Source organism: Hymenobacter segetis (assembly GCF_038448715.1).
GTDB classification, from domain to species: domain Bacteria; phylum Bacteroidota; class Bacteroidia; order Cytophagales; family Hymenobacteraceae; genus Hymenobacter; species Hymenobacter segetis.
Genome location: NZ_JBCEVZ010000004.1, coordinates 1 through 56,376 on the forward strand (window position 1 = coordinate 1; position 56,376 = coordinate 56,376).

General features: G+C 60.0%; 53 protein-coding genes and 1 pseudogene (1 of these 54 only partly in view). 16 read left to right on the top strand and 38 right to left on the bottom strand.

The genetic code is table 11. The features are described from left to right. The first annotated feature begins 98 nt into the window (after positions 1–98). A complete protein-coding gene (rodA, locus tag AAFH49_RS02760) occupies positions 99–1,505 on the top strand; it encodes a rod shape-determining protein RodA (RefSeq protein ID WP_342295997.1) in 1,407 nt (468 codons plus the stop codon). A gap of 389 nt (positions 1,506–1,894) precedes the next feature. Continuing rightward, positions 1,895–2,842 (top strand): hypothetical protein, encoded by a 948-nt coding sequence (locus AAFH49_RS02765; RefSeq protein WP_342295842.1) that lies wholly within the window; start codon positions 1,895–1,897, stop codon positions 2,840–2,842. Between the two features lie 63 nt (positions 2,843–2,905). Here AAFH49_RS02765 and AAFH49_RS02770 read toward each other — a convergent pair whose 3' ends face one another. Beyond that, entirely contained in the window at positions 2,906–4,087 is a 1,182-nt protein-coding gene (locus AAFH49_RS02770) for a hypothetical protein (RefSeq protein WP_342295843.1), read from the bottom strand. A 37-nt stretch (positions 4,088–4,124) separates the two neighbouring features. On the opposite strand from AAFH49_RS02770, the gene AAFH49_RS02775 reads away from it, so the two are divergent. From AAFH49_RS02775 to recO, 4 genes are all read left to right on the top strand, one after another. Next, a complete protein-coding gene (locus tag AAFH49_RS02775; RefSeq protein ID WP_342295844.1) occupies positions 4,125–4,463 on the top strand; it encodes a 2Fe-2S iron-sulfur cluster-binding protein in 339 nt (112 codons plus the stop codon). A gap of 151 nt (positions 4,464–4,614) precedes the next feature. Then, positions 4,615–5,241: a thymidine kinase gene (locus tag AAFH49_RS02780; protein WP_342295846.1), complete on the top strand. Its 627-nt coding sequence runs from the start codon at positions 4,615–4,617 to the stop codon at positions 5,239–5,241. A 71-nt stretch (positions 5,242–5,312) separates the two neighbouring features. Next, positions 5,313–7,703 carry a type IX secretion system anionic LPS delivery protein PorZ gene (gene porZ, locus AAFH49_RS02785; RefSeq protein ID WP_342295848.1) on the top strand — a complete coding sequence of 797 codons (2,391 nt, stop codon included), beginning with the start codon at positions 5,313–5,315 and terminating at the stop codon, positions 7,701–7,703. Positions 7,704–7,803: 100 nt separating this feature from the next. Continuing rightward, positions 7,804–8,523, top strand: a complete 720-nt coding sequence (gene recO, locus AAFH49_RS02790) for a DNA repair protein RecO (protein ID WP_342295851.1) — start codon at positions 7,804–7,806, stop codon at positions 8,521–8,523. Positions 8,524–8,614: 91 nt separating this feature from the next. On the opposite strand, the gene AAFH49_RS02795 is transcribed toward recO, so the two are convergent. The 5 genes from AAFH49_RS02795 to AAFH49_RS02815 all read right to left on the bottom strand — a co-directional run bounded on the left by AAFH49_RS02795 (position 8,615) and on the right by AAFH49_RS02815 (position 12,958). Beyond that, positions 8,615–9,568, bottom strand: a complete 954-nt coding sequence (locus AAFH49_RS02795; protein ID WP_342295853.1) for an FKBP-type peptidyl-prolyl cis-trans isomerase — start codon at positions 9,566–9,568, stop codon at positions 8,615–8,617. 44 nt (positions 9,569–9,612) lie between these two features. After that, complete coding sequence (locus AAFH49_RS02800) at positions 9,613–10,134, bottom strand: FKBP-type peptidyl-prolyl cis-trans isomerase (RefSeq protein WP_342295855.1); 522 nt, start codon at positions 10,132–10,134, stop codon at positions 9,613–9,615. Between the two features lie 10 nt (positions 10,135–10,144). Further along, the gene (locus AAFH49_RS02805; protein ID WP_342295856.1) at positions 10,145–10,741 is read right to left on the bottom strand and encodes an FKBP-type peptidyl-prolyl cis-trans isomerase; all 597 of its coding nucleotides are present in this window, start codon (positions 10,739–10,741) and stop codon (positions 10,145–10,147) included. Positions 10,742–10,830: 89 nt separating this feature from the next. Then, positions 10,831–11,874 carry an FKBP-type peptidyl-prolyl cis-trans isomerase gene (locus tag AAFH49_RS02810; RefSeq protein WP_342295858.1) on the bottom strand — a complete coding sequence of 348 codons (1,044 nt, stop codon included), beginning with the start codon at positions 11,872–11,874 and terminating at the stop codon, positions 10,831–10,833. 37 nt (positions 11,875–11,911) lie between these two features. Then, the gene (locus AAFH49_RS02815) at positions 11,912–12,958 is read right to left on the bottom strand and encodes a DHH family phosphoesterase (RefSeq protein WP_342295860.1); all 1,047 of its coding nucleotides are present in this window, start codon (positions 12,956–12,958) and stop codon (positions 11,912–11,914) included. Positions 12,959–13,184: 226 nt separating this feature from the next. Between AAFH49_RS02815 and AAFH49_RS02820 the strand changes: the two genes are divergently transcribed. Next, the gene (locus AAFH49_RS02820) at positions 13,185–13,595 is read left to right on the top strand and encodes a nucleoside-diphosphate kinase (RefSeq protein WP_342295861.1); all 411 of its coding nucleotides are present in this window, start codon (positions 13,185–13,187) and stop codon (positions 13,593–13,595) included. Positions 13,596–13,704: 109 nt separating this feature from the next. Here the strand turns inward: AAFH49_RS02820 and AAFH49_RS02825 are convergent, their stop codons facing one another. From AAFH49_RS02825 to AAFH49_RS02850, 6 genes are all read right to left on the bottom strand, one after another. Beyond that, positions 13,705–14,991, bottom strand: coding sequence for a nucleoside permease (locus tag AAFH49_RS02825; protein ID WP_342295863.1), 1,287 nt, complete (start codon positions 14,989–14,991; stop codon positions 13,705–13,707). 148 nt (positions 14,992–15,139) lie between these two features. After that, entirely contained in the window at positions 15,140–16,270 is a 1,131-nt protein-coding gene (locus AAFH49_RS02830) for an alkene reductase (RefSeq protein WP_342295865.1), read from the bottom strand. 182 nt (positions 16,271–16,452) lie between these two features. Further along, complete coding sequence (locus AAFH49_RS02835; RefSeq protein WP_342295866.1) at positions 16,453–17,067, bottom strand: superoxide dismutase; 615 nt, start codon at positions 17,065–17,067, stop codon at positions 16,453–16,455. Between the two features lie 104 nt (positions 17,068–17,171). Then, positions 17,172–17,606 (bottom strand): nucleoside deaminase, encoded by a 435-nt coding sequence (locus AAFH49_RS02840; RefSeq protein WP_342295867.1) that lies wholly within the window; start codon positions 17,604–17,606, stop codon positions 17,172–17,174. A 3-nt stretch (positions 17,607–17,609) separates the two neighbouring features. Further along, positions 17,610–18,164, bottom strand: a complete 555-nt coding sequence (locus AAFH49_RS02845) for a hypothetical protein (RefSeq protein ID WP_342295869.1) — start codon at positions 18,162–18,164, stop codon at positions 17,610–17,612. 151 nt (positions 18,165–18,315) lie between these two features. Next, a complete protein-coding gene (locus AAFH49_RS02850) occupies positions 18,316–18,756 on the bottom strand; it encodes a hypothetical protein (RefSeq protein WP_342295871.1) in 441 nt (146 codons plus the stop codon). A gap of 538 nt (positions 18,757–19,294) precedes the next feature. On the opposite strand from AAFH49_RS02850, the gene aspS reads away from it, so the two are divergent. Together aspS and AAFH49_RS02860 are read left to right on the top strand one after the other, a co-directional pair. Then, a complete protein-coding gene (gene aspS, locus AAFH49_RS02855) occupies positions 19,295–21,058 on the top strand; it encodes an aspartate--tRNA ligase (RefSeq protein WP_342295873.1) in 1,764 nt (587 codons plus the stop codon). A gap of 278 nt (positions 21,059–21,336) precedes the next feature. Then, positions 21,337–21,525 carry a hypothetical protein gene (locus tag AAFH49_RS02860; RefSeq protein ID WP_342295875.1) on the top strand — a complete coding sequence of 63 codons (189 nt, stop codon included), beginning with the start codon at positions 21,337–21,339 and terminating at the stop codon, positions 21,523–21,525. A gap of 154 nt (positions 21,526–21,679) precedes the next feature. Here AAFH49_RS02860 and AAFH49_RS02865 read toward each other — a convergent pair whose 3' ends face one another. From AAFH49_RS02865 to AAFH49_RS02915, 11 genes and pseudogenes are all read right to left on the bottom strand, one after another. Then, positions 21,680–22,714 carry a phytanoyl-CoA dioxygenase family protein gene (locus AAFH49_RS02865; protein WP_342295877.1) on the bottom strand — a complete coding sequence of 345 codons (1,035 nt, stop codon included), beginning with the start codon at positions 22,712–22,714 and terminating at the stop codon, positions 21,680–21,682. A gap of 129 nt (positions 22,715–22,843) precedes the next feature. After that, positions 22,844–23,350 carry an NADH-quinone oxidoreductase subunit J family protein gene (locus AAFH49_RS02870; protein ID WP_342295879.1) on the bottom strand — a complete coding sequence of 169 codons (507 nt, stop codon included), beginning with the start codon at positions 23,348–23,350 and terminating at the stop codon, positions 22,844–22,846. A gap of 77 nt (positions 23,351–23,427) precedes the next feature. Further along, positions 23,428–24,006 carry a NuoI/complex I 23 kDa subunit family protein gene (locus AAFH49_RS02875; protein WP_342295881.1) on the bottom strand — a complete coding sequence of 193 codons (579 nt, stop codon included), beginning with the start codon at positions 24,004–24,006 and terminating at the stop codon, positions 23,428–23,430. 6 nt (positions 24,007–24,012) lie between these two features. After that, entirely contained in the window at positions 24,013–25,092 is a 1,080-nt protein-coding gene (nuoH, locus tag AAFH49_RS02880; protein ID WP_342295883.1) for an NADH-quinone oxidoreductase subunit NuoH, read from the bottom strand. A 130-nt stretch (positions 25,093–25,222) separates the two neighbouring features. Continuing rightward, positions 25,223–26,239 (bottom strand): NADH-quinone oxidoreductase subunit G, encoded by a 1,017-nt coding sequence (locus AAFH49_RS02885; RefSeq protein WP_342295885.1) that lies wholly within the window; start codon positions 26,237–26,239, stop codon positions 25,223–25,225. A 121-nt stretch (positions 26,240–26,360) separates the two neighbouring features. Continuing rightward, complete coding sequence (gene nuoF / locus AAFH49_RS02890) at positions 26,361–27,701, bottom strand: NADH-quinone oxidoreductase subunit NuoF (protein WP_342295887.1); 1,341 nt, start codon at positions 27,699–27,701, stop codon at positions 26,361–26,363. Positions 27,702–27,731: 30 nt separating this feature from the next. Beyond that, positions 27,732–28,307 (bottom strand): NADH-quinone oxidoreductase subunit NuoE family protein, encoded by a 576-nt coding sequence (locus tag AAFH49_RS02895; RefSeq protein ID WP_342295889.1) that lies wholly within the window; start codon positions 28,305–28,307, stop codon positions 27,732–27,734. Between the two features lie 21 nt (positions 28,308–28,328). Next, complete coding sequence (locus AAFH49_RS02900) at positions 28,329–29,516, bottom strand: NADH-quinone oxidoreductase subunit D (RefSeq protein ID WP_342295998.1); 1,188 nt, start codon at positions 29,514–29,516, stop codon at positions 28,329–28,331. 93 nt (positions 29,517–29,609) lie between these two features. After that, positions 29,610–30,170: an NADH-quinone oxidoreductase subunit C gene (locus tag AAFH49_RS02905; RefSeq protein WP_342295890.1), complete on the bottom strand. Its 561-nt coding sequence runs from the start codon at positions 30,168–30,170 to the stop codon at positions 29,610–29,612. 73 nt (positions 30,171–30,243) lie between these two features. Continuing rightward, a complete protein-coding gene (locus AAFH49_RS02910; RefSeq protein ID WP_342295892.1) occupies positions 30,244–30,801 on the bottom strand; it encodes an NADH-quinone oxidoreductase subunit B in 558 nt (185 codons plus the stop codon). A 101-nt stretch (positions 30,802–30,902) separates the two neighbouring features. After that, positions 30,903–31,292: pseudogene (locus AAFH49_RS02915) on the bottom strand (NADH-quinone oxidoreductase subunit A); the annotation flags it as partial. A gap of 232 nt (positions 31,293–31,524) precedes the next feature. On the opposite strand from AAFH49_RS02915, the gene AAFH49_RS02920 reads away from it, so the two are divergent. The 3 genes from AAFH49_RS02920 to AAFH49_RS02930 are packed head-to-tail and all read left to right on the top strand — an operon-like array spanning position 31,525 to position 34,140. Then, complete coding sequence (locus AAFH49_RS02920) at positions 31,525–33,084, top strand: sensor histidine kinase (RefSeq protein WP_342295893.1); 1,560 nt, start codon at positions 31,525–31,527, stop codon at positions 33,082–33,084. Continuing rightward, on the top strand, positions 33,065–33,481 hold the full coding sequence (locus tag AAFH49_RS02925) for a response regulator (protein ID WP_342295895.1): 417 nt from the start codon (positions 33,065–33,067) through the stop codon (positions 33,479–33,481). The genes AAFH49_RS02920 and AAFH49_RS02925 overlap by 20 nt, the downstream gene beginning before the upstream one ends. A gap of 47 nt (positions 33,482–33,528) precedes the next feature. Then, a complete protein-coding gene (locus tag AAFH49_RS02930; protein ID WP_342295897.1) occupies positions 33,529–34,140 on the top strand; it encodes a Uma2 family endonuclease in 612 nt (203 codons plus the stop codon). 46 nt (positions 34,141–34,186) lie between these two features. Here AAFH49_RS02930 and pruA read toward each other — a convergent pair whose 3' ends face one another. From pruA to AAFH49_RS02970, 8 genes are all read right to left on the bottom strand, one after another. Beyond that, positions 34,187–35,851, bottom strand: a complete 1,665-nt coding sequence (gene pruA / locus AAFH49_RS02935) for an L-glutamate gamma-semialdehyde dehydrogenase (protein WP_342295898.1) — start codon at positions 35,849–35,851, stop codon at positions 34,187–34,189. 145 nt (positions 35,852–35,996) lie between these two features. Then, on the bottom strand, positions 35,997–36,545 hold the full coding sequence (locus tag AAFH49_RS02940; RefSeq protein ID WP_342295900.1) for a nucleoside/nucleotide kinase family protein: 549 nt from the start codon (positions 36,543–36,545) through the stop codon (positions 35,997–35,999). Between the two features lie 154 nt (positions 36,546–36,699). After that, complete coding sequence (locus AAFH49_RS02945; RefSeq protein WP_342295901.1) at positions 36,700–37,392, bottom strand: YjjG family noncanonical pyrimidine nucleotidase; 693 nt, start codon at positions 37,390–37,392, stop codon at positions 36,700–36,702. Positions 37,393–37,554: 162 nt separating this feature from the next. Then, on the bottom strand, positions 37,555–38,493 hold the full coding sequence (locus AAFH49_RS02950; protein WP_342295903.1) for a geranylgeranylglycerol-phosphate geranylgeranyltransferase: 939 nt from the start codon (positions 38,491–38,493) through the stop codon (positions 37,555–37,557). 154 nt (positions 38,494–38,647) lie between these two features. After that, on the bottom strand, positions 38,648–38,842 hold the full coding sequence (locus AAFH49_RS02955; RefSeq protein ID WP_168673555.1) for a cold-shock protein: 195 nt from the start codon (positions 38,840–38,842) through the stop codon (positions 38,648–38,650). Between the two features lie 147 nt (positions 38,843–38,989). Further along, the gene (iscX, locus tag AAFH49_RS02960) at positions 38,990–39,226 is read right to left on the bottom strand and encodes a Fe-S cluster assembly protein IscX (protein WP_342295906.1); all 237 of its coding nucleotides are present in this window, start codon (positions 39,224–39,226) and stop codon (positions 38,990–38,992) included. Between the two features lie 134 nt (positions 39,227–39,360). Continuing rightward, a complete protein-coding gene (locus AAFH49_RS02965; RefSeq protein ID WP_342295907.1) occupies positions 39,361–39,696 on the bottom strand; it encodes a 2Fe-2S iron-sulfur cluster-binding protein in 336 nt (111 codons plus the stop codon). Positions 39,697–39,766: 70 nt separating this feature from the next. Continuing rightward, positions 39,767–40,561, bottom strand: a complete 795-nt coding sequence (locus AAFH49_RS02970) for a Rossmann-like and DUF2520 domain-containing protein (protein WP_342295909.1) — start codon at positions 40,559–40,561, stop codon at positions 39,767–39,769. 242 nt (positions 40,562–40,803) lie between these two features. Here AAFH49_RS02970 and AAFH49_RS02975 point away from each other — a divergent pair, with 242 nt between their 5' ends. After that, positions 40,804–44,430, top strand: coding sequence for a T9SS type A sorting domain-containing protein (locus AAFH49_RS02975; RefSeq protein WP_342295911.1), 3,627 nt, complete (start codon positions 40,804–40,806; stop codon positions 44,428–44,430). A gap of 350 nt (positions 44,431–44,780) precedes the next feature. Here the strand turns inward: AAFH49_RS02975 and ccsA (AAFH49_RS02980) are convergent, their stop codons facing one another. From ccsA (AAFH49_RS02980) to AAFH49_RS03010, 7 genes are all read right to left on the bottom strand, one after another. Then, positions 44,781–47,381, bottom strand: coding sequence for a cytochrome c biogenesis protein CcsA (gene ccsA / locus AAFH49_RS02980; protein WP_342295913.1), 2,601 nt, complete (start codon positions 47,379–47,381; stop codon positions 44,781–44,783). 188 nt (positions 47,382–47,569) lie between these two features. Further along, positions 47,570–47,998, bottom strand: coding sequence for a cytochrome c maturation protein CcmE domain-containing protein (locus AAFH49_RS02985; protein ID WP_342295914.1), 429 nt, complete (start codon positions 47,996–47,998; stop codon positions 47,570–47,572). Between the two features lie 56 nt (positions 47,999–48,054). Next, positions 48,055–48,300: a CcmD family protein gene (locus AAFH49_RS02990; protein ID WP_342295916.1), complete on the bottom strand. Its 246-nt coding sequence runs from the start codon at positions 48,298–48,300 to the stop codon at positions 48,055–48,057. Then, positions 48,290–48,955 carry a cytochrome c biogenesis protein CcsA gene (gene ccsA, locus AAFH49_RS02995; protein ID WP_342295917.1) on the bottom strand — a complete coding sequence of 222 codons (666 nt, stop codon included), beginning with the start codon at positions 48,953–48,955 and terminating at the stop codon, positions 48,290–48,292. The genes AAFH49_RS02990 and ccsA (AAFH49_RS02995) overlap by 11 nt, the downstream gene beginning before the upstream one ends. A gap of 2 nt (positions 48,956–48,957) precedes the next feature. Continuing rightward, positions 48,958–49,632 carry a heme exporter protein CcmB gene (locus AAFH49_RS03000; protein ID WP_425293313.1) on the bottom strand — a complete coding sequence of 225 codons (675 nt, stop codon included), beginning with the start codon at positions 49,630–49,632 and terminating at the stop codon, positions 48,958–48,960. A 128-nt stretch (positions 49,633–49,760) separates the two neighbouring features. Beyond that, entirely contained in the window at positions 49,761–53,030 is a 3,270-nt protein-coding gene (locus AAFH49_RS03005; RefSeq protein ID WP_342295919.1) for a hypothetical protein, read from the bottom strand. Positions 53,031–53,230: 200 nt separating this feature from the next. Next, complete coding sequence (locus tag AAFH49_RS03010) at positions 53,231–54,310, bottom strand: NAD(P)/FAD-dependent oxidoreductase (RefSeq protein ID WP_342295920.1); 1,080 nt, start codon at positions 54,308–54,310, stop codon at positions 53,231–53,233. 142 nt (positions 54,311–54,452) lie between these two features. Here AAFH49_RS03010 and AAFH49_RS03015 point away from each other — a divergent pair, with 142 nt between their 5' ends. The 3 genes from AAFH49_RS03015 to porU all read left to right on the top strand — a co-directional run. Next, a complete protein-coding gene (locus AAFH49_RS03015; protein WP_342295921.1) occupies positions 54,453–55,094 on the top strand; it encodes an MBL fold metallo-hydrolase in 642 nt (213 codons plus the stop codon). Positions 55,095–55,159: 65 nt separating this feature from the next. Then, positions 55,160–55,873: a CDP-alcohol phosphatidyltransferase family protein gene (locus AAFH49_RS03020; protein ID WP_342295922.1), complete on the top strand. Its 714-nt coding sequence runs from the start codon at positions 55,160–55,162 to the stop codon at positions 55,871–55,873. Between the two features lie 148 nt (positions 55,874–56,021). Beyond that, positions 56,022–56,376 carry the 5' end (the start) of a type IX secretion system sortase PorU gene (gene porU / locus AAFH49_RS03025; RefSeq protein ID WP_342295923.1) on the top strand. The gene runs 3,665 nt beyond the window's last position, so the window shows 355 of its 4,020 coding nt (coding positions 1–355); it begins with the start codon at positions 56,022–56,024; its stop codon lies beyond the right edge, outside the window.

The window sequence follows — 56,376 nt, forward strand, 5'->3', positions numbered from 1 at the left end:
CGAACAGAGCCGTTAAGCCCCGGTGCGCCTATGGTACTGCCTTCACCGGTGGGAGAGTCGGTCGCCGCCAACCTTTTACAAGGAAAATCCCCTCTTGGATGCTTTCACCAGCAATCAAGTGGGGATTTTTGCTTTTGGACTTGATTGGATTAAAAGTGCTAAGATTATACTATCGTATTTTTGTAAGCTTATTCATATTTACATTATTTGTGCAAGTTTCTCCCGCACGTTATAGCCGAAGCATTGATTGGGTCACAGTATTGCTTTATGTGGTACTTGTTGGCATTGGGTGGGTTTGTATTTATGCATCAAGCTATTCGCCGGATGCGCCAGCAAACCCTTTGAGCAGCTTGAGCTTTGAAAAGCTGATGGCTTTTAACTGGTTTAAGCAATTATTGTGGATTGCTACGGCCGTTGTGTTGATTGTGGTGCTATTGGTAGTTGATTATAAGGCGTACGATACTTTAGCCTATGCATTATATGCGGGCATGATTGTGCTGCTGTTGGTGACGATGGTGGTGGCGCGGCCGATTGCCGGGTCGCGTTCTTGGCTGGAATTAGGGCCTGTGAGGCTGCAGCCGGCGGAGTTTGCAAAATTTACGACCGCGCTGGCGGCTTCGCGCTTTATGGCGAGCATTAATCTGAGGTATCAGGACTGGCGTGACCAGTTGATATTGGCGGGGATTACCCTGCTACCACCGCTGCTGATTGTGGCATCGAATGAATCGGGGCAGGCATTGGTTTTTGGAGCTTTGTTGCTGGCTTATTTTCGGGAGGGAATGTCGCCGTTGATATTGCTGCTACTGGCGGTGGCAGGCATTGTGCTGATATTAGCTTTAGTGGTGCCGAAAATGTGGCTGGTAGCGGCTTTTACGGTGATGCTATTGGCGGTGCTGGGATTGAATCGGCGAATTCTGAGGCACCATTTGCCGCTGGCGATTGGCGTGTGGGTGGCGGTGATTGGGATGGTGGTGGGAGTGGACTTCTTTTATAACCACGTACTGCAGCCTCATCAGCGGCAGCGAATTGAAATACTTATCAATCCTTCTTCGGACCCGTTGGGCAAGGGGTGGAATGTGACTCAGAGCAAGATTGCCATCGGGTCGGGAGGATTGGTGGGGAAGGGATTTCTGCAAGGGACGCAGACTAAGTTCGATTTTGTGCCTGAGCAGAGCACTGACTTCATCTTCTGTACGGTTGGGGAAGAGTTTGGCTGGATGGGAAGTCTGGTGGTAATCGGGCTTTATATGACCTTGCTGTGGCGCATTATTTATGTGGCTGAGCGGCAGAAATCGGTGTTTGGGCGCACGTATGGGTATTGCGTGGCGAGTGTACTGTTCTTCCATATCACGGTGAACATGGGCATGACGATGGGGCTGGCCCCGGTGGTGGGCATTCCGTTGCCGTTCTTCAGCTATGGAGGGTCTTCACTGTGGTCGTTTACTATTTTGTTGTTTAGCCTGCTAGCGCTGGATGCTTATCGTAAGCAGGATTTGGTGCGCTGATGGGAAAAGCACATGTGCCGGGCTGGGTATGGGCGGTGCTGGTGGGCGCACACGTACTGATGTTGAGTTGGGTACTATACCAAGGCAATTGGGCCTTTGTGGATACTGGCCGCTACATTCAGGCAGCGGATAACCTGTGTCGGTACGGGGAGCTTTATGCCAGGCCCTGGCCTATGATGGCACCGAGTGGGCAGGCGGTGCAGGAGTTCACGATTCGGCCGGTGGGTTACCCGCTGGCTATACTGGGACTAGGAGGAACCGGTGGGTGGCCGGTAATGCTGCTAGTGGTTCAGAATATGCTCAGCCTGCTAAACGTTGGACTCATTATGCGATGGTGGGGCCGATGGGCAAGCCCGAGTTCTCGGGATTGGGTGCTGGCGGTAGCAGCTGTGCTGACTTTTCCGGCGCAGCTCATCTACGCGAGTGCGGTGATGAGTGAAACGCTGCTGCAAACGGCGGTACTCGGCATTGCCATTGCTGCGCTGGCGTTTATTCACTCTCCCCGGCTGCGGTATTGGGCGGGCGGGGCGGTAGCCGCGATTGCCGCTTTGCTGCTAAAGCCGGTTTTTTATCCGTTGGCTTTTGTGGTTGCGGTGCTGGCAGTAGGGGTGGGGTGGCGCTATCGCCGTCCGGCAGTGGCGGCTGTTGGCTTGCTACCCGTGTTGGTGGTGGGGCTGTATATGCTCTGGAACCAGCAGCGGACGGGGTATTTTCATTTCTCCAGCATTGCAGAAATCAACTTGCTGCAATACAACGCGGCGGGGGTATTGCGGCAGATTGCCGGGCCGGAAGTCGAAGAAAAATGGGTGACACAGGTAATCGACCAAGCGAATGCGGCACCAGATTTTGCGGCGCGGCAGCATTTTATTCAGGCCCAAGCGGGTGCAATGCTGACTGCGCATATTGGCTTGTATGCGCGGCAGCATGTGCAAGGAATGGCGGCGTTATTCCTAGACCCGGGTCGGTTCGATTTGAGCCATCTGCTGGGCTGGCTACCGCCCGCTGGTGGGGGCTTGTTGACGCAGGCGCGGCAGGGCCGGCTGTGGCAGGCCGCTACTAACCTGCCTTGGGGGCAATTGAGCTTGTTGGGATTGATATTGCTGGCGAACGTAGCCCGGTTAGGGGCTGCCGTGCGTGGTTTTTATCGAATGAAGCATGGTAACGCCGCATGGCGGTACGGGCGCTGGGTAGCCGCTGGGCTGCTGCTGTATGTGGCAGCCCTGACGGGGCCATTGGGGGCGGCGCGGTTTCTGGTGCCGGTGTGGCCGTTGCTGCTGGCGCTGGCGCTGGCCGGGCTCAGGTGGCCGCAACCAATGCCGCGAAAGCAAGAAAGCTAGCCGGGTTGCGGCTAGCCTTCTTGGGTAAAAATGACTCGATGCGGGAAAGCGCCGGGCTTATTGCTACGCGAATTTGCGCTCAATCAGCTTCAAGAGCTTGTTGACGTGCTCTTCCTTGCGGCTCCAGTCGTAGCGTTGCGAGAGGTCGGCGGTGACGTAGGCACGGGCCTGGTCGATGGTGGGCAGGGAATCGAGGTGCTGGATGGCGGCGTGGTAATCCATGTTTTCGCCGTTGAACAGCTCGTTGATGAAGCTGAAGCGCTGGTTGATGGAAATGGCTTCACGCAGGGTATCAACTTTAGGGCCGGCGCGCTCGGCCAGCGAAGTGGGGGCTGCCGTGGCGCGGAGGGTTTCGGCTAAAGCAGGGGCAGCTTGCTGGCCGGCTTTCAGCTTTTCGTGCAAGGGGACGCTGGCGGAGTCAGTGTCTGGTAAAGGACGGGCCGGGGTTTCGACAGTGGGTGCGGGCTTGGGAGTAGCTGGCGCGGCTGGCTGCGGCAGCTCTTCCCTGGAGGGCGCGACGAATGTGGGAGGCGCTACCATCGGAACCGGAGCGGGTGTGGGGACGGCAACTGGCTCTTCGACCCGCAGCGGCGTGGCGGCAACGGATACCGGGCCATCTTCCAGCAGGTCGGCGGTGGTGAGGGGCAACAAGGTGCTGAGCTCAGTGACGAGGCGCTGCATGGGCTGATGGGCCTTGTAGTTAGCCGCATGGTAGAGCTCGAACCGATGCGTGAGGAAATCGCGGCTGAGGTCGTCGCTCACGGGCAGGCTATCGACAAAACCCTGGTAAAAGGCTTTGTCTACGTCGAAATAGCGCAGATTATCGCGCAGCCCCGCCAGGGCCGGCTTTTCGGCATTGCCGAGCAGCAGGCGCTGAAAGCTGTCTGCCGGGTCGGCCACAATGCCGAGGGTATCGGCGGCGGCCTGGGCCAGTAGTGGTTCAAAAGTGGCGCGATTCAGGCTGATGTGACGCGAAAGCACATTCATGAACTGGGCCAGGGCAGCCTGCACTGGCGCGGCCTCAAAATCGAAATAGGCGCTACGCAGGCGGGCGGTTTCGGCTTGCCACTGGCCTAGCAGCTGGCGGATAACCAATAAGTTGAGCTGGCGAACGGGGGTGAACTTGAGCACGGCGGCGCCGTCGAGGGTGGCGGTGGGCTGGGGGCCGAAGTGCTGGTCGCAGAGCCGGGCGGCCAGACGGCGGCCATACTGTGCACACTTGGCGAGGCTATATTTGTCGTTCATAAAAAGGCCGGGTTTCGGTGGCCGAAGTTAGGCACAAATGCCCCTCTTGACGATTGAAAACTTGCCCGGCGCGGCCGTGAACGTACCCGCCGGGGCCACTTTGCTGGCCGCGTTGCAAGCCGCGGGCCACGACTGGATGCACGCCTGCGGGGCCAAAGGGCGCTGCACCACTTGCCGCTTACAACTGCGGGCCGGCCAGGAGAACCTGAGCCCGCTCACGGCGGCCGAGCTACGCTACCAGGCCGCCGGCCGGCTCCGGCCCGATGAGCGCCTGACCTGCCAGGCCCAGCTGCCCGCCGGCAATGCCACTGGCCGGGTTCCCGAAGCCACTAAACTGCCCCACGTGCGGTACGACGAAGGACAAGCTGCCGGTTAATTAAAATAATGGCTGGGCCGCGCAGGGAGATAAAGGCAGGCGTTCAGAACGTTTGCTCATGCGGGGCCGGGGGCGGTGGCAATAATGAGCGTCACCCTTGGCGGTTCGTTCCTAACTTTAGGATTCAAAACCACCCAAGCCCGCCCGTATTTTGTTTATTGAACCCCGCGTCGGAAACCGCCACAATGCCCCCCGCCGGGGCTGGATTGAAGTGGTGTGTGGCTCCATGTTTTCGGGCAAAACCGAAGAACTGATTCGCCGCCTCACCCGGGCCCGCATTGCGCGGCAGCGGGTCGAAATCTTTAAGCCCGCACTCGATACGCGCTACCATGCCGAAGACGTGGTGAGCCACAACGCAGCCCGCATCCGCTCGACGCCGGTGGCCATTGCCTCGGAAATCCTGCTGCTCGCGGCCGGGTCCGACGTGGTGGGCATCGACGAAGGCCAGTTTTTTGATGATTCGCTGGTGGACGTGTGCGCGCAGCTGGCCAACAACGGCACCCGTGTCATCGTGGCCGGGCTCGATATGGACTACCTGGGGCGTCCCTTCGGCCCCATGCCGGCCCTGCTGGCCACGGCCGAGTACGTGACCAAGGTGCACGCCGTGTGCGTGTGCTGCGGCGAAATTGCGTCGTATTCCTACCGCATCGCGGCCAGTGCGAGCCAGGTGTTGCTGGGCGAAACCGACTCGTACGAAGCCCGCTGCCGGCCGTGTTTTCTGGAGGGAATGCAGGCCAAAGAACCTGCGCCGGAAGCCAGCTCGGCCGCTGCGCACTAAATTTCGGGGTGCAGCGTTGGCAACGGCAGCCCTGCTGCTTTCTATCCTTATTTTGAGCTTTTGCTGAGCGTATGTCCCACTTTTTCCGTTGTTTGCTGGGGTTGACTGGCCTGTTTCTGGGCGCGAGTGCTGCCTTTGCCCAAAGCACCGTCGGCTACGGCGACTGGCAAATGCACCTTCCGACCAACCATCCCCTGCTGCTGGCCGATGCCGGTAACCGGCTGTATGTGGCTACGGAAAATGCCTTTTACTTTCTGGATAAGTCCCAGAATACCACCCAAGTACTGTCGCGCCGCGACGGCCTGAATGACGTAATGGTGCGGGCCCTGGCCTATGATTCGGTGACCAAGCAAACGGTGCTGGGATATAACAATGCCAATATTGACGTGCTGCGGCCCGATGGCAGTGTGCGCAACATAAACGATGTGCTGCGCAAGCTGGGGCAGGGCGGCATTCAGGCGGGCGACCGACCAATCAATCGGATATCAATCGGCAACGGCAAGGCCTATGTATCGGCTACTTTCGGGGTGGTCGTTATTGATTTGGCGAAGCTGGAAATCACGGACACGTACAGTAACATTGGCCCGGGAGGCACAACCGTGAGCGTCTATGATGCTGCTTCGACGGGGGGCTACCTGTACCTGGCTACCTCAATCGGCCTGATGCGCGGCTCATTAACCGCGAATTTGCTGGACTACCGCAGTTGGACCACTTCGCTGCCCGTGCCGCTGAATCCCAACCCCAATACGCCGAATTACCGGTTATTGGCCGCTTACAATGGCCAGGTGTACGCCGCCATTGACGGGGCGGGGGTTTATAGATATACAGCCACCGCCTGGCAGTCAGTGCCGAATACGTATGCGGGGCAGTTCCGCGGTATGCGCTCCAGCAGTATCGGGGTGTTGACTATTGATGACAATGCCGGTGTGCGCCGCGTTGACTTCGACCGCAACGGTACGGTGGCTGTTGTGGTGCCCCCGCCAACGTCCAGCTATATGCAGGATGCCCTGCGGGCACGCGATGGCAGCTATTACGTGACGAATTATGGGCAAGGCTTGCAGCGGGTGCAGGCCGGCACCGGTCAGGTTATCGATTCGTTTGTAGCCAATGGACCGGGAAGTAGTCTGGCATTCAGTATATTGGCTGATAGTCACACGAATATCGTCGATGTATTCACGGGGGGCTATGGCGAGCGTTACGCACCTAATTACTTTCGGGCCGGCTTTTACGAATACAGTGGGGGGCAATGGAGCAATTACAACCCCCCAAAACTGCCGGGCGAGACGAGCCCAGAGCCCAATTTGCTGAGCCCCGTGCGTGGTACCCGCACGCCCGACGGCACGCTATACGTAGGGGCCAATGGCGGCGGGCTGCTGGAGTGGAAAGGCCCCAACCAGTTGCGGCAGTTTGGCCAGGGCCTCCCGAGCAACAGTCCCCTCATCGGTACGTTTGGGTTCGGAAATAACCGGGTGGAGGTAACGGATGTGGCGGCCACGCCCGAAGGCAAAGTCTGGGTGGTGAACCGGCATTTGCTGCCCGGTAGCTCGGGCTTGTTCATCTTGGACCCGGCCACTACCACCTGGCAGATTATCCCCTGGGTGCCTCATTTGCAGGAGCTTGAGCGGATTGTGCTCGATAACAACGGCTACGCCTGGGCATCGGTATCGCGCAAAACGGACCCTTCCGGTACCGGGCCGGCCATTGGCATCTACGCCGTGGACCCCGCCACCACCAATCCCAATCCACCGCGCCTGTTCACGTCCGGCACCGGCCTGCCCGACAACCAGATTTACGAGCTAGCCAAAGACCGGCGCGGCTATATCTGGGCGGCCACCATCAAGGGCGTGGCGGTGTTTAATGACCCGAGCGGGCCGTTCCTGTCCACGACCGGGTTCACGCTGCCGGTGGTACGGCGCGGCGAGGGCACGGGCTTCCCGGCGCTGTTTAGCGAAGCCGTACGGACGCTGGCCGTTGATGGGGCCGACCGCAAGTGGTTCGGGACCGATAACGGCCTGTGGCTGTTCAGTCCCGATGCCGACGAGGCGCTGCTGCACTTCACCACCGCCAACAGCCCCTTGCCCTCCAACATGATTGTGGACGTGAAGGTGAACGACAAAACCGGCGAAGTATGGGTGGCCACCCAGGCTGGCGTGGTGGCCTTCCGGGGCTCGGCCACCGTGACCGAGGGCGAGCCAAACTGTACGGCCGTGTTTCCCAACCCCGTGCGGCCGGGTTTCCAGGGCCTGGTCGGCATCACGGGCCTGGCCAATAACGCGCTGGTGAAAATTACCGACGTGGCGGGCCACCTCGTGTACGCCACCACGGCCACCGGCGGGGCCGTTACCTGGAACCTGACCACGCCCGATGGTCAGCGCGTGCGGTCGGGCATTTACCTCGTCCTGTCGTCGGATGCGGATGGCAAAAACGGCTGCGTGAGCAAAGTGGCTGTACTCAGTAAATGAGTTGAGAATGTGTGAAGGGGGGAAATGTGCGTAATACCACTGGCAAGCCAATTACAAGCTGCCACATTTTCCACATTCTTACATTGCCACATTAAATAGTATGCTGATTAAGACGCGGGGCATTGTCCTCAGTTACCTCAAATACCGCGAAACGAGTATTATCGCCCGGGTATACACCGAGCGGTTGGGCGTGCAGACCTATGTGGTGAACGGCGTGCGCAAAGCCAAGCCACCGGGCCGCATTGCCCTGTTTCAACCCTTCACGCTGCTGGAGTTGGTGGCCTACGTGGCCCGGGGTAGCAGCGGCCTCACGCGGCTGTCGGAGTTTCGGTGCGCCGAGCCCTTCCAGACGTTGCCCTACGATGTGCACAAGAGTAGCGTGGTGCTGTTTCTGTCGGAAGTAGTGGGCCGGGCCGTGCGCGAGGAAGAGCAGAACGAACCGCTGTTTCAGTTCCTGCACGACTCCATTCTGGCCTTTGACCGGCAAGAAGCAGGCAGCGAAAACTTCGCGCTGGTGTTTCTGCTGCAATTAGCGGCTTATCTGGGCTTCGGCATTAGCTCCGGCAGTGAATTGACCGACCAGGTGATTATGGCGGGCCACGCGGCCACCGCCAAAGGCGTGACCGGGCCGGCCACCCTGCGGCTGCACGAGTTCGATGGCTATTTCGATGAACTGCTGCGCGACTCCGCCACCAGTACCATCCCCAACGGCCGCGTGCGCCACGAACTGCTGAACGTGCTCATCCGCTACTACCAGCTGCACGTGGAGCAGATGGGCGAAATTCGCTCGCTCGAAATCCTGTCGCAGGTTCTTAATTAGAAAACCAGCCTTTCCCGGCCAGAAGCCAACTGCTCATATAACAGTTGACTTCCGGCCGGGAAAGGCTGGTTTTTCTTTACGTTATAGCGGGTTATTTAAAGTCAACCAACTCTACTTCGAAGCGGAGCACGGCGTTGGCGGGAATATCGGCACCAGCGCCGCGAGGGCCGTAGGCCAGAGGCGAGGGGATGAGCAATACCGCCTTGCTGCCCTTGTTGAGCATAGCAATGCCCTGGTCCCAGCCCGGAATGACCTGGCCCTGGCCCAACACGAAAGAAATGGGCTCGTTGCCGTGTTTGGCCGAAGAGTCGAATTCCTGGCCTGTGGCCAGCACCGTGCCCCGGTAGAGTACGCGCACGGTCTGGCCGGTTTTGGGCGTAGCGCCGGTACCGAGCTTTTTGAGGATGTAGTAGGTGCCGCCCGTCGTTTTCTTGGCCGTGGCCTTGTTCTTTTTTAGGTAGGCCTGAATGGCGGCCACGTCCTTGGTCATTTGGGCTGCCGCCAGGGCTTTGCCCTGCCGAGCGCTTTCCTCCTGCATCTTCTGGTGGCGGGCCGTCATTTCGGCCATCGTAACGAGTTCGCGGGCACTGGCCAATACTACCAGCGTGTTGCCGCTCTTGCGCAGAAACGGCGGCACGGGCTGGCGGAAGGTTTTCGCGAATATGGTATCGGCCGGAAAGCGGAAGATGGCGCTGTCGCCGGGCAGGAGCAGGCCCAAGGCCTCCTCCAGGCTGCCGGGGGTAAGCTGCGCGGGCAGGGCTACCGGCTGGGGCAGCGGCTGCATCTGGCGCGAGTTCATAAGCACCGAATCGCGCCCGGTGCGGAATTCCATAAATACCGTCAGGACCTGACCGGCGCGGCTGGCGTAGGGCGCATCGGTGGGGGCGAGGGCGCGGGGCTGGTAGCGCCCGGCCGCGTCTTTGCGGAAGAGACGGTACTCCGTGCCCGTGGGTAGACGGGAAAAATCGGTGGCCGGAGCCTGCGCATGAGCCAGCTGGGCTATACCAAACAGGGCACCGAACGCGGCAAAAAACAGGTTTCGCATTATTTTAAGTAAGTTTCTGAAAGAGTGGGTTGCGGTATTAAGCCTTACCGTACACTCATTACTTGCAGCTCGAATACCAGCTCGGTATTGGGCGGAATTAAATAACGGGAGTCATCGTCGGGGTCGCGCACGCCGGCCGCGCCGTAGGCCAGCGCGGCCGGTATCCAGGCCCGCACCCGAGAGCCCACGGGCAGCAGGGGCAGCAATTCGTCCCAACCCGCGATGACTTCCTTGCGGCCCACCCGAAACCGCACCGGCCCACCCGAGGCGGCCGTCGCATCAAAAACATGACCATCGGGCAGGAAACCGGTGTAGCGCACGGCCACGCGCTGGCCGGACTTGGGGAGCGGCCCCGGGCCGCGCTCCCGAAACACAAAACGCACCCCGCCCGGCGTAAACTGCGGAGCAAGGTGCGCGGTGTCAGCGCTGGTGCCGGCAACGGGGGCGGTAGGCGTAGTGGGTACGGCCGGCTTTGAACTGGCCTGGGCCCGGGCCGCCGGGCCGCCCAGCATTAGCAGGACCAGCAGGGTGCCCATTCCCCATCCAATGGCTGTGGTGCCGTGCATGGCGAAATGCTTAAAATACTTCGAGGATTTCCACGTCAAACATCAGGGCCGAATCGGTGGGAATGCTGGAAGAGCCCGCGGGCCCGTAGGCCAGGTAGGAGGGAATAAGCAGCAGCTTGCGGTCGCCCTGCCGCATCAGCAGCAGGCCTTCATTGAACCCGGGAATGGCCCCGCTGCCGCCCGTGAACACCACGCAGCCACACTGGGTATGGTTTTCCGATGAATTGTCGAAAATAGCGCCCTGCGGATAGTTCGGGTTGCCGTACGAAGCCGGGTAGCCCGTCGAGCCGGGATTCGCCCCGCTGCTCAGAAACCGTCCGATGTACTTCACGCGCACATTCTTGCCGGTGGTAACGGGCGTGCCGGTACCCGCCACGCTATCTACCACGTACAGGCCGGAATTGGTGCGGTGGGCTTTGGTCAGCAGGCGATGACGAACCAGGTAATTGTGAATCGTGTCTTCGTCGATGGCCTTTAGCAGATTCTGGTGCTCGGCCAGCTGCTTCTGATAGGCCGTTTGCGTGTTACAGCTCCAGAAGGCCGGAGCGGCGAGTAGCAGGCAGGCGGCCAGCACCACATGGTGGGCGCGGAGCAGAACTTTATTCATGGCGAAGAGGATAAAAAGATTCCGACCAACGGAGCCCGGGCAGCAATGCCGCGTCGCCCGTTGGCCGGAATTCAGCACTGTAAGAAAGATTATTGAACGTCAACTAGTTCCACTTCAAAGCGCAGGGGCGAATTGGCCGGAATGTCGGCACCCGCGCCACGGGTACCGTAGGCCAGCGACGAAGGAATGAGCAAAATGGCGCGGCTGCCCTTGTTGAGCAGGGCAATGCCCTCGTCCCAACCCGGAATCACAGCACCCTGGCCGAGGGGGAAGTCAATCGGCTTGCCAGCTTTGTCCGACGAGTCGAACTGCTTGCCGCTGAGCAGCGTGCCGTTGTAGTTCACGCTCACGGTCTGGCCGGCTTTGGCCGTAGCGCCGGTGCCGGGCTTCAGCACCTGATAGTAGATGCCCGAGGGCGTCTTCTGCACGGTGAGGCCGTTTTTCTTGATGTACTCCTGGAGCACGGCATCATCTTTTTTCAGCTGAGCCTGCACTTCGGGAGCAGCCATGGCCTTCGCCTGGGCATCCTTCTGAGCCTGCATCTGCTTGGCGTACTCGGGCGAGGCCATGCGCTGCTTCAACTGAGCGGCCATAGCACGCTTCTGCAGCTCGGGCTGCATAGCCTGGGCTTCGGCTTGGGTGATGAGCTTGTCGGTGGTCGATACGAACATCTGCACCACGTTGCCGCCTTTGCGCAAGAACGGAGGCACGGGCTGGCCCGACTTGGGCTTGATGAGCGAATCGACCTGGAAGCGGAACACGCCGCTGTCGCCGGGCTGGAGCATGGACAACGCCTCGTCGGGCATGCCTTTCTGCTTCAGCTCCTGCAGGGGCAGGGGCACGGGCAGGCCCACGTCGCGGCGGGTGTTCTGGAGCACCGAGTCCTTGCCGGTGCGGTACTGCATGTTGCCGAGCAGGAACTTGCCCACACGGTCTTTGTAGGTCGGGTCGCCGTCGGGGCCGATTTCGCGGCGCTCGTAGCTGCTGCCGACTTTCTTAAAAATCTTGTATTCGATGCCGGACTTGGTTTTGGCAAAGTCACCCCCGCCTTTGTTGCAGGCGGTGAGGGAAGCGAAGCTCAGCACGCCGGCCGCCAGGGCCAGCTGCCGCGCAGAGCGGGAGGAAAAACGCATGAAAATTAAAAAAGTGAGAGTCAGATAGGGTTCAAAGTTACGCTACCGGCGGCGCTACGGCAGCGGGCACACCCGTTAATTGCTCCTTGTACTCCGGTAGGATGCTGAGGAAGCGGTCCACGGTTGCATCAAGGGACAGGTAGCTGATGCCGCCAGCGGCATTGTGGTGCCCACCGCCGTCGAAGTGCTTGCGCGAGAAGTCACTGACAGAGAAGCTGCCCACCGAGCGGAAAGAAATTTTGACGGCCACGCCACGGTCGATGAAAACGGCCGCGAACTTGATGCCCTCGATGCTCAGCGCGTAGTTTACCAGGCCTTCGGTGTCGCCGGTTTTGCTCTGGTACTGGCGCAGCTCGTCCTGCGTGATGGCGATATAGGCCGTGTTGAACTCGCGGTTCACCACCAGCTTGTCTTTCAACACGAAGCCCAGAAAGCGCAGGCGGATTTCGGAATGCGAGTCGTATATGCGGCGGTGCACCGACGATAAATCGATGTTCACCTTCAGCAGCTCGGCGATAATCAAATGCACGTTGCGCGAGGTGCTGGGGTGGCGGAACGAGCCCGTATCGGTCATAATGCCCGCGTACAGCGCTTCGCCCATGCCCTTGGTGATGAGGTCCTGGTCGCCCAGGTCGCGGATGATTTCAAAGATTAGCTCGGCCGTAGCCGCCGCCGAGGGTACCGAAAACGTGATATCGGCAAAGTCCTCGGGCTCCTGGTGGTGGTCGACCAGCACCTTAGTAGCGCTGGCTACCCGGATGTATTCGCCCAACTCGTTGATGCGGCCCAGGCAGCTAAAATCGAGGCAGCAGATGACTTCGGCGCGGGCGATGAGGTCGCGCACCTGCCGGTCGTTCTGGCGCTTGTCATAAATAACTACTTCGTCGTTGCCTTCCATCCAATTGAGGAAGGCCGGATAATCAGATGGGGTGACCACCGTGACGTGGTGGCCTTTCTGCTTGAGGTAGCCGGCCCAGGCCAGTGACGAGCCCAGCGCGTCGGCGTCGGGTTTGTGGTGGGTGGTGATAACAACCTGCTTGGGCTGCGCCAGCAACGCTTGCAGCGCGGAAATTGAACTAGACATCGACAACGTGAATGGCCCGGAAACGGAACTGAGGGCCGGTGGCTTACGAATAATTGGGGCGGCAAAAGTCGGCATAAATCCGTTCCCAACAACGCACTGCCTCCGGAAGGTTCTCTCTGAGTATCTCAACAGCCGGCCAGACTCGGTCAAAGCAACCCGTGGGCTTTGGTGCTACTTTTGTGGCTCAATAATATTTTCAACACCCAATTCTCCCCCGACCAACGCAATGGCCACCAACCGCACATTCACGATGATTAAGCCCGATGCCGTTCAGGAAAACCACATTGGTGGCATCCTGAGCATGATTGAGGCCGGCGGCTTCCGCATCGTGGAGCTCCAGAAAATCAACCTCACCGCCGAGCGCGCGGGCCAGTTCTACGCCGTGCACGCCGAGCGTCCGTTCTACAACGACCTCGTGAAATACATGTCGAGCGGCCCCATCGTGGCAGCCATTCTCGAAAAAGAAAATGCTGTAGCTGACTTCCGCACCCTCATCGGCGCTACCAACCCGGCCAATGCCGAGGAAGGCACCATCCGGAAGAAGTACGCCAAGAGCATCGAAGCCAACGCCGTGCACGGTTCGGATTCGGACGAAAATGCTCAGATTGAAGGCGAGTTCTTCTTCGGCAACAAGTAATTCCGGCCGCCGCAAGGCAGCAAAAAGCCCGTTCTGCGATGCAGAGCGGGCTTTTTCTTTATACCAAAAACAGACTGTTTTTATACCAATCTTGTATTGTTGAGCTTACTTATGCCTGCTCCACCGAGAGCAACGAGTTGGCTGGCGTAGCTTCCTCAACCGGCTGCGTGGTGTGCTTGTGCTTGAAGATAAACACGAACAGCACGGCAATAACCAGCGAATAGCCAGCGAACGTGAGCCAGATGCTGTGCCAGTCCTTCACGCCGTTGGCATCGGTGAAGTAGTGCTGGATGATGAGGCCGCTAAGCGAGCTGCCCAGTACGGCCCCGAAGCCGTTGGTCATCATCATAAACAAGCCCTGCGCGCTGGCCCGGATGCTGGGCTGCGTCTGGGTTTCGACGAACAGTGAGCCCGAGATGTTGAAGAAGTCGAAAGCCATGCCGTACACAATGCACGAGAGAATAATCATCCAGAGGCCCTGGCCGGGGTTGCCGTAGGCGAACAGGCCGAAGCGCAGCACCCAGGCAATCATGCTGAAGAGCATCACCTGCTTGATGCCAAAGCGGCGCAGGAAGAACGGAATGGCAAGGATGAACAGCGTTTCCGAAATCTGCGAGATGGACATGATGATGGCCGGGTACTTTACCGTCAGGGTTTCCTGGTAGGCCGGACTCTTGTCGAAATCGTGCAGGAAAGTGTCGCCGTAGGCGTTGGTGAGCTGCAGCGCGGCACCCAGCAAAAGGGCGAAGAGGAAGAACGTGAGCATCTTGCGGTCGCGCAGAATGGCGAACGACTTAAGGCCGAGGATTTCGGCCAGGTTCTGGCTCGACGTGCTGGCCGACTGGGGCGGGCAGGCGGGCAGCGTGAACGAGTAGATGCCCAGCAGAATGGCCGCACCGGCCGCCACGTAGAACTGGCTGGCCGATTTCTCGAAGCCCAGCAGGCTTACCGTCCACATGGCCACGATGAAGCCGACGGTGCCCCACACCCGAATGGGCGGGTAGTCCTTTACCACATCAAGCCCCTGCCGTTTAAGAATGGAATACGACACGGCAATGGACAGCGCCAGCGTGGGCATGTAGAAAATCATGTTCAGCAGGATAACCCAGAAAAACGTACCGGGGTCCGTTACCTGCGGGATGGCGCACAGCACGAGGCCGCCCAGAATGTGCAGCACGCCGTAGAGCTTTTCGGCGTTCACGTACTTATCGGCCACGATGCCCATGAGCGAGGGCATGAAGATGGAAGCAATGCCCATGGTCGAGAAAATGGCGCCAAACTGGGCACCGGACCATTGCTTCGTTTGAAACCAATAAGCGCCAATCGTAATCAGCCACGAGCCCCAGATGAAGAACTGGAGGAAACTCAGGACAGTAAGGCGCAGCTTCGTATTCATGCGGGAACGGGGCAAAAGGGGGTGGGATGAGACAAATGCAAGCGCGGCGCACGAGCCACGACCGTCAAAGATAAATAAAAAAGCCCCTGCGAAGCGCCCGGTGGGGGACGAGCTTCGCAGGGGCTTCAATTAGCCGCTGGGGGCAGTTTTACGCCTCGTAGGTGGGCGAGAACGTGCCGGCGGGCTGGCCATCGGCTGTGGGGTAGTCGGTGTAGCCGTCGGCGAAACCGTTGGGGCCGGGGGCGTAGTAGGTGGCTTGGTCGCTCTCAGCCAGGGGCAGGCCTTTTTCGAGGCGCTCAACCAGGTCAGGGTTCGAGATGAACGGGCGGCCGATGGCCACGAGGTCGGCGTTGCCGGCGAGGGCGGCGTCAATCTGCTCCACGGTGGTGTAGCCGCCGCTCAGGATGAGCGTGTTGGTGAATTTCTGGCGGATGAGCGGCACTACTTCGGCCGGTACGGCGGGCGCGCCCATGCTCTGGTGGTCGACGAGGTGTACATACACAACACCGATTTTTTGCAGCTCCTCGGCCAGGTAGGCGTAGGTTTCGTCAATCTCGGGGTAGTTCGGCTGGTCGTTGAACACGCCCCAGGGCGACAGACGGATGCCGGTGCGCTCAGGGCCGATGGCTTCGGCCACGGCTTTGGTTACTTCGAGCACGAAGCGGGCGCGGTTCTGGATGCTGCCGCCGTACTCGTCGGTGCGCTGGTTGCTGGCGGGGTTCAGAAATTGCTCCAGCAGGTAGCCGTTGGCACCGTGTAGCTCCACACCATCGAAACCGGCTTCGAGGGCCAGCTTGGCACTGTTTACATACTCGTCGCGCACGCGGGCCAACTCGTCGGTGTGCAGGGCGCGAGGCGTGGGCTGGTCCTGCATCTGCTGCTGGTCGGTCCACATCTGGCCCTGGGCAGCCACGGCCGAAGGGGCAATGCCTTCGGCACCTTCGGGCAGGTTGAGGGGGTGGAACACGCGGCCGGCGTGCATCAGCTGCACGAAAATGTGGCCGCCGTGGTGGTGCACGGTTTCGGTGATGCGCTGCCAGTTAGTAACGTGCTCGGCGTTGAACAGGCCGGGAATACGGGCGTAGCCCAGACCATCGGCCGACGGCGAAACGCCTTCGGTGATGATGAGGCCGGCGGTGGCGCGCTGGCGGTAGTACTCGGCCATCAACTCGTTGGGCACGTTGCCCAGGGCGCGGCTGCGCGTCATGGGGGCCATTACGATGTGATTGGTGAGGGTGAGGTTGCCCAGTTTGGCGGGCTCAAAGGCTTTGCTTGACATAAGTGCGATTTAAGTGGCGTCGTGCGTGAGTCGCCGGGTTTGATGAAACGCGGTGATAAAGCAGGTACGTACACGAATTGTTTTCGACTGATTTTCACAAGCTGACTTCGCAATAAAAAAAGGCCCGCCTCCTGATGGAGACGGGCCTTTTCGGCAAGAATTATAAACCTGCGCTACCGAAACTAGGCAGCGTACGCCTCGGCGTAGCGGCGGTTCACTTCATCCCAGTTGATGATGTTGAAGAACGCGGCGATGTAGTCGGGGCGACGGTTCTGGTACTTCAGGTAATAAGCGTGCTCCCAAACGTCGAGGCCGAGGATGGGCATGCCCTTGCAGCCCGACTCGGGCATCAGCGGGTTGTCTTGGTTCGGGGTCGAGCAGATTTGCACCGAGCCATCGGGCTGCTTGCACAGCCACGCCCAGCCCGAGCCGAAGCGCGTGGTGGCGGCTTTGGTGAATTCTTCCTTGAATTTATCGAACGTGCCGAACGCCTTGGTGATGGCTTCGCCTACCGCGCCGGTGGCCGGGCCGCCGCCGTTAGGCGAGAGGATGGTCCACCACAGCGAGTGGTTGTAGTGGCCACCGCCGTTGTTGCGCACGGCCACCGGAGCCTTGGCAATGTTGTGCAGGATTTCCTCAATGGTCTGGTTTTCCATCTCCGTGCCCGCGATGGCCGCGTTCAGGTTGGTCACATAAGCCTGGTGGTGCTTGCTGTGGTGGATTTCCATGGTCTGCGCGTCAAACGTGGGTTCGAGCGCATCGTAAGCGTACGGAAGTTTCGGGAGTTCGAAAGCCATAATAAAAAGGGTTTGGGTGGTGAAGAGTACGTGAAATGGACAGGGCTAAAACAGCCAGAACAGCGGCTGGTTCGGGCCGCTGCTCATTCAATATCAAAAGTAGATTATTTACGCTTTAAAGTGAAGAATCGCCGCATCAAGGCCGCACATTCTTCGGCTAGCACGCCACCGCGCAGCTTGGTGCGCGGGTGCAATAGCGCCCCATGCCGCCGGAAGCCTACTTTCGGCTCATCGGCCCCGAACACCACGGCCTTCACCTGCGCCCAATAGCTGGCCCCGGCGCACATCACGCAGGGCTCGATGGTGACGTAAAGGGTGCAATCGGCCAGGTATTTATTGCCGAGGTAATTGGCGGCGGCCGTCAGGGCCAGCATTTCGGCGTGGGCGGTTACGTCGCGCAGGCGCTCGGTCTGGTTGTAGCCCCGGCCGATTATCTGGTTTTCAAACACGACGACGGCCCCGATGGGGATTTCATCGGCGGCGAAGGCTTTTTCGGCCTCAGCCAGCGCCTGGGCCATAAAATAGTCGTCGGTAGGCACGACTTACTTCTTCATCACAATAGCTCCCATCACGGCCTGGGCCGTGGGCTGCCACTGCGCCTGCTCCTCGGCCGGGGCCACAAAGGTGAAGACGTACAATTGCGTGCCCTCAATGGCGTATTGCACGGTCTGGTAGCGTTTGATAGGGGCCAGCTGGCTGCCCGTGCGCTTGCTATCAGCCACCGTCGAAACGAATTCGAAGTAGATGAAATCGCGGCCATTCACGGTCCGAATGTCTTCCTTGATAAAGTCGACTTTGGTATAAAGCCGCTGGATGCTGGACTTGTAAATCTTAATCAGCACGCCGTAATCGAAGCTTTCGAACGTGGTTGGGCGCACGGCCACACTGAAATCCACGCGCCCGCTGGGGTTGGAAAACACGGCCAGCGGCTTGCGCGGCGAGGGGTATTTCACGGCAATGCCGTCGTCGGGCAGCGGCGCGAAGCCTACCGGCACGCCCACGCTCAGCGTGGAAGCCAGCTTCACGGTGGTGAGCTTGGGCTTGGGCGCGAAGGCCGTGAGGCCAAAAAACAACAGCAGGAGGGAGACGAATTTCATAGCAGAGGGTATATAAACGATAACAAAGAACGTCATGCTGAGCGCAGCCGAAGCATCTCTACCGCAATAGTAAAATTGATTACTTGCGCGGTAGAGATGCTTCGGCTGCGCTCAGCATGACGTTCCGGTTATTCCAGAATGACCAGCCAAACTACCGACGAATGGTGGGGTACTTAATCCGCACCTTCTTCCAGTACACGTAGTTGCCGGTTTTGGCTTCTACCAAATAGGTGCCGGCCGGAATCTTGCCCAGGTTCACGGGCGCGCCGGTGTTGTTGGCGGGGTCCAGCTCGGTCTGGTACATCACCTTGTTTTTGTAGTCGGTCATCACCAGCGTGCCGGGTTTGGTGAACTGCTGGGTGAAGCTGAGCAGGATATCGGTTGAGTTTGCCTTGGGGAAAACGTCGATGCCCGACAGCGTTTCGATGCGTTTGATGGGGCCGTCGAGCGTCACGGCATCCGTCGTGCCCTTCGATTTGATGACGGTGCCCGAGGCATCCGACTTGCTCTTGGTCTTGATTTTGGTTTGGGCCTGCGCGGAGCCGGCTGCTAAGAGGGCGGCGGCCAGGGCGAGAGCGGGGAGGAATTTCATGAGGGTTTTGAAGGGATTGAGAAGACAAAGGAACGCAGTTGCTAACGCCCTTTGCATACTCCGTACCAAAAACGGCCGGGTCGGGTTGCCGCTGCGGCTATTGGGGCGTGCCAATGAAGTTGCGGAGCCTGGCGTGTTTCTATAGGTGCCTGAAACCTGGGTTGCGGGCACTTTGTATTTCTATAGGTGCCTGAAACCTGGGTTGCGGGCACTTTGTATTTCTATAGGTGCCTGAAACCCGGGTTGCGGGCACTTTGTATTTCTATGGGTGCCTGAAACCTGAGCTACAGAGCCGCAAGAGTTTCTGCTGATGCCTGTATGGCGTTTTTCAAGGCACTATGCATTTGTATGGGTGTCTGAAAAACGTTTTCCAAGGCACCGTGCATTTGTGTGGGTGCCTGAAAAACGGTTTTCGGGCATTAACGCATTTGTCGAGGCTCCTGTGAACGTCTAAATGGGGCTTTGTAGAAAAGCAAGGCCTAAGAATCGTGCGGCAGGCCCGGCCGCAAGGCCTAACTTTGCCCAAAACCCTATTGCCATGCTACGTACTCACACCTGCGGCGAGCTCCGCCCCGAACACATTGGTCAAACCGTCACCCTTTGCGGCTGGGTGCAGCGCACCCGCGACAAGGGTGCCATCCTCTGGATTGACCTGCGCGACCGGTACGGCCTCACCCAAATCACCCTCGAAGAAGGCGTAGAGGCCGAAGCCGTGCGCGAAACCGCCCGCCAGCTCGGCCGCGAGTTCGTGCTGAGCGTGACCGGCAAGGTATCAGAACGCTACTCCAAAAACGACAAAATCCCGACCGGCGGCATCGAAATTCGCCCCGAGAAAGTCGAGATTCTGAACCCCGCCAAGCTGCCGCCCTTCCTCATCGAAGACGACACCGATGGCGGCGACGACCTGCGGATGAAGTACCGCTACCTCGACCTGCGCCGCACCCCGGTGCGCAACAACCTTATGCTGCGCCACAAAATGGCCCAGGCCGTGCGCCGTTACCTCGATGGCCAGGACTTCATCGAAGTCGAAACGCCCGTGCTCATCAAGTCTACGCCCGAAGGCGCGCGCGATTTCGTGGTGCCCTCGCGGATGAACCCCGGCGAATTCTACGCCCTGCCGCAGTCGCCCCAGACATTTAAGCAGCTGCTCATGGTGTCGGGTTTCGACCGCTACTTCCAAATCGTGAAGTGCTTCCGCGACGAAGACCTGCGCGCCGACCGCCAGCCCGAATTCACGCAGATTGACTGCGAAATGGCCTTCGTGACCCAGGAAGACATCCTCGACATGTTCGAAGGCCTGGTGCGCTACCTGTTCAAGGAAATCAAAAGCCTCGATTTTCCCACCGTGCCCCGCATGACCTACGCCGACGCCATGCGCGACTACGGCAACGACAAGCCCGACACCCGCTTCGAGATGAAGTTCGCCGACCTCACCGCCACCGTGAAGGGCCAGGGCTTCCCCGTTTTCGACGGTGCCGAGCTGGTGCTGGGCATCAACGCCGCCACCTGCGCCGCCTACACCCGCAAGCAAATCGACGAACTGACCGAGTGGGTGAAGCGCCCGCAAATCGGCGCCACCGGCCTCGTCTACGCCCGAGTGGAGGCCGACGGCCAGGTGAAATCCTCAGTCGACAAATTCTACTCGCAGGACGAATTGCAGAAGTGGAAAGCCGCATTCAACGCCAACCCCGGCGACCTCATCCTGCTGCTGGCCGGCCCCGAAGCCAAAACCCGCAAAGCCATGAGCGAGTTGCGTCTCGAAATGGGCCGCCGCCTCGGCTTGCGCGACCCCAACTCGTTCTCGCCGCTGTGGGTGATTGACTTCCCGCTGCTCGAATTCAGCGAAGAGGAAAACCGCCACTTCGCCATGCACCACCCCTTCACCTCGCCCAAACCCGAGGATTTGGCCCTGCTCGACAACCCCGAAACCATCGGCCAGACCCGCGCCAACGCCTACGACCTCGTGATAAACGGCGTGGAAATCGGCGGCGGCTCCATCCGCATCCACGACCGCGCCGTGCAGGCCCGCATGTTCTCGCTGCTCGGCTTCACTCCCGAAGAGGCCCAGGCCCAGTTCGGCTTCCTGCTCGACGCCTTCGAGTACGGCGCGCCGCCCCACGGCGGCCTCGCCTTTGGCTTCGACCGCCTCTGCAGCCTCTTCGGCGGCTCCGACAGCATCCGCGACTTTATCGCCTTTCCGAAGAACAACTCAGGGCGTGATGTAATGATTGACTCGCCCTCGCCGATTTCGGACGTGCAGCTGAAGGAACTGAGTATCGCCACGGCGGTAGTGGCGAAGTAGGTTTTTTGAATCGTCAGCAATAAAAAAAGCGGCGACTGATACTTCAGTCGCCGCTTTTTTTATTGCTGACGATTCATCGTAAGTAGCTCATTCTTTGATGCACCTACTGCAAATGGGTAGGTATCTACAAGGGCCAGTATTGGTGCCCCCAAATCAACCGTTTACCGGGCAATCAGGGCCCTTGAACGAACGGCTACCCCATTTGGGCGAAGTTGAAAATCCGACCCTGCCTCAGTCTAGTAGGTTTGTATCAGTTAACCACTTCAACACTCGCATATATGTCCAAGCTGTACATCTTCGCCGCCGTTTTCCTGTTCTGGAGCGCCCTTGCTGCTTCCCTGATGCAAGTGCAACTGGTGGCTTCGCCGATGCACAAGATGCGGGTGCCCACCTACCGTTCCATGCCCGTTCGCTCCACGGTTATCGCGCAGGTGAACACGACTACTACTGCTGTTGCCTACAATTAATTATCATCTGTAGGCTATTCTATCATCTGTAGGCTATTCTATTCGACAAATAAGTTGTTATAAATTAAAGCTAAGCTCAAACAGCAGCGCCGAACCTGACAGGTTCGGCGCTGCTGTTTTGGAGGATACAGGAATAAGCTGCCGTACAGTTCGATTAAAGCCACGCCATATTTTCCTTGAAATCGACCGGGTACATATTGAGGTATTGCACGATGCGCGGGTAGGTGCCGTGGTTCGGGCTGCTCCCGTGCGGCAGGGCGTGGTGCCAGATAACAAAATCGCCGGCTTCGGCCGCGATGGGCATGGCCAGCGCGTCCAGATTCACCCGGCGCGGGTCGGTGCCGGCGGGCAGCGCGGCCAGCCAGCCCTCCAGCGTGCGGTGGAAGCCCGGCACGCAGCAGAACGCGCCCTGCTCAGCCGGCGTGTCGCACAGATACAATAGTCCCTGCGTACCGAAGTGCAACGGCGGCTCCAGGCTCATGTCCCAATGCAGATGCGGCCCCTGGAAATGGTAGGTAGCGGTTTCGGGCGGATTAAAGCTGGTGCGGTCGGTAGTTTTCCATAAGTCGGCCGTTTGCCACAACTGGGCGAAAGCTTTCTGAATTCGCTTCGACTGGCGGTTTTCGCGCAGGGTTGGATGATGGTAAAAATCCATCATAATGCCCTTGCCAATGGGCTTCTCATACCAGGTTGCCGGGTTCTGTGGGTCCATTCCAAGCACTTCCCACACGGCTTCTTCAGTCGCCCGCGCCTGTTCTTTCGAAACGGCTGCGCGCAAGATGACGTAGCCATGCTCGTCCCAGAAAGCTAAATCTTCCGCGCTCAGCACGTTCTCCTCGCCCTCAATTTCGCGGAGATTCTGCTTCAGGCTCTCCGGATAAGGTTGCTGAGAAATGATGCTGTTGAGGCGTTCGATTTGTAGTGGGTCAATCTGCCCGTTATTCTTGGCCAGAATCCAGTTTTCAAACTCCGTAAAGCTCGGGGCCGCCTGCATCAGGTAGCGCGTAGTTTCTTCCAGCGGCAGGCAAAGCCCGTTCAGAATCAGGTTGTCAAAACGCCAGTTCCGTTCATCTTGCTCGATAAACACACCATGCCGCTTCGCCAACGAATGTGACCAAAAGCGCTTTAAGTGCCGTACGCCCAGTGCTCCAATTTCTTCTGCGCTGGCAAGTGCGTCTTGAGTATTCATCGGCTGTTAGAATGGCTGTAAACGGTTAAGACAACTGCACCCTACGTCCAGTCTGCAGCAAATTACGAGCAGGCATAAAAAAACCGGCAGCTGAAATTTCAGCTGCCGGTTTTTTTAAATCGACGATAATTAGAAATTCCGCTCGCCCGTTTCGCGCTTGCCCAGCATCACCGAGCCCACCATAGCGGCCAGCAGCAGAATAGAAGCCAACTCAAATGGCAGCGCATATTCCTTGAACAGCACCATGCCCAGGCGGTCAACCATGCCAATCTGCGAATCGAAGCTGGTGGGGTCGTAGCCAGCCGGGCTCACGTTGCGCAACGCGGCTACCAGAATCAGCAGCAGCGAACCACCGGCAATGGCGGCCGCGAACTTAGCTAGAGCCGGCTTGTGCGGCTCCGTGTCCTCGTTCAGGTTCAGGAACATAATCACGAACAGGAACAGCACCATAATGGCCCCAGCATACACGATGATGTTCACCGCCGCCAGAAACTGCGCGTTCAACAGCAGGTAATGGCCCGAAAGCGTGAAGAACGTGAGGATGAGAAACAGGACGCTGTGCACCGGGTTTTTGGCCAGCACCACGCCCAATGCACTCAGCAGGGCCACGAACGAGAGAAAGAGGAAGAGGGACATGAGCAGTAGCGCGGGCTTTTAGCCCGCGAGTGGGATGAAGACAGATAATCAGTCGCGGACTAAAAGTCCGCGCTACATTATGCGATTTGCGCGCGCAGTTTGTCGGCTTGCTCGGGCGTGAGCTGGATGCCGCGCTTCGAGCGGTTATCCGGCGTCACGGGCTCCACCAACCGGTCTTTGCCGTAGATGAACTCGTCACGCTCGAAGCGCGGCGGGGCCATTTTATCGGCTTGCAGATACACGGCGGCTTTCGGGCAGGCTTCTTCGCACAGGCCGCAGAAGATGCAGCGCAGCATGTTGATTTCGTAGCTGACGGCGTATTTCTCCTCGCGGTAGAGGCCTTCCTCGCCTTTTTTGCGCTCGCCAGCCACCATTGTAATGGCTTCGGCAGGGCAGGCCACGGCGCAGAGGCCGCAGGCGGTGCAACGCTCCCGGCCGGCTTCGTCGCGCTTCAGCACGTGCAGGCCGCGGAAAACGGGGGAGAATGGGCGCGTCTCTTCGGGGTAGCGAATGGTGACCTGCTTCTTGGTCGCTGCCCGGAAAAAGTGCTGCATCGTAATCGACAAGCCCTGGAAAATAGCCGGCAGGTATGCCCGCTCGGCCAAGGTCATGGGCTTCTTTTCGAGGACTTTGGCGCGTTTGCTTAAGGATTCCATGAGTCGTTATTTAATTACGCCGAACGTAATCAGGCCGCCCGTGAGCAGGATGTTGAAAATAGCCAAGGGGATGAGGATGGTCCAGCCCAGGCGCATCAGCTGGTCGTAGCGGAAGCGCGGGAGCGTCCAGCGCACCCACATGAAGAAGAAAATGAAACCGAAGATTTTGGCGAACAAGCCCACCAGCCCGAGGATGGTGATGATGTTCTGAGCCGTCACCAGCTCCAGGCCGCGGCTCGATACGAACCAATCGCGCAGCTCATACTGGAATGGGAAGTTGAAGCCGCCAAAATACAGCACGCTCATCACGGCCGAAGCCACGAATACGTTGATGTACTCAGCAAACAGATATAGGCCCATTTTCATGGAGCTATACTCGGTGTGGTAGCCGCCGATGAGCTCGGTTTCGCACTCCGGCAAGTCAAAAGGCGTGCGGTTCGTCTCCGCGAAAGCACAGACGATGAAGATGACAAAACCCAGCGGCTGCTTGGCAATGTTCCAGAAGTGCCACTCGCCTGCTACCGACTGCTGCAAAGTGATTTCGCGCAGCGAGAGCGTACCCGACATCATCAGCACGGCAATCAGGGCGAGGCCCATAGCCAGCTCGTAGCTAATGTTTTGCGAAGCGGCGCGGATGGCACCCAGCAGCGAGAACTTGTTGTTCGATGCCCAACCGCCAATCATGATGCCGTACACGCCCAGCGACACGATGCCGAACACATAGAGCATGCCCACGTTGATTTCGATGCCTTGCAGGTGAATAATGGTATCACCGAACTGCAGGAAGTTGCCGAACGGAATCACCGCCGACGACATCAGGGCCGTGACCATGGCCAGGCAAGGGCCGAAAACGAACAGCGCCCGGTTGGCCCCGGCGGGGAAGAATTCTTCTTTGGTGAAGAGCTTCACGGCATCGGCCAGCGGCTGGAGCAGGCCGAACGGACCGGCGCGGTCCGGGCCCACCCGGTCCTGCAGGAATGCGGCAATTACGCGCTCGGCGTAGGTGCAATACGTGGCAATCAGCAGCGAAATGCCGAAGGTTGCCAGAACGACGAGGCCTTGCCAGCCCAGAGCGGGGAGAGTCATTGATTATGGACGTTTGTCATGCTGAGCGCAGCCGAAGCATCTCGCTCTCATAACTAATTCAATCGATTGGTTTACTACCACACGCGAGATGCCTTGACTACGCTCGGCATGACGTGCTTATTTCTGCTACTTAGTTATTCAAACCTCCCAACCGCAGCGGCGGGTTGCGCTCCAATTCGCGGGTGGTGCTTTCCGGCAAATCCTGAATCACCTGCGGGTTCACCACCGGCAATTCGTAGTGGTTCTGGGCGATAACCGAGGCGCGGCTGATGTGCGCCGGGCCTTCGAGAACCCAGTCCGAAGTTTCCTTTTTGTCGAAGCGGCAGGTGTTGCAAATCCACTCCTTCACTTCGCCATAGGCATCCTTGCGGGCCGTTACGCGGAGTACATCCTTGCCTTTATACCACAACGTTACACGGCCGCCGCACTTGTCGGTGGTGCAGTCGCGATGGGCATCCACGGGTTTCGTAAACCACACGCGCTGTTTAAAGCGGAAAGTTTTATCGGTCAGCGCGCCCACCGGGCACACGTCGATGACGTTGCCGCTGAACTCGTTGTCGATGATGTTCTCGATGTAGGTGCCGATTTCCGAGGCATCGCCTCGGCCCAGCACGCCGTGCACACGCTCGGGCGTGAGCTGGTCGGCGGTGTACACGCAGCGGTAGCACAGGATGCAGCGCGTCATGTGCAACTGTATGAGCGGGCCGATATCGATTTTCTCGAAAGTGCGGCGCTCTTCCTCGTAGCGGGTGGTGCTCACGCCGTGCTCAAAGGCGAAATCCTGCAGGCTGCACTCGCCGGCCTGGTCGCACACCGGGCAGTCAAGCGGGTGGTTGATGAGCAGCATCTCCACGATGCCCTTGCGCACGTCCATCACCTGCTGGTTGATGGTGTTTTCCACCACCATGCCGTCTTGCACCGTGGTGATGCACGAGGCCACGAGCTTGGGCATGGGGCGCGGGTCTTTGGCCGAGCCGGCCGAAACCTTCACCAGGCAGGCGCGGCACTTGCCGCCCGAGCCCTTCAGCGGCGTGTAGTAGCACATGGCGGGCGGCACGATGCCGCCGCCAATCTGGCGGGCCGCGTTCAGGATGGTGGTTCCGTCTGGAACTTCCACCTCAATGCCGTCGAACGTTATTTTAGCCATTGGTATAGTATTGTCATGCTGAGCGGAGTGAAGCATCTTATCACGCCTGCGCAGCTTTTAGTTAGTTATTTCTGACGAAAGCAGCGGTGATAAGATGCTTCCTTCGTCAGCATGACAGCCGTTACGCCAGCACCGCCGCGCCGCGATATGCCGCGCCGGGAGCCGTAGCCTCTTTGGGATTGGTCACGTGCCACTCGAACTCGTGGCGGAAGTGGCGCACCGCAGCCGCTACCGGCCAAGCGGCCGCTTCGCCCAGCGGACAAATGGTGTTGCCTTCAATCTGCTTGGCCACGCTCACCAGCAGGTCGATGTCGTGCATCGAGCCGTGGCCGTGTTCGAGGCGGTGCAATACTTTCTCCATCCAGCCCGTGCCCTCGCGGCAGGGCGAGCACTGCCCACATGACTCGTGGTGGTAGAAGCGTGAGAAATTCCAAGTGTTTTTCACGATGCACGTCGTTTCGTCCATCGCAATAAAGCCGCCCGAGCCCAGCATAGTACCCGTCACGAAACCGCCGTCGCTCAGCGACTCGTAAGTCATGAGGCGGTTTTCGCCAGCGGCGGTTTTCAGGATAAGCTCTTTGGGCAGAATTGGCACAGACGAGCCACCGGCCACTACGGCCTTTAGGTCGCGGCCTTTCCAGATACCGCCGCAATACTCATCGGAGTAAATGAATTCCTCAACGGGCAGGCCCAACTCGATTTCGTAGATGCCGGGCTTGTTCAGGTGACCGCAGGCCGAAATGAGCTTGGTGCCCGTGCTTTTGCCGATGCCGATTTTGGCGTACTCGTCGCCGCCTTCGTTCACGATAACCGGCACCGCCGCAATGGTTTCCACGTTGTTTACCACCGTGGGGCGGGCGTAGAGGCCCTGCACAGCGGGAAATGGCGGCTTATTGCGCGGGTTGCCACGTTTGCCTTCCAGCGACTCCAGCAGCGCGGTTTCTTCGCCGCAGATATAGGCACCGCCACCGGGATGAACGTGCAAATCGAGCGAGTAGCCCGAGCCGAGGATATTCTCGCCCAGGAAACCGGCCGCGTAGGCTTCGGCAATGGCCTTTTCTAGAATACGCAACACGTACAATAACTCGCCGCGGATGTAGATGTAGCTGGTGCGCGCGCCCAAGGCATAGCTGCCCGTAATCATGCCCTCAATCAGCAGATGGGGCAGCTTCGTCATCAGCTGACGGTCTTTGAAGGTGCCAGGCTCCGATTCGTCGGCGTTGCAAACGAGGTAGCGCGGCACGCCCTCCGGCTTGGCCAGGAAGCCCCATTTCATGCCAGCGGGGAAGCCTGCACCGCCGCGCCCGCGTAGGCCCGACTTCTTCACTTCTTCCGTCACTTCGTCGGGCGTCATGGTTTTGAGCGCCTTCTCCACGGAGCGATAGCCGCCGTGCTTGCGGTACACCTCGAAGGTATTGATGCCTTCGACGTTGATATGTTCAGTTAATAGCTTGCGGCCCATAAGATTACGCGTTGTGCTGATGGCCAGCCGTTAGTTGTTTTTCAGGGAGTTGGGCAGGCTGCTGCTTTCTTCCCACGAGAGGATGGGCCGATGAACCTGACCGCGCAATTCGTTGAGCATGGCATCCACCGCCTCGGGCGTATCCAACTGCTCGTAATATTTCTCGCGCACCTGTACGACGGGGGCGAAGCCGCAGGCCGCCAGGCACTCCACTTCTTTCAGGGTAAAATTTCCGTCGGGCGAGGTGCCGCCCACTTTGGCTCCGGTGATGCGCTCCAGATTGGCCGTCAACTCGTCGGAGCCGCGCAACATGCAGGGACCCGTGCGGCAAATTTCCAAGACGTGTTTACCCACCGGCTTGAGGTTGAACATGGTGTAAAATGACGACACCTCGTATACCTCAATTGGCTTGATTTTCAAAGTTTCAGCCACCAGGTCCTGTACTTCAGGGCTCACCCATCCGCCGAACTCGGCTTGCGCGATGTGCAGAATCGGCAACAGGGCCGACTTGCTCCGGTCTTCCGGATAGTGCGTGAGCAGGCGCTTTATTTCCGCCTGGGCGGCGGGAGAGAATTGCGGTTTGGTGGGCGCGGTGGTCGGCTCCATAGCAGTCTATTTCAACAAAAACTAAGCGTCCAGCTCGCCGGCGATGACGTTCATGGACGAGAGAATGACAATGGCGTCCGACAGCGTCGTGCCCACGGCCATTTCGGGATAAGCCTGATAATAAATGAAGCAGGGCCGGCGGAAATGCAGGCGATACGGCGTGCGCCCGCCGTCCGAAACCAAGTAGAAACCCAGCTCGCCGTTGCCACCTTCCACCGAATGATATACCTCGCCCACAGGTGCATCAATCTCGCCCATCACGATTTTGAAGTGGTAAATCAGCGCCTCCATGTTCTTATACACTTCCGGCTTGGTGGGCAGGTAGTAGTGCGGGGCATCGGCGTGGTAGGGACCGTCGGGCAGCTTGTCGAGGGCCTGGTTGATGATGCGCAGGCTCTGCCAGATTTCCTCATTGCGCACAATGAAACGGTCATAGGTGTCGCCGTTGGTGCCCACCGGAATGTCGAACTCGAAATCTTCGTAAGAAGAGTAGGGGTTCATGACTCGCACGTCGTAATCGACGCCAGCGGCCCGCAGGTTGGGGCCGGTGAAGCCGTAGCTCAATGCCTTTTCCGCCGAAATTGGGCCCACGTTCACCACGCGGTCCATGAAAATGCGGTTGCGGTTGAACATGTTCTCGAACTCCTTCATCACTGCCGGGAAGCTTTTCAGCCAGGCGCGGAGCTTGTCGAGGGCGGCGGGGGAGAGGTCGCGCTCCATGCCGCCTACGCGGCCCATGTTGGTGGTAAGGCGGGCACCGCACACCTCCTCGTAGATTTCGTAAATCTTCTCGCGCTCCTGGAACACGTAGAGGAAGCCGGTGAAAGCACCCGTGTCCACGCCCAGAATCGAGTTACAAATAAGATGGTCGGCAATGCGCGCCAACTCCATCATAATCACCCGGATGTATTGCGCACGCTTCGGTACGGTCACGCCAAGTAGTTTCTCCACCGTCATGTGCCAGCCCAGGTTGTTGATGGGCGACGAACAGTAGTTCATCCGGTCGGTGAGCGTAGTAATCTGGTAGAACGGCTTGCGCTCGGCCAGTTTCTCAAAGGCCCGGTGGATGTAGCCGATGGTGGGCACACCCGACACGATGCGCTCGCCATCCATCTGCAGGATGTTCTGGAAAATGCCGTGCGTGGCGGGGTGCGTCGGGCCCAGGTTCAGCGTCGTCAGCTCCTGGCTGAAGTCGTTGAGAATGGGCATCAGCTGGCCGGGGCGCTGGGCGGCGGCCTCTTCTTGAATCTTGTGGGTGCCTGCCAGGGCGTCGTTTACTGCCATGATATGAGTATCAGGGGCCTAGCGGCCGAAAAACAGGTCGGTTTTGTCTTCGCGGGTACCGTCTTCGACGGGGTATTCGCGGCGCATCGGGTGGTAGTCCATGTCCTCCACGTTGAGGATGCGAATGAGATTGGGGTGACCGGTGAAGATGACGCCGAAGAAATCGTAGGCCTCACGCTCCATCCAATTGGCGGTGTTGTAGAGGTCGGTCAGGGTCGGCACCACTGGGTCAGCAATGGGGAAGAAGATTTTCAGGCGCAGCCGGATATTCTTCGTCATGCTGTGCAGGTGGTAAATCATGCCCAGCTCCTTACCCACGTTTTCGGGGTAGTTGATGCCGCACATTGTGGTCAGGAAGTGGAATTTCAATTCCTGGTCCTGCTGCAGGCCGGCGATGATTTCGTGGATTTTCTCCCGCGTGGTGGTCGCCGTCAGCAGGCCGTATGGCTCGTGCACATCGGTGAACGTAGCCTCGCCAAACAAGCGGGTGAGCAACGCCATTACCTGCGCATTCTGGGCCTTTATCGGGTCTTCGGCAACGGGCGCTTCGGGAGCGGCGGCAGATTCCTGAGGATTCATTCGGGGGTGGTGTTAGCCAGCTAGTCGGAAAAAAGGCGGCCTTTCTATCCGACTGCCGACTACCTGATACAGACTATTTAATGTTGTAAGACGCCAGCAGCTCCTGATACTCAGGCGCGTTGCGGCGGCGGAAGGATTCGCTGCGGGCGAGGTCCTGCACGCGCATCAGGCCGTCGAGCACCTGCTCGGGGCGGGGCGGGCAGCCGGGCACGTACACGTCGACCGGGATGATGCGGTCGATGCCTTGCAGCACGGAGTAGGAGTCGAAAATGCCGCCCGAGCAGGCGCAGGCACCCATGGCCAGCACCCAGCGGGGCTCAGCCATTTGCTCGTACACCTGCTTCACGATGGGGGCCATTTTCTTGGCGATAGTACCCATCACCATCAGCAAATCGGCCTGACGGGGCGAGAAGCTGGGGCGCTCGGAGCCAAAGCGGGAGATGTCGTAGTGCGACCCCATGGTGGCCATGAACTCGATGCCGCAGCAGGAGGTGGCGAAGGGCAGCGGCCAGAGCGAGTTGGCGCGGGCCATGCCCACCACTTTCTCCAGTGAGGTGGCGAAAAAGCCAGCGCCCTCGACGCCCTCGGGAGCTTCGACGGTTTTTATTTCAGGAACTCGGTTATCAGCCATAGTTATAAGAGACAAGCAGATTAGGCGGCTTTGGCCACTTGGGCGGGCCGGTTTTCCAACACTGGCGTAGTGGCGAAAGTTTGGCCGGCTGGTACTTCATTCCAGCGCAGAATGCCCTTTTTGATGATGTAGAAGAAGCCGGCCAGCAGCAGCGTCATGAAGATTATCATCTCGATGAAGCCGTAGTAGCCGTCTTTATTGAGCTCGCGGAAATTCACAGCCCAGGGATACATGAAGATAACCTCGACGTCGAAAAGCACGAAAACAATGGCCGTAAGGAAGTATTTCACCGAAATCGGGGTGCGGGCGTTGCCCACCGATTCGATGCCGCACTCGAAGGAAGCGTCCTTCACGGTGCTGTGGCGCTTGGGCCCCACCATGTGCGAAACAATCATGGCGAAGGCTACAAATGCCAGGGCCAGACCAAATTGGATGACAATGGGAAGATAATCGGAGGGCTGATAATTGGCAGCCGGCAGGGCTAGGTACATAGAGGTCAATTATATAGCAAACAGGCCTCACGGGCGCTGAAGGGCAAAGGTAGCGCCCACGGGGTTGGGGCGCAATGTTGAAACGTGAACCGCTGGGGGGATGGCTGAATTGGGCCGGTGATGGTGGCCTGCCGGGATAACAGCGGGCGGAAATATTCGGCCCGCAATGGAGTTTTATTTGGATTGGATGTGCTTTCTTTAGGGGCAAGCTGAGCACTAATCTTTCCTCTCCATGTCTGATTCCGCTGATTCTTTGAGAGACTTCACAGCGGCTAACGTGGCCCTGGCGGAGCGGGAGCATCAGCTTTCGGTCCTTTTCAATACCATTGCCGACGTCACGTTCGTGCTGAATGTGGAGGGCGAGGGGCGCTACCGGTTTGTATTCGCCAATAAAGCCTTTGAGAAAACCACCGGCCTGCCGGTAGAGCAGGTGCTGGGGCGCTACGTGGAGGACATCATTCCGGAGCCCTCGCTCAGCTTGGTGCTTGGCAAATACCGCGAGGCCATTGCCAGCATGGAGCGCGTGGTGTGGCAGGAAACATCGGACTATCCCACGGGCCGGGTGGTGGGCGAGGTGAGCGTGACGCCAGTGCCCGACGAGCACGGCCGCTGCTGCCAGCTGGTGGGGGTGGTGCACGACCTCACCAAGGAAAAGCAAGTGGAAATGGCGCTGCGCCTCAGCAACGAGCGGTTTGCTTACGCCTTGAAAGCCACCACCGATGCCATCTACGACTGGAACGTTGGGGACGACACGCTGTATTGGGGCGAAGGGTTTGAGAATTTGTTTGGGCATCATCTTACCGAAAACCCTACGCCATTCAGCAAATGGGCCGACTTTGTGCACCCGGATGACAGCCCGCGCGTGGTAGCCGGCCTACGGCACGCGGCCTTTGAAACCACGAACCTGTTCTGGGAGGAGGAATACCGGTTCCGGCGGGCCGATGGTGCCTGGGCTGAGGTATTTGACCGGGGCTACCTGCTGCGCGATGCGGCGGGCCGGCCTGTGCGCATGATTGGGGCCATGCAGGACATCACGCCGCGCAAGCAGGCCGAACGGCAGCAACGGCTGATGACCGAGAAACTAATTGGCCAGAATACCGACTTGCAGCAGTTTACCTACATCGTGTCGCACAACCTGCGGGCTCCGCTGGCCAATGCCCTGGGGTTTAGCGACCTGCTGGCCCGCGTGGATAAGTCGTCGGCAGTGTTCGAAACGTCGCTGCAAAACCTGCGCACCAGCCTGCGGCTGCTCGATGAGGTGCTGAATGATGTGAACGACATCCTCTCGGTGCGCGACGAGGAGGCCGGCTACCGGGCCGAGTCAGTGCCGCTGGCCGCCGTGTGCCAGCAGGCCGTGCTGGGCTTGCAGGAGGCGCTGCAAGCGGCGGGCGGCGAGCTTCACCTACAGATTCCGGCCGAGTTGCGCGTGGCCGGCAGTCGGGCCTATTTCCATAGCATCTTTCACAACCTGATTTCCAACGCCATCAAGTACCGGGCCGATGCCCGGCCGCTGCGTATCGACATCGCGGCTACCGTGACGCCGGCGGAGGGGCTGACCATCACGGTGCGCGACAATGGCTTGGGGTTTGACCGGGAGCAGGCCGGCGACAACGTTTTTCAGCTTTACCGGCGCTTCCATGCGGGCAAGGCCGGGCGCGGCATTGGCCTGTACCTGGTGCGGGCCCACGTAGAAGCCATGGGCGGGCAGGTGACCGTGGCCAGCCGCCCCGATGAAGGAACCGAATTCACTCTCTATTTCAGGCCCCATGCGGATGAAAACCTACCTCATTGATGACGACGACCTTGCCATCTACCTCACCGAGCAGCTGTTGCGAACCGAAGGGTTTTCCAATTGCATCTGCACGTTTCAGTCGGCCAGAGAGGCGCTGGACAAACTGGTGGGGAAAAAGCAAGCCGTGCCCCAGGTCGTGTTTCTGGACCTGAACATGCCGCTAATGGACGGCTGGCAGTTTCTCGATGCCCTGGCACCTTATCAGGAAGCGTTGCGCGGCACCTGCCACATCTACATCCTCACGTCGTCGCTGGCGCTGAAGGACCTGGAGAAATCCAAGGAGTACGAGCTGGTGGCCGGCCTGATTCATAAGCCGCTGGATAGCGAGGAAATTCGGGCTATCCAGTCGCAGTTTGATGGTGAAGCGGTAGGCGATGATGAGCCCTGCGACTGCTGATTGCGCCGGGTGTGCCTGGCGTATCTTTGGGTATCAGGCAGCAACTTATGGAACAGGAACGGCAACGATTATACACCGTGGAAGAATACATGGCCCTCGAAGCGCGGAGCGACGTGCGCCACGAGTTTTTCGAGGGCAAAGTGTTTGCGATGTCCGGTGGGTCTATCCGACACAACAGGCTGATTGGTAACTGCGTTTTTGCCTTGCGGATTGGGTTGCGAGGTAAAAAATGCGGGATATTCTTTGAAGGTGTACAACTGGCGGTGGAGAAAGGGCGGTACTACAGCTACCCCGATGTTGCGGTGACCTGCTCAGTGACTGATTTGGCGGCGGAACGCACCATCGAAGCGCCGGTTTTGCTGATTGAGGTGTTGTCTAAATCGACCGAAACCCGCGACCGCAGCTGGAAGTTTGACCGTTATAAGGCGCTGCCATCGTTGCGGCACTACTTGCTGGTTTCGCAGAAAACCTGTCTGGTAGAATGGTACCGGCGGGAAGAAAGTGGGGTGTGGTCGTTCACGCCGCTGGCTCAGTTTACGGATGAAATTTATTTTCCGGAGTTGAGCCTCACGCTTCGGGTCCAGGATGTTTATGAGGATACTGGCGTGGTGCAAATGACTATTTACCCTGGCCCGGAAGCTAAAAGCGAATTAGATTAACAAAAACGGCCCGCATCACTCGATGCGGGCCGTTTTTTATTTCGGCTTACAGGCCTTTGTCGCGGTTCAAATCCTCGGCGGGCGCGGAGCCGAGGAAGGGGTAGCGGTAATCGGTGACGGGCACGAAGGTTTCCTTGATGGCGCGGGGGGATACCCAACGCAGCAGGTTCAGGATGGAGCCGGCTTTGTCGTTGGTGCCGGAGGCGCGGGCGCCGCCGAAGGGCTGCTGGCCTACTACTGCGCCGGTGGGCTTGTCGTTGATGTAGAAGTTGCCGGCGGCGTGCGTCAGCTTCTTCGAGGCGAGGTCGATGGCGTAACGGTCCTGCGAGAAGATGGCGCCGGTGAGGGCGTAGGGCGAGGTGGTGTCGACCAGCTCCAGGGTTTCCTCGAATTTGTCGGCGTCGTAGACGTAGACGGTGACGACGGGGCCGAACAGCTCGTCGCACATGGTGATGTATTTCGGGTCTTTGGCGAGGATGACGGTGGGCTCGATGAAGTAGCCTTTCGACTTGTCGTAGCCGCCGCCGGCGATGATTTCGGCGTTCGGGTCGGCTTTGGCACCGTCGATGTACTTGGCGAGCTTATCGAAGGAAACCTCGCTGATGACGGCGTTGATGAAGTTCGAGAAGTCTTCCACGTCGCCCATTTTGAAGGAGGCGAGGTCTTCTTTCACGTAGCCGAGGATTTCATCGGCGAGGTTGCTGGGGAGGTAGACGCGGGAGGCGGCGGAGCATTTCTGGCCCTGGTACTCGAACGCGCCGCGCGAGATGCCGACCGCTACGGCTTTGGCGTGGGCCGTTTTGTGGGCCACTATGAAGTCTTTGCCGCCGGTTTCGCCCACGATGCGGGGGTAGGATTTGTAGCGGTGGATGTTCTGGCCGATTTCCTGCCAGATAGTCTGGAAGACTTTGGTGGAGCCGGTGAAGTGGATGCCGGCGAAGTCGGGGTGCTTGAACACCACGTCGCCCACTACGGGGCCGTCGGCGTAAATCAGGTTGATAACACCGGCGGGTACGCCGGCTTCCTCGAACAGTTCCATCAATACCTGAGCGGAGTAGACCTGCGTATCGGCGGGTTTCCACACCACTACGTTGCCCATCATGGCCGCCGAGGAGGGCAGGTTGGCGGCGATGGAGGTGAAGTTGAAGGGCGTGAGGGCGAACACGAAGCCTTCGAGGGGGCGCTGCTCCAGTCGGTTCCACATGCCGGGCAGGCTCTCGGGCTGCTGCTCGTAGACCTGGCGCATGAAGTGGACGTTGAAGCGGAAAAAGTCAATCAGTTCGCAGGCGGCGTCGATTTCGGCCTGGAAGGCGTTTTTGCTCTGGGCCAGCATGGTGGCCGCGTTGATGCGGGCGCGGTAGGGACCGGCCAGCAGGTCGGCGGCTTTGAGGAAGATGGCGGCGCGGTGCTCCCAGGGCAGCTCGGCCCAGGCGGTGCGGGCGGCCAGGGCGGCCTCAATGGCCTGGGTGACGTGGGCGGCGGTGCCATAGTGGAAGTGGCCGAGGGTGCGCTGGTGGTCGTGCGGGGGGCTCATGCGGCGCAGGTCGCCGGTGCGAACCTGCTCGCCGCCGATGTGCATGGGGATATCCAGCTCCAGCCCGCGCAGGCGCTTGAGCTCTTGCTGAAGCTCCAGCTTCTCTTTCGAGCCGGGGGCGTAGCCTTTGACGGGTTCGTTGATGGGGACGGGGACGTTGAAAAAGCCGGTGGCCATAGTTAGAAGGAGTTTTTGAGGTGGGCTTGGGGCAAAGGTAGGGAGACGAATTTCCCGCAGTGGGCGCAGTGGTAAACGCGGTGGTCGCAGTGCTGTTCTGGTATGGCTCGTAAAACAACAATGCGCTCACTGCGGGAAAGCTATACTACAGCCGCCCCAGCAACTCACGCACTTGCCGCGTGAGGTCTTCTAAAGAGCCGGTGTTGTGGAGGGTGAAATCGAAGTGCGGGTAGTCGTCCATGGCCGTTTCGCTGGGGTGGTTGTCGTCGCGGGTGCCGTCGCCGCGCTGGTGCAGCGGGTCTCCTTCCACGCGCAGCATGAGGCCGCCGCGGGCGCGGATGGGGTCGGCCTCGTTGGCGAAGCGCACGTCGGGCACCAGCACGAAGGCCTCGGGCGGCAGGGCGGCGAAGAAGGCATCGACCCAGACCAGGGGCTCCCACTCGCGCAGGGCCTGGCCCACTTGCTGGAGCATTTCGCCCCGCGTACGGTGGAAGGTGGGCACCAGCTCGGCCTTGCCTGCCTGGGTGTAGTAGGGGGCCACGGCCTCGCCCGTGAGGGCGGCGCAGACGGACTTGATGGAGTCGCCGAAGGAGCGAATCTGCCAGATGCGCTGGGGCTGGAGCTGTTGCAGGATGCGGGCCACGGTGTCTTTGCCGCTGCCCCGGCGGCCGGAAAGGCCAATGAGGTGTACCATGGGGTGGGAGGAGTAACGGATAAAAAAGAACGTCATGCTGAGCGCAGTCGAAGCATCTCTACCGCAGCACTAATCCTGTCGATTGGATTGCGTTGTGCGGTAGAGATGCTTCGACTGCGCTCAGCATGACGTTCTATTAAATTATTCAAGACTCTTACAAAATGTCCTTCAGCTCGCTCAGGCAGCTGATTTCGTGCGTGATTTGGTTGAAGTGCCGCCGCTTATCGGGGTTGAAATACACTTGGTCGATGCCGGCGTTGTAGGCCCCCAGCACATCGCATTCGAGGTTGTCGCCAATCATCAGGCTTTCGGCGGCGGTGGCCCCGGTGCGCTCCAACGCGTGGGCGAACATGCGCGGGTCGGGCTTGAGACAGCCACTTTCCTCGGAGGTGATGACCTCCTCGAAGTAATGCGTCAGGTTCGACGAGTTCAGCTTGATGCCCTGCACGTCGTTGAAGCCGTTGGTGATGAGGTGCAGGCGGTACTTGGGCTTGAGGTAGTCGAGCACCTCGTGGGTGAAGGGAAATACGGCCGATTTCTGGGGCAGAATATCGGTGAATTCGGCCGAGATGGTGGCCGGAATCTGGTCTTCGGTCAGCCCCAGCCGCGTCAGCGTGCGGCTGAAACGCACCTCGCGCAGCTGGCTTTGGGTGATTTTATTGCTTTGGTATAAACGCCAGAGGGCATGGTTGATGTCGCTGTAGACGCTGATAAACTGGTCTACCGTGAAGGTGCCGTAGCGGGCGAAATCGTGCCGCTCGTAGAGCGTGTGCAGGGTTTCGTTGGCGTTTTTTTCGAAGTCCCACAGCGTGTGGTCGAGGTCGAAGAAGAGGTGGCGATATTTCATTTAACAGTTATCAATTAACATTTAACAGCCTGGTGCGTCATGTTCATCTGGCGTCCGCGCAGTCGAAGCATCTTGACCGCAGCAGTAATTCAATCGAAACAACGAAGCGGGCAAGATGCTTCGCTGCGCTCTGCATGACGTTCTTTTTATCGCTGGTGCACATCACAGCGAGCCGGCCAGGGCCATGCTCAGCACGCCGGCCAGCATGATGCCCTTGCAGAACGTGCTCAGGTGGCGAAAGTGCCGCCGCCGGTCGGCCCGGATGAGCAGGCGGGTCAATTGAGCCATCGGCAGCAGCACCAACACCAGCAGCCACAGGCCCAGCGGCCAGTGCCCGCCCAGCAGCAGCCGGCCCGTGGCCCCCAGCGTGAGCAGCGCCAGACTCGCCAGGAAAAAGCCCGCTATCCACTTGGTGCGGGCCACGCCCCACACCAGCGGCAGCGTGCGGCAGCCGTGCTGGGCATCGCCGCGCATGTCTTCCACATCCTTCACGATTTCGCGCACCATCGTGAGCAGGAAGGCGGCCAGCGCGTAGGGCCACACCACGCTGTGGCCATCGTGGCGCTCCAACTGTAGTTGCAGTTCGGGCAGCAGCACCAGCGCCGCCGTGAGGGTGGCAATGCTGAGGTTGCCCACCAGCGCCACCCGCTTGAAGCGCGCCGAATAGCCCCACAGCAGCAGGGCCGTGCCCAGCGTGACGAGGCCCAGCACCGGGTGCAGCCAGCCCGCCACCAGCACGCCCACGCCGCTGAGCACCATGTGGGCCAGCATGGCCATGCGCCGGTTCACCACGCGGCCAATCACCAGCCGGTCGGGCCGGTTGATGGCGTCGATTTTTACGTCGTAATAGTCGTTGATGATGTAGCCGGCCGCCGCCACCAGCAGCGCCGCCCACACCAGCAGCCCGAATCGCCGGTTGAGCAGCGACTCGCGCAGGGGCAGCTCGGGCAGCAGCAGGCCGGCCCGCACCAGGGCCAGGCACAGCAGCATAATGAGCAGGTTGGGCCAGCGCACCAGCGTGGGCAGGGCCGTGCGCAGCCGCTCTGCGGGGGGCGGCGGGGGCAGGGCAGGCGCAGGCGGCTTGGGGGGCAGCGGGTTCATCGGTAGCAGCGCGGGGCAGGGGCGAAGTGCAAAGGTCGGCAGAAGTGGCGGGCTGCCTGCGTGGCTGGCGCGCGCGATGGGCACAAAAAAGCCTCTCCGTGGCGGGAGAGGCTTTTGCGATGGCGCGGGGGCAGCCATCATGGAGTTTTCAAGCTCAGATTTTGCGCACGTTCACGGCATTGATGCCTTTGCGGCCTTCCTGGGTTTCAAATTCTACCCGGTCATTTTGTTGCACTGTGGTCCCGTTCAGGCCCGTTACGTGTACGAAAAAGTCTTCTTTCGTTTGGTCGTCGGTCACGAAGCCATAGCCTTTGGCTTCGTTGAAAAATTTGATGATGCCGGTTTTCATGCAAAAAAACAAAAAGGGGAAAAAAACCGCCCGGGTAAAGGCTGCGGAAAGGCCTGAAACGGCATTAGAGCGCCATTTCAAAACCGCTTACGCGGGAAGCCAGCGCGGGGTTGGCGGGCCGTCGGCTTAGGCTCGACCGTAGTTCGGCTATTGGTTATCGCGCCACTCGTACACCCACTTGGCCTGGATTTGCTCCAGATGGCCTTCGGTAGACTGTTCGCGGGTACCGTCGAAGTTGTCCAGGCTCAGCACCCACTCAATCAGCTCGGTGAAGCGGATGCGGTAGATTTTGGCCTCCGTGAAGTCGTCGCCGAACTTCTCGTAGAGCGCCATGGCAATATCCTCGTGGTCGGCCCAGTGCATGGGCGGCTCGAAATGGGCCATCTGTTTAATTATGAATTATGAATTTTGAGTTATGAATTGGTGGCGGAAAAACGAGTTTCAACAAGTAACTACCAACTATAAATTGCGCAGAGCAGCAATTCATAATTCATAATTCAAAACTCATAATTCAAACCCTAGTGCCCGAGGAAGTGCTGGGGCGGGATGGTGACGACGAGCTGCATGTCCTTCTCCACTACGCACTGGCAGGCTAGGCGCGAATTGATGCGCGGGTTTTCGGCGCGGTCAATGAAGTCTTCCTCCTTGTCGGAAATTTCGGGCAGGTCGTCGCCGCCGGCGTTGATGTAGATGTGGCAGGTGCTGCACCCGCACACGCCCCCGCAGTTGTGCTGGAGCTGAATGCCGTTGTTCAGCGCCACGTCGAGCACCGATTCGCCGGAGGCCGCCACGTGGGTTTGGGCCGGCTGGCCGTCGTTGAACTGGAAGGTGATGGTGGTGGCGGAAACAGACAAAACAGGAATCAAATAAGTCGAATAATACGCGGCATTTGCCGCCGCAAAGGTACTCCTCCCGGCCCCGGCATCAAAGCTGCGCCTGGATGCTGGCCGTGAGCTGCGCATACAGCGCCTGCCAGGCCGGGTGCGCCGCCAGCGCCGCGTGGTGGGCGGCCAGCGTGGGTGCGTCGTGCCGCACGGCCGGCCCGGTTTGCACCGTAAAGGGCGGGTTGGCTAGGGCTTTGTCCAAGGTTTCGCGCACCAGCGGGGCCAACAATTCCGGTGACAGGGCGGCCTCGGCCAGCAAGGCATCGGCAATGCCCAACAGGTGGTTGGTGAAATTGTTGGCAAACACGGCCGCTACGTGCAGCTTGAGCCGTTGGGCCGAGTCGAGCCGCAGCACGTGCCGGCTGAGGCTTTCGGCCAGGGCCAGCAAAGTGGCTTCGGCATCCGACGTGGCGGCCTCAATGCACAGCGGCACGGCGGGCCAATCAATGGCCCGGCCCGGGCTGAAGGTCTGGAGCGGGTAGAGCACGCCGCCACGCACGGCGGGCTGCGCGGCAAATACGGATAGCGGCAACGCGCCTGCCAGGTGCGCAACCAAGGCACCCTCGGGCCATTGGATGCTGGCGAGCAGCGGCTCCACGGCGGCATCGGGCACGGCCAGCAGGTACACATCGGCGGGGGGCAGGGGCGGAGCCAAGGTGGCCAGCGCCGGGGTGCCGGGGAGCGTGGCGGCCAGAGCGGTAGCCGCGGCGGCCGTGCGGCTCCACACGAAGGCGAGCTGGTGGCCGGCGGCTACCAGCGCCGGGGCCAGCTGACTGGCCACGCGGCCGGTGCCAAACAGGCCGATGCGCAGAGAAGCAGGCGGGGTTTTTGTCATTAATTAATGATGAAATATAATAATGATAGAATGGGGTAAACGGTTGACCATCGAACATCCACCGCTGCAAGGGTTGAGGTAGTGGCAAAAAGAGGCGTGCTCACGGATTTGTGCCCAAAGTTTAGCAACTTGTACCCCCAAAGCTACCGTCCGGCCCGTAAGGCGACTTGCGCAACGGTCAGTTCAGCGCGTTTGCTCAACTTTATAATCTTCTTATTCACCCATTTTACTCCCTCTTCTCAATGAACCACCAATACAATCGCCCGGGGCCAACTGTGCGCCTGCGGCACGTTGCACTGGCCGCGCTATTCGCGCTGGGCGCTGTGGGCACGGCCCACGCCCAGCTGCCATACTCGGCCGGCAACGTTGTGAACAGCCCCGGTACTTACACCGACCTGGGCACCACCGGCACGGCCATTGCCACGGCTAATACGGACGATGCCAACTCGGCCGCCACGCCCATTGGTTTCAGCTTTAGCTACAACGGCGCGGCCTTTACCGATTTCGTGCTGAACACGAACGGGTTCATCAAGCTCGGCACCGCGGCACCTACCGGGGCGCAGTACACCGACGGCGGCCAGAGCACCGTCAATGGTCCGGTAGATGGCGCGGATACGAACCTGCTGCTGGCCTTCAACCAGGACCTGACCGCTGGCTCGGCCGGCGGCACCGAGTACCGGGTATCAACCACCGGCACGGCCCCCAACCGCGTGTGCACCATTCAGTGGAAAAACGTGTCGGATAAGGCCCGGCCGGCTTCGGCCTCGTCGGCCGCAATCGGCACGCAGTACGCCAACTTCTCCTTCCAGGTGAAGCTGTATGAAACCAGCAACCAGATTGATTTCGTGTACGGCACGGCTACGCCGGGTGCCGCCAGCGCCGACGTCGCCAAATTTGGCATTGTGGGCCTGAAAGGCACCGACGCTGCTTCGGCCATTCTGGGCGTGAAGCCTTCGGCCACGCCGTGGTCGGGCACCGCGTTCAGCGCTGGCCCCTACACCGGCAACGGGCACAATTTCCGTGGCACCGTGGTGCCCGACCTGGGCCGCACCTACCGCTTCTCCATTCAGGTGGCCAATGATGCCGCGGCATCGGCCATCCAGGGCTATGCCTCGGTTATCACACCGGCCAGCAACCCCTTCACCCTGCGCGGGGTGGTGCGCAACGCCGGCAACACCGCCCTGGCCGCCGCTACCCCCGTCACGCTGACCATCAGCGGGGCCAACACCTACACCCAGACGGTGAACGTAGCGGCCCTAGCCGTGGGCGCGTCGGGCGTGGCCACGTTCTCGGGCATCAGCCTGCCCAACGTGGGCCAGAACACTGTCACCCTCACGACGGCACTCCCCAACGACGGCTACAGCGGCAACAACTCGATTTCGCAGCCCATGGAAACCAGCGCCACCACCATCTCGCTGGCTACGCCGGGCGCGGCCAGTGGCAACAACGTGTTCAGCGCCGGAGCCGATGGGTACTATGCCTCGAAAATCACGCTGAGCGTCCCCCGCAGCATCACGGCGGTAAGGGCGCTGGTTAGCGGCGCCAGCGCCTCGGCCACGTCGTCCGAGTCCGTCGGCCAAAGCGTCTACGGGGTGGTCATTGATGCCACGACTGGTACGCTGCTGGCCCGCTCGGCCAACTACGTCATCACCGCCGCCGATGTCAATACCTTCCACACCTTTACCCTCACGGCTCCCGCCACGGTGCCGGCCGGCGATGTGCTGATTGGCATGGCGCAGGCCGCGCCCACCGGCGCACTGCCCTTTTACCCCTTCGGCGTGCAGATTGAGGACCCGAACCGCCTGAATACCTATTACTCCGGCTCGACGGCCGGTGGTACGCCGGCGGCTGCGTTGGCCGCCGCCACCACCTCCAACTACAAATTCCCCTTCGGAGCCACAACCGCTGCCCCGGCCACCAACGACATTGCCGTGAACGAGATTCAGGGCTACGGCTCTATCGCGGTGCCCGTGAGCAATCCGTTCAGCATCCGGGCCGTGGTCCGCAACGCCGGTATCGCCGCCGTGACGACCCCCACGGTCGTGACGCTGACCATCAGCGGAGCCAATACCTTCACCCAAACGCAGACGCTGACTTCGTTGCCCGTCAGCAGCACCGGGGTGGTGACGTTTACCAACATCAGCCTGACCAACGTGGGCCAGAACACCGTGACCGTGACCGTCCCCAGCGACGACAACAACGGCAACAACTCGGTGGCCCAGGCAATGGCTACCAGCGCGACGCGCATCTCGTTCGAAACGCCCAATGCCGCTAGCGGCAATGGCGTATTCTCGGCCGGGGCCAACAGCTACTACGCAGCTAAAATCACCCTAAACGACCCCCGCAGCATCACGGCCATTAGTGCCCTGGTGAGCTCGGCGGGTGCCAGCGCCACGTCGAAAACATCGGTGGGCGAGAGTGTGTACGGCGTTGTAGTAAACGCAACGACCGGCGTGCTGCTGGGCCGTACGCCCGATTATGTTATCACGGCGGCCGACATCGATGTGCAACACACCTTCACGTTTAGCTCGCCCGTAACGGTGCCTGCCGGCGACGTGCTCATTGGCATGGCCCAAACGGCTTCGACCAGCACGACGCTTCAGTTCTACCCGTTTGGGGTGCAGAACGAGACCCCGACGCGTCCCAATACCTTCTACCGAGGCTCGGCTACCACGCCGGCCGCCCCCACGCTGGTCAGCACCGCGCTAGATGGCTACAAACTGCCGTTCGGGGCCGAAACCTCCGTGCCCAACTCCTGCCCCACGCCCACGGGCCTGACGCTCACGGGCAGCACGCCCACGTCGGCTTCGTTCTCGTTCACGGCCGCGGCTACTGCCACCGGCTACCAGATTGTGTACGGTGCCCCCGGCTTCACGCCCGGCGGTGCAGGTAGCACCACCTCGCCCACCTTCACCGGCACCACCTACACGCTGGCCGGCCTGTCGCCGAGCAGCACCTACGACTTCTACATCCAGACCATTTGCAGCGCTACGTCGCAAAGCGGCCTGGGCGGCCCGGTTCGCGTGACCACGGCCTGCACGCCGCCCACCATCGCGGCTTTCCCCTACACTCAGAACTTCGACGCCATCGTGGCTGGCCAGACGCTGCCCTGCGGCATCACCGTCACGGATAGCAACAACGACGGCTTCACCTGGCGCGCCACCAGCACCGTGACCGACCCCGCCACCACCAGCGTGGCCCGCTCGGCCCCCAACGCCATGGTGTACTCCTACAACAACCAGGGCCCCACGCCCACGGTAGCCGCCAACGACTGGTTCTTCACGCCGGCCCTGACCATGGCCACCTCGCAGGCCTACCGCTTGTCGTTCTACTACCGCGTGGCTACCGGTGGCTACACCGAAGGCCTGGAAGTGAAGTATGGCGCTGCCGCTACCCCCGCCGGCCAGACCAACCTGATTTACAACAACCCCAACATGACCAGCGCTACCTACGTGCTGGCCCGCAACGCCAGCACCCCGGCAGTGCTCGACATCACGCCCGCCACGGCTGGCAACTTCTACGTGGGCTTCCACGCCATCAGCCAGGCCAACCAAGGCTTCCTGGCCATCGATGACCTCACCATCTCGGCCGGCCCGCTGGCTACCTCGGAGGCCCTGAAACGCGCCGTGAGCGTGTTCCCGAACCCCTCTACCACGGGCGTGTTCAACCTCGAAATCCACGGTGCCAACGCCAAGCAGGCCATGGCCGTGGAAGTAACCAACATGCTCGGCCAGCGCGTCTACACGGGCTCGGCCAAGGATAACTTCAGCAACAGCGTGAACCTGTCCTCGCTCGCTTCGGGCATCTACTCCATCAAAGTCCGCAACGGCGAGGAGTACACCCAGCAGCAGATTTCGATTGTGAAGTAAGCTTCGGCTTCGCTTGACTTCGGCAAAAGGGCTGCCCATTGGGCGGCCCTTTTTTTGTGCTTCATCAGGGAAGATTCCAGGAGGCTGGAAAGGTGTTATCGGTGTTGGAAACTTTATTACTAGCTCTGGAGAAGAATTATCTAAGGGTAATAACTCGATTTCCGACTCTGGAAAAGAAGTTTCCGAAGCTGGTAACTTCTTTTCCAGAGTCGGAAAAGGCCTTATCAGGTTTGGTAACTCAATTACCATCTCTGAAAAACGAGTTAGCAGTGCTATAATAGTCATGCACAACAATCAAAAAGCCCTTACTGCAAGCAGTAAGGGCTTTTTGATTGTTGTAATGGGAAGTTTTAGCCCACCGGCTGGGGCCGCACGGCCTGCCCACTGGCCTCGGCCGGGGCCTCCGCTTCGGCCGAGGTATCGGCCAGCACGCCCTTGCCGCCGCGCTGCCGCACGCTCAAGCCGAAGCCGAGGGCCATGAGCAGCGTGCCGCTCCAGAGCAGGTTGATAAACGGCTTTTCCATGGCCTTGAGGATGACGTAGTCCTTCTGCGTGGTGCTCACCCCGAAGGTGAACTTGCCCTTGGCCGGGTCCACGGCATCGAAGGTGATGCGCACCCCCAGGTCTTCGGCCTCGTCGGGCAGGCTGCCCACCATGCGGTTGCGCACCACAAACACGGGGTGAACGTGGTACTGCCGCTTCTCGCCGTACACAATCATGTCGGCCTGCAAGGCCAAATCGCCCTTTTGCAGGTTGAGGCCGGCCGTTTCGTGCGCCGCTTCCACCGCCCGGAACACGGCGAAGTAGTCGTTGAGGAAAATGGTATCGCCCACGCTCAGCACCGACTGCTTGGCCTCGCTCCAGGGCTTCTCCTTGCGCGGGTCCAGCACCGAGCTGATGTGGGTATAAATGTCATGCCCCCAGAATTTCTTGATGGCCGGCGAGGCCAGCAGGCCGCCCATCTCCTCGTTCACCTGCGCCCGCGGGTACAGCGTAAACTGCTCGCCCGACTTCTGGTCCTTGTAATTGATGCGGTAATAGGTGTTTTCCGGCAGGATATTTACCGTGTCGCCGGTCTTGTAATAGACCTTGCTATCCACCGTAATCGGCGCGCGGGCCACGGCCTTGTAGTCGTCATCGGTGCGGTACAGGAACTGCTTGTCCACGTAGCCCGGCACGCCCGGCACCTCAAAATACTGCCCCGTGTAAGTGAGCTGGTAGCCGTGCATGGGCGCGGTTTCGTTGCGCCACAGCAGCACGTTGTCGCGGTTCAAATCCTCGGTAAACTCCCGCGAATACAGCAGCCCCGACACATTGCGCGAAATAATGCTCGAATACCCCGACGACGCCAGCACCCCCAGCAGCATCAAGGCAATGCCCAAATGGGCCACCGCGCCGCCCGAGAGCCGCACCCCCCGCCGCAGCAGCGTGAAGATGGTGCCGAAATTGGCCAGTACCCCAAACAGCCCCGCCAGCGTCAGCACCACATAAGCCGGCGAAATCGTGAGGCCATTATAGCGCACCAGCAGCACCACCAGCGCCGTGCCCAGCAAAGCCAGCAGCGTAGGCGCGGTGAGGGAATTGATGAGCGTTTCCTTGGTATTGCGCTGCCACCACATAATCTGGGCAATGCCCGAAAGCAGCGCCACGCCCACGCCCATCCACAATTGCAGCTTGGAGTAGTGCGCAATCTGGTCGGCCGGCAGGGCCACGTTGGTCTTGATGCCCAGCAGCCCCATAAAGGAGTTATACACCGGAATGCTGGTTGTAAACAGCACCTGGAACGCGCCCAGGCACAGCACCGTCGCGCCCACAAACACCCACAGCTCGGGGTTGTAAGCATTCAGCTCTTTGGCCGAAATCGGAATCTCCTTCCAGCGCCACACCAGCAGCGCCACCGCCAGCACCGTAAAGGCCGCCAGGTAAATAAACAGCTGCCCCGACAAGCCCAAATCCGTAAACGAGTGCACCGAGGCATTGCCCAGCACCCCGCTCCGCGTCAGGAACGTGGCGTAAAGAATCAGCACAAACGTGGCAATAACCAGCGCAAACGCGGTGCGCAGGCCGGTGCGGCGCTTCTGCCACAGCACCAGGCCGTGCAGCGAGGCCACCAGCACCAGCCACGGAATGTACACGGCGTTTTCCACCGGGTCCCAGTTCCAGTAGCCGCCGAAATTCAGCGTCTCATAGGCCCAATAAGCGCCCATTACCACACCCACGCCCAGCACCCCGCCGCCGATGAGCGTCCAGGGCAAAGCCGGTTTCACCCAGGCCGTCAGCTCCTTTTTCCAGAGCGCGGCAATGGCGAAAGCGAAAGGAACCAGGGTCAGGGCAAAGCCCAGAAATAGGGTGGGTGGGTGAATCACCATCCAGTAGTTCTGGAGCAGGGCGTTGAGGCCGGTGCCGTCCTTGGGCACGAAGTTGGGGTTCATCTTCCACACCGGCAGGTCGGTCAGGAACTCGCGCAGCAGGATGAAAGGGGAGGAGCCAATCCGCACGCCGCCAATTACTACGCCGATAATCATGCTCACCAAAAACAGCTGTACGCCGCTGAACACGGCCATCACGGGCGCTTCCCACTTGCGATTAAACTTCATGATGCAGAAGCCCAGCACTACCTGCCAGAAAATCCAGAGCAGAAACGAGCCCTCCTGGCCTTCCCAGAAACAGGAAATCATGTACTGCACCGGCAGGTGATTGGAGCTGTGGCTCCAGGCGTAATAATACTCGTAGCGGTGCGCGTGAATGATGTTGAACAAGCAAACAATCACCGACACAATGGCCGCGCCGTGCACAAAAAATGCCCCGCGCCCCAGCCGCAACCAGCTGGCATCTTCCTCGCCCAGCGCCCGCCCCCGCGAGGCCTGGAAATAGCTATACGCCGCCACCAACGCCGCCGCAAACGCGAGAATGACGCTGAGGTGGCCGATTTGTCCTACTAATAAGTTCATAAGCAAAGAATATCGGGCAAATTTACGGCCGCGCCGCCGGAGCCGGGAGGCTTAATAACAAGTGGTCGGTGAAAAAGTCGCCGGCCCGGACTTTTGAGATGGAGAGACCAATGAAAACACCAGGCGGTGCGGGCAACGAATTTTCGTCGCCCGCACCGCCTGGTGTTTTAGTCAGAGGCTACCAATACTTAGTTGACTGAAGCCGTAGCGCCTTTCAAATCCTTCTTCACGTACTTGCTGGGGCACTTCAACAGAATGTTGTCGGCCATGAACACGTCGCCCTTCATGCAGCCGGTGATAACCACCTGCTCGGAAGCGTCGAAATCCTGGGGTTTGGGGTTGTTGTACACCACGCGCTGGGCCAGATGAGTGGTATCCACCAGCGTGAAGGCGAAGTAGTTGGGGTCCGTCATGGGGTCGTATTCCAGGCCCAGGGGGTGCTTTTGTGCATCGCGGGGCAGCTTGCCCACTACGTGCACTTTAGTGGTGTTGCCCTCGGCGGCGCGGGCGCGGGCCTCGCCGAAGCCTACATAAACGCTGGCATCGGCGGTGGTGCTGAGGATGATGGCAGCGGCCACCGCAATGATGGCCAGAACGAAGAGGTGCGACTTTTTCATAAGGATATAGCTAACAGCAGTAACAACGTTCGGGTGCCGCGGGGGCACAGTTTGGGCTACTTTATTTCTTTCTCCAGCTTGCTCACTTTGCGGTCGAGCGAGATGAGGTAGAACAGCAGGCCGGCTACGATGATGACCACGGCGGCCACCACCACGTAGATTTTGCCGTTGGCGCGCAGCGCGTCGGCCATTTCGGGAGCCTCGGCTCCGGGAGCTTGGGCCATAGCCGTAGTGGCAGTGAAAAGCAGGATTTGCAGCAGGCCAAATGCGCCGAACAGGCGGGCTAACAGGTTATTTTTCATCGATTTTCAATTGCAAAAAGGCCAGCCGGCTGCTCACCTGAGTCATCCAGAAAGCAAAGAGAATCCAGCCGATGACGGCGGGGTAAAACACCATCCGCATAGTGCTGTCGAGGTCGTATTTGTTGAAGCCGGGGTTGCCGGTCTGGCCGGGGTGCAGCGAGTTGCCCGCCAAACGAGGCAGGATGAACAGCAGTGGAATGGCCGCCGCAAACGCGAAAATGTTGTAGATGGCCGACACGCGGGCCCGTTGCTGTTCATCGCGGAACGAGCCGCGCAACACCAGGTAAGCCCCGTAGATGAGCATGGCCACGGCGGCGGCGTTCAGGCGCGGGTCGGGCGTCCACCAGGCACCCCAGGTGTACTTGGCCCACAGGCTGCCTGTGGCCAGGCCCAACAGTCCGAGCACGATGCCCGACTTGGCCGCCTCGTGGCTGAGAATATCCAGCCGCGCCGACGGATTGCGCAAATACTGCATCGAGCGGAACACCGACGTGCCCAGAATCACCATCATGGCAAACCACATGGGCACGTGGAAATACAGGTTGCGAATGCTCTCATTCACAATGGCCAGCCGCGGCACCGGCAGCAAAAAGCCCGCCGCCGCCGAATACAGCAGGAACACCACGGTCAATACTTTCCACCAGGTCCATTTCATACTCAACCCCTCCACAAAAAAGGAAACAACAAATAAGACACGGCACCGACCAACATGTTCAGGGCCAGCAATGTGAGTAGCGACTGCTGGCTCACGCTACGGTCCAGCCCGTCCAGCGCATTCTTGCTCACCTTGATGAGCAGCAGCAGCATGGGCACCATCAGCGGGAAGCCGAGGATGGCCATAAGCGTGGCCCCGTTGCCGCCCGCTTTGGCCGCGATGCCCGATACCAGCGTGAGCGTGGTGGCAAAGCCTACCGCACCAAGTATCAGGTTGGCCACAAACAGCGGCGCATCCTGAATTGGGTTGCCGAGAAACACCGTGTAGAGAAACAAGCCCAGCAAGGCCACCGCCGTGAGCAGCAGCGCATTGTAAAGGATTTTAGCCAGAATAACGGCCTGCGGCCGCACCAGCGTGTAGTAGTACAGCCGCTGGCCGGGGCTTTCCTGCATAAAGCCTTTGGCCACCGCATTGATGGCGGCGAAGAGCAGAATGACCCACAGCAGCGCGTTCCAAGCCGGGGGTGGGGGCGTGCCGCCGCGCAGGCTAAAGCTCAGAAAGCACACGAATACCGTGCTGCCCACGTAGAGCAGCAGCCCGCCCAGCGCCGCCCGCTGCCGCCATTCCAGGCGGAAGTCTTTGGCCAACAAGGTGGAAATTTCGCGGAGCAAGGGCACAGGCAGCGGTTCGGTTTCGGGCCGCAAAGATACGACCGGACCGGACGCTGAGGGGTATAAAAAAGAAGGTCTTGCTGAGCACTGCTCAGCAAGACCTTTCAGTGAGGATTGCGCTTGCTTGTGAAGCCCTAAAAGTCGTAGCCCAGCGTGAAGTAGAATTTCGGGCCGTGGGTTACGTAGTCTTCCTGGCCCCAGGCCACGTCTACTTTGCCATAAAAGCCCAGCAAGGTAGTGCGGGCACCCACGCCGTAGCCCACCAGCAACGGGTTGCTGAAATTGGTGACCGTGGCCCCAAAATACTGGTTGAACTGCTTGATTTTAGTGTTGGCCGAGTTGTCGGTACCGAATGGGTTGGTGCCCGAATACGCCGTACCGGCATCAGTGAAACCAACCAGCTGCAGGTTGCGGAAAAACCCTGAGTAGATGGGGCGGTGCGCGAAATACTGCACGATGGGAATACGTAGCTCGCTGTTGAACAGCACGTAGCGCGGCCCGCTGCGGGCGCTGTAATCGAAGCCGCGCAGATTGGTCACGAATTCCTGGTTGAATACCTGGTCGGGAGCCTGGTAGTCGGTCAGGAAGCGGGAACCGGTGTAACCGCCGTTCAGCCAGTCGTCCATGCCGCCGATGCGGAAAACCTGCGGCCGCGGACCAAAAAACTGCCCGTAGCTGGCTCGGTTGGCCCACACAATGGAGCGGCTGATTTTTTGATAGTGGCGCAGGTCGACAACAAATTTGCCGAAGCTCAGACTCTGGCTGTTCAGGTTGGTCAGGTTCAGCACGCTGGCCTTCAGGCGGGTGCCGCTCACCATGTTCACACCGGTGTTGATGCTGTTATCGAACACCAGCTCGCCATTGTAGCCCAGGTAGTTGTAGCTCTGGTCCGATTGCGTCGACACATCGCCCAGGCGGGTGCGCGAAATGCTCACGAAGCGGGGCCCGCCGCGCACGCTCAGGTTGTGGGTGAGCGGGTAGGCAATGGTGGGCGCTATCTCGTGGCGGCCGTAGCGGTAGCGGCCATCGTCGAGGTCGAAGAAATAAGCTTGTTTCTGGTAGGCAATGCTCCAGTCGTAGCGCTTGGTCAGGTTGGTGTAAGAAGCCCGGATGTTGCTGGTGCGCAGGTCGAACAGTCCAAACAGACTAGCATCAATGCGCTGATTTTCCAGTACATCGGTCAGCGCCGCCTTGAACTGGAGGCCGAGCCCCAGCAGCGGGTCCATGTAAAGCGAAGTCGACACGTTATCGGCCATGAAGCGCGTATCGTAGCGGAAGGGCCCGGTGAGGGCCGGGGCTTCGGACTGCGCTTTGGCTGTAGCCGCCGCCGCCGTGGAGGCAGCAGTAGGCGTGAGGCGCCGTCGCTTGGCCGAGGCGGCCTGCGCGGGCTCATCCTCCTCAAACTGGTAGTCGCTGGTATTCACCGCTTCGTTGGCTTTGCGGCGGTTGGCCGGTCGGGTATCAGCCGTGTCAGCTGGCTGCGTTACGGTAGTGGCAGCTTGCGTAGCTGCTGGCGCGGCGGGCTTGGGAGTGGCAGGACGTGGAGCCGCCGACCGTTCTTCCAGCGTTTGCTGGCGGGCGGTTTTGGTGAGGGGCAGCGTGGTCGGCAGCGGGTACTCGGGGTACACGTACAGGATATCGCGCGACTGCGCCGGGGCCACGAATACCAGCGCCGAAGTCAGTGGGCTATAATCAAAATCCTGCGTGTTCGGCAGCCAGTTAGTTAGTAGCGCGTGCTGCTTGGTTTTCAACGAGTACCGATACAGGGCGCGCACGCCGCTTTCTTCACCGAGATACAGAATTTCATCGTCGGAGATAGCGCGGGGCCGGGTTTCGTTCGAAATCGTACTCACCAGCGTCTCCACCGGCACCGGGCGGCCATCGAGGTGATACTGGAATAAATCGTAGTTGTTCACCACGTTCTGGAACGTAGCGGGTCGGGCGCGGCCCAGCGAATCGAGGTAGCGGTTGGAGCTGAAAACCAGCCCCTGCCCGCCGGGCAGGAACACCGGCTGCACGTCATCGAACAGGTCGTCGGTGAGCTGCTCCACCTTACGGCTGCCGGCCCGCAACAGGTAAATATCGTTCTGCCCGTTGCGCACTGCGCTAAATACCAGTGCCTTGCCATCGGGCGAATAGCTCATGCTCAGTATCTGGTCATAAGCGGCGAACAGCGAGGCCGGCCGCGAGAACCGAATAGCCTCGCGTACCCGGCGCACCAGGCCGCGGCCATCGGCGTCGCGCAGGTGCAGGGCCATTTCGCCCCGGCTCATTTCGGCCACTGCTACCTGAGAATTGCCGTGCCAGGCCAGCACGGGCAGGCGGGTTTCCACCTGCTGGTCGGGGGTGTGATAGCCGCCGCGGCTCAGGGTGCGGCGGTGGCGGCCGTCGCGGTCCACCACCATCACGCGGTAGCGGCCGCCTTCGTTCTGGGCATAAGCCACTTGCTGTCCGTTAGGGCTCACAATGGGCTGCGAGAAAACATCGGCGTGGCGGTTGCGGCCGCTCTGGCGGAATTTCTTGTCGGGCTCCACCAGCGTGGCCACGGGCTGGCCGTTGAGCTCGCGGTAGTACGTCAGCCAGTCTTTCAGGAAAACCTTAAACGGCACGTTCAGCGACGAGCTGATGCCGACTTCCACGTCGCGCGTTATGCGCGTGAGGTTCAGGATGTTCTGGATGGTGGTGTAGCCGTAGCGCTCGGCCACGTAGTTCCAGATGCTCTGGCCGGCTAGTTTGGAATTGCGCAGAAAAAACGGGGCCGTGCGGTTGCCGGTGGGGTACTGCTTGGTCATGTCGCGCATGTAGCCGTCCATGTCCACGCTCCAGCCCTCGGCGGCGTAGGCCGAAGCCCCGCCGATAAACCAGTCGGGCAGCTGCAGCAGGTAGCTGCTTTGCAGCACTTCCTTCAGTGAGCCGCCGTACATCATGTCATTGAGCAGCACCTCGGTAATCTGGGTGCTGAGCTGGCGCTTGAACTCGGTTTCCTCGCCAGTGAAGGCAATCTGGACCTTGCTCATGCGGGCCAGCGGGGTTTCGCCGCCGTTTATCTGCTGCTGCGTGGCGGTGAGGCCGATGTTGCTCTGGCGCAAGTCTCCTACCGAATTATAAAACAGCAGCGTGGATTTCGAATACGGGTAGTAGCCGATGAGCGCCGTGATGCGCTGCAGCTCTTTCTCGGCATACTCGGCGGCGTGGCGGGCGCTGGCCTGGCCGCCATCGTAGTACATCACGTTGAAATTCTGCGTGCTAAGCTGCTGCCAGCGAAAATCCTTGTACTGCACGCGCACCCGTCCAAAAGGCTCCTGCGCCGTTTGGGCCCGGGCCGTGGGCGGGCAGAGCATCGGCAGGAGCAGCGCCAGGCCCCCCAGCGTACGCTTCGTAGTAGTGGATAGTGGAATGGTCATAATGGGAACCAACGAGCAAAAACAAAAATTAATCCGCCGAAACGCTAAAAAATTTACGGCCCGCACCGCCGACCTGAGCAGTACCAAACTGCCCGCCCGGGCTGCAATAAAAGCAGTTAACGGAGAATTGTTATCCGGCCGCCTACCAGCCGGGCAAATGGCGCGCCGCCGCCCCGCCCGGAGCCGCGCCCAATAGGGTTTCAATGTACGCCAGCCGGCTGTAAAGCCTGATAACGCTGCAGGCTGGCATCGGGCCAGAGTTCCGCCTGATTAATCAGGAAATCAGCCAGCAGCATTGCCATTCGCGGGGCCAGCATCACGCCCTTTGACCCGTAGCCGCCGCAAAAGCTTAATGCCGGCACGGTGGGGTGGGGGCCCAGCAGCGGCCGCCGGTCGCGCACGGCGGGCCGCACCCCCGCCCGCTGCCCCGTCACGGCAAACGGCAGGTCGGTTACCACGGTGAGGCGCGCGGCCAACTCCTCGCGGCCCACCGCCGTGGGGCCGTCCGCAAACGGCGGCCAGCGGTAGGTAGCGCCCACCCGAAACCGGCCTGCGCCCACCGGCACCACGTAAGCCCCTCGGTTGAGCACCTGGTCCGGGCTCAGGCCCGGGCATTGCACGTCCAACACCTCGCCCTGGTTGGGCGTGAGCGGCAGCCAGTTGAAGTAGGGGTTACGCACGGCGGCCGCCCCCTCGCAGCAGATAACGTGGCGTGCCCGTACCTGCCCGGCGTATTCGGCTCCAGCTGGCTCGAAAACCAGTTGATTCCAGTCAAACGTTTCGCGGCGCAGCCAGCCGTCGCGGGTGCCCTCGGCGGCTAGGGCGGCCAGCAGCTCGCGCACGGCTACGTGGCCGCCGTGCCGTAGCCAGGCCCCGCCAAAGGGCGCGTTCACGCCAGGCAGGCCGGGGTCGGTGGTATCGAAACCCGCCACAAAATCACCCCACGGATTGTCGGCGCTGCGGGCCAGCATGGCATTTTGCTCTTCTACCGAAGCAAAGATTTTGAAAATGGGCGTTTCGGTAAAAAACGACTGCTGGTAGCGCTGCTCCAGCTCGCGGTAGAAAGCCGCCGCGAAGGGCAGCAACTCGGCCGCCTGCCAGGTGAGAGCGAAGCGCTTGCCGGCCACGGGGTTCATCAGGCCCGCCGCTACGTTGGAGGCCGAGCTCTCCTGGCCGGGGTCATACACCAGCACCCGGTGGCCCCGCTCGCGCAATACATAAGCCAGCGTAGCGCCCGCAATGCCGTGGCCCACTACCAGAAAATCACAGTCCGTCATCATGGCTGGCAAGGTAAGGACGCTGGGCTTAATGAATAATTAAGAACCGAAGGAAGGCGTTAGCCAGTCAGGCTGACAACCGTCTCCATTCCGCTTTCCGCCCAGCGTCGTACCTTTCCGCATTGCTCAGACCCTCTGTTTTGCTATGACTGTCGCTGGTTTTACCTTCAACGCTTTTTCCGAGAATACCTACCTGCTCATCGACGAGGCCACCCGGCAGTGCGCCATCGTGGACCCCGGCTGCTACGCGCCCGCTGAGCAGCAGGCCCTGCGGGAATACGTGGAGGACAATAATTTACAAGTGGTACTGCTGCTGAACACCCACGCGCACATCGACCACGTGCTGGGCAATCAGTTTGTGCTGAACACCTGGCCCGGCACGCCGTTTCTGCTGCACCGGCTCGACCTAGCCACGCTGCGCGCCGTGCCCACCTACGCCGGCAGCTACGGCTTTCCGCAGTACCAGCCAGCCGAACCCACCGGCGAACTGGTAGCCGGCCAGCCCGTTCACATCGGCGAAACCGAGCTGGAAGTACGTTTCACGCCGGGACATGCCCCCGGCCATGTGGTGTTCTACCACGCGCCCACGGCCACCGTCATTGGTGGCGACGTACTGTTTCAGCGCAGCATCGGCCGCACTGATTTGCCCGGCGGCGACCACGCCACGCTGCTCCACAGCATCGAAACCGAGCTCATGACCTTGCCCGATGATACCATGGTGTACCCCGGCCACGGCCCCGCCACCACCATTGGCGAAGAGCGGCGCGGCAACCCGTTTCTTAACTAAAAACGTCCCGTGCCAGGCAGTGCCTGGCGTTCCATTTACCTCACCACCCTACTTCGCCTCTTCTTTTGAAACGACACCTGCCCAACGCCGTAACCTGCCTCAACCTACTGTGCGGCTGCCTGGCGCTGACCAATATTTTTGCCGGCCGGCTGGAAATCGGGGCTTGGTTTGTGGCCGCCGCCGCCGCCGCCGACTTTGCCGACGGCCTGCTGGCCCGGGCCCTGCGCGTATCCTCCGCCATTGGAAAAGACCTTGATTCATTGGCCGATATGGTTTCCTTCGGGGTGGTGCCGGGCGCTATTTTAGGCGCATTATTAACCAGAGCTGTAGAAGGAGCGGGTTATGCTGGACCAACATTGCTTTGGTCCTGGTTGCCCTATTTCGGCTTCCTCGTCACGATTTTCTCGGCCCTGCGGCTGGCCAAGTTCAACAACGACACCCGGCAGACGACTTCCTTTATCGGCCTGCCCACGCCAGCCTGCACGCTGGTGGTGGCTTCGCTGCCGCTCATTCTGGCTTACGACCAGTTTGGTATAGCTCCGATTATTCTGAATCCCTGGTTGTTGCTGGGCCTCACGATGCTGCTCTCGGGGCTGCTGGTGGCCGAGCTGCCCTTGTTTGCCCTCAAGTTTAAGACCTTCCGTTGGGGCGATAACCGGCGGCGGTTCATCTTCCTGCTGTTGGCGGCAGGATTATTGCTGGTGCTCAAAGCCGCCGCCGTGCCGCTGGTGGTGCTGCTCTACGTGCTGCTCTCGGTGCCGAAAACGGCCGTTCGTTAGTATTGTTGGATGCAGGGACGCAATAAATAGATTATTTGGTTGTTAAGAAGCCACTGCCGGGTGAACCTGCCGCCCGGTGGTGCTGTTGCGGGAGCCACTACGTGACGGACGGGGCAGGCAGGAAACAGGTCTCAATTTAGTAAGGTGTATGCGTCTTTCTTTCCTCTTTGTTGCATTCGTGGGAATCATCGTGGGGGCGGCAGCCCCGGCGGCACAGGCCCAATCGGATGGTACCACGGCCCACGGCGTAGTGAAGTGGGGCGGTTACATTGAGGTGCCCAGCCTGAGCCCGCGCAAGCAGAAAGTACCCGGCTTCAGCGAAGCCCAGCTGGTGATGGATGACCAGGTAGGCTGGTTCAGCCTGCGCCTGAATGGGGCCGTGCGCCAGGGCGAGTTCCTCAACATGGTGTACGAGCCATTCTCGGCTGCCGATGCCAAGCTGTTCAACGTCAGTAAGCTGCCGGCCGGCCCCGAAGCCCAACTCATCACCGGCATCGAGATGA

What these genes read in the sequence shown, in the direction of transcription:
- AAFH49_RS02940 (WP_342295900.1), bottom strand. Translation starts at nt 36,545, where the DNA reads ATGGTACACCTCATTGGCCTTTCCGGCCGCCGGGGCAGCGGCAAAGAC.
- AAFH49_RS02900 (WP_342295998.1), bottom strand. Translation starts at nt 29,516, where the DNA reads ATGCCCATTCTCAACGACTTCAGCCAGGAGCTGACGACGCTGAACCTG.
- AAFH49_RS02920 (WP_342295893.1), top strand. Translation starts at nt 31,525, where the DNA reads ATGTCTGATTCCGCTGATTCTTTGAGAGACTTCACAGCGGCTAACGTG.
- AAFH49_RS02970 (WP_342295909.1), bottom strand. Translation starts at nt 40,561, where the DNA reads ATGACAAAAACCCCGCCTGCTTCTCTGCGCATCGGCCTGTTTGGCACC.
- AAFH49_RS02825 (WP_342295863.1), bottom strand. Translation starts at nt 14,991, where the DNA reads ATGAATACGAAGCTGCGCCTTACTGTCCTGAGTTTCCTCCAGTTCTTC.
- AAFH49_RS02835 (WP_342295866.1), bottom strand. Translation starts at nt 17,067, where the DNA reads ATGGCTTTCGAACTCCCGAAACTTCCGTACGCTTACGATGCGCTCGAA.
- AAFH49_RS02815 (WP_342295860.1), bottom strand. Translation starts at nt 12,958, where the DNA reads ATGTCTAGTTCAATTTCCGCGCTGCAAGCGTTGCTGGCGCAGCCCAAG.
- AAFH49_RS02775 (WP_342295844.1), top strand. Translation starts at nt 4,125, where the DNA reads ATGCCCCTCTTGACGATTGAAAACTTGCCCGGCGCGGCCGTGAACGTA.
- porZ (WP_342295848.1), top strand. Translation starts at nt 5,313, where the DNA reads ATGTCCCACTTTTTCCGTTGTTTGCTGGGGTTGACTGGCCTGTTTCTG.
- AAFH49_RS02830 (WP_342295865.1), bottom strand. Translation starts at nt 16,270, where the DNA reads ATGTCAAGCAAAGCCTTTGAGCCCGCCAAACTGGGCAACCTCACCCTC.
- AAFH49_RS02820 (WP_342295861.1), top strand. Translation starts at nt 13,185, where the DNA reads ATGGCCACCAACCGCACATTCACGATGATTAAGCCCGATGCCGTTCAG.
- recO (WP_342295851.1), top strand. Translation starts at nt 7,804, where the DNA reads ATGCTGATTAAGACGCGGGGCATTGTCCTCAGTTACCTCAAATACCGC.
- nuoF (WP_342295887.1), bottom strand. Translation starts at nt 27,701, where the DNA reads ATGGGCCGCAAGCTATTAACTGAACATATCAACGTCGAAGGCATCAAT.
- AAFH49_RS03010 (WP_342295920.1), bottom strand. Translation starts at nt 54,310, where the DNA reads ATGATGACGGACTGTGATTTTCTGGTAGTGGGCCACGGCATTGCGGGC.
- AAFH49_RS02925 (WP_342295895.1), top strand. Translation starts at nt 33,065, where the DNA reads ATGAAAACCTACCTCATTGATGACGACGACCTTGCCATCTACCTCACC.
- AAFH49_RS02805 (WP_342295856.1), bottom strand. Translation starts at nt 10,741, where the DNA reads ATGAATAAAGTTCTGCTCCGCGCCCACCATGTGGTGCTGGCCGCCTGC.
- AAFH49_RS02810 (WP_342295858.1), bottom strand. Translation starts at nt 11,874, where the DNA reads ATGCGTTTTTCCTCCCGCTCTGCGCGGCAGCTGGCCCTGGCGGCCGGC.
- AAFH49_RS02770 (WP_342295843.1), bottom strand. Translation starts at nt 4,087, where the DNA reads ATGAACGACAAATATAGCCTCGCCAAGTGTGCACAGTATGGCCGCCGT.
- AAFH49_RS02895 (WP_342295889.1), bottom strand. Translation starts at nt 28,307, where the DNA reads ATGGAGCCGACCACCGCGCCCACCAAACCGCAATTCTCTCCCGCCGCC.
- iscX (WP_342295906.1), bottom strand. Translation starts at nt 39,226, where the DNA reads ATGGCCCATTTCGAGCCGCCCATGCACTGGGCCGACCACGAGGATATT.
- AAFH49_RS02950 (WP_342295903.1), bottom strand. Translation starts at nt 38,493, where the DNA reads ATGAACCCGCTGCCCCCCAAGCCGCCTGCGCCTGCCCTGCCCCCGCCG.
- AAFH49_RS02945 (WP_342295901.1), bottom strand. Translation starts at nt 37,392, where the DNA reads ATGAAATATCGCCACCTCTTCTTCGACCTCGACCACACGCTGTGGGAC.
- AAFH49_RS02860 (WP_342295875.1), top strand. Translation starts at nt 21,337, where the DNA reads ATGTCCAAGCTGTACATCTTCGCCGCCGTTTTCCTGTTCTGGAGCGCC.
- AAFH49_RS02905 (WP_342295890.1), bottom strand. Translation starts at nt 30,170, where the DNA reads ATGAATCCTCAGGAATCTGCCGCCGCTCCCGAAGCGCCCGTTGCCGAA.
- AAFH49_RS02930 (WP_342295897.1), top strand. Translation starts at nt 33,529, where the DNA reads ATGGAACAGGAACGGCAACGATTATACACCGTGGAAGAATACATGGCC.
- pruA (WP_342295898.1), bottom strand. Translation starts at nt 35,851, where the DNA reads ATGGCCACCGGCTTTTTCAACGTCCCCGTCCCCATCAACGAACCCGTC.
- rodA (WP_342295997.1), top strand. Translation starts at nt 99, where the DNA reads ATGCTTTCACCAGCAATCAAGTGGGGATTTTTGCTTTTGGACTTGATT.
- AAFH49_RS02875 (WP_342295881.1), bottom strand. Translation starts at nt 24,006, where the DNA reads ATGGAATCCTTAAGCAAACGCGCCAAAGTCCTCGAAAAGAAGCCCATG.
- AAFH49_RS02845 (WP_342295869.1), bottom strand. Translation starts at nt 18,164, where the DNA reads ATGAAATTCGTCTCCCTCCTGCTGTTGTTTTTTGGCCTCACGGCCTTC.
- AAFH49_RS02870 (WP_342295879.1), bottom strand. Translation starts at nt 23,350, where the DNA reads ATGTCCCTCTTCCTCTTTCTCTCGTTCGTGGCCCTGCTGAGTGCATTG.
- AAFH49_RS02985 (WP_342295914.1), bottom strand. Translation starts at nt 47,998, where the DNA reads ATGAAAAAGTCGCACCTCTTCGTTCTGGCCATCATTGCGGTGGCCGCT.
- AAFH49_RS02885 (WP_342295885.1), bottom strand. Translation starts at nt 26,239, where the DNA reads ATGGCTAAAATAACGTTCGACGGCATTGAGGTGGAAGTTCCAGACGGA.
- AAFH49_RS02800 (WP_342295855.1), bottom strand. Translation starts at nt 10,134, where the DNA reads ATGCACGGCACCACAGCCATTGGATGGGGAATGGGCACCCTGCTGGTC.
- ccsA (WP_342295917.1), bottom strand. Translation starts at nt 48,955, where the DNA reads ATGAAATGGACCTGGTGGAAAGTATTGACCGTGGTGTTCCTGCTGTAT.
- ccsA (WP_342295913.1), bottom strand. Translation starts at nt 47,381, where the DNA reads ATGAACTTATTAGTAGGACAAATCGGCCACCTCAGCGTCATTCTCGCG.
- AAFH49_RS02990 (WP_342295916.1), bottom strand. Translation starts at nt 48,300, where the DNA reads ATGAAAAATAACCTGTTAGCCCGCCTGTTCGGCGCATTTGGCCTGCTG.
- nuoH (WP_342295883.1), bottom strand. Translation starts at nt 25,092, where the DNA reads ATGACTCTCCCCGCTCTGGGCTGGCAAGGCCTCGTCGTTCTGGCAACC.
- AAFH49_RS02865 (WP_342295877.1), bottom strand. Translation starts at nt 22,714, where the DNA reads ATGAATACTCAAGACGCACTTGCCAGCGCAGAAGAAATTGGAGCACTG.
- AAFH49_RS02910 (WP_342295892.1), bottom strand. Translation starts at nt 30,801, where the DNA reads ATGGCTGATAACCGAGTTCCTGAAATAAAAACCGTCGAAGCTCCCGAG.
- AAFH49_RS02955 (WP_168673555.1), bottom strand. Translation starts at nt 38,842, where the DNA reads ATGAAAACCGGCATCATCAAATTTTTCAACGAAGCCAAAGGCTATGGC.
- AAFH49_RS02850 (WP_342295871.1), bottom strand. Translation starts at nt 18,756, where the DNA reads ATGAAATTCCTCCCCGCTCTCGCCCTGGCCGCCGCCCTCTTAGCAGCC.
- AAFH49_RS03015 (WP_342295921.1), top strand. Translation starts at nt 54,453, where the DNA reads ATGACTGTCGCTGGTTTTACCTTCAACGCTTTTTCCGAGAATACCTAC.
- AAFH49_RS02975 (WP_342295911.1), top strand. Translation starts at nt 40,804, where the DNA reads ATGAACCACCAATACAATCGCCCGGGGCCAACTGTGCGCCTGCGGCAC.
- AAFH49_RS02795 (WP_342295853.1), bottom strand. Translation starts at nt 9,568, where the DNA reads ATGCGAAACCTGTTTTTTGCCGCGTTCGGTGCCCTGTTTGGTATAGCC.
- AAFH49_RS03005 (WP_342295919.1), bottom strand. Translation starts at nt 53,030, where the DNA reads ATGACCATTCCACTATCCACTACTACGAAGCGTACGCTGGGGGGCCTG.
- aspS (WP_342295873.1), top strand. Translation starts at nt 19,295, where the DNA reads ATGCTACGTACTCACACCTGCGGCGAGCTCCGCCCCGAACACATTGGT.